Annotated in this window: 43 protein-coding genes and 1 pseudogene; 22 read left to right on the top strand and 22 right to left on the bottom strand. The window is 41.3% G+C overall.

The genetic code is table 11. The annotated features are described in order from the left end of the window. Together GX654_13215 and GX654_13210 are read right to left on the bottom strand one after the other, a co-directional pair. The coding region (locus GX654_13215) for a transposase (GenBank protein ID NLD37820.1) at positions 1-275 on the bottom strand (275 nt) is incomplete at its 3' end. A 118-nt stretch (positions 276-393) separates the two neighbouring features. Continuing rightward, positions 394-1,362, bottom strand: a complete 969-nt coding sequence (locus GX654_13210) for a transposase (protein ID NLD37819.1) — start codon at positions 1,360-1,362, stop codon at positions 394-396. Between the two features lie 469 nt (positions 1,363-1,831). Here GX654_13210 and orn point away from each other — a divergent pair, with 469 nt between their 5' ends. Continuing rightward, positions 1,832-2,368 (top strand): oligoribonuclease, encoded by a 537-nt coding sequence (orn, locus tag GX654_13205; GenBank protein ID NLD37818.1) that lies wholly within the window; start codon positions 1,832-1,834, stop codon positions 2,366-2,368. A gap of 10 nt (positions 2,369-2,378) precedes the next feature. Here the strand turns inward: orn and GX654_13200 are convergent, their stop codons facing one another. Next, complete coding sequence (locus tag GX654_13200; protein NLD37817.1) at positions 2,379-7,094, bottom strand: hypothetical protein; 4,716 nt, start codon at positions 7,092-7,094, stop codon at positions 2,379-2,381. A 142-nt stretch (positions 7,095-7,236) separates the two neighbouring features. Here GX654_13200 and GX654_13195 point away from each other — a divergent pair, with 142 nt between their 5' ends. Continuing rightward, positions 7,237-7,662, top strand: coding sequence for a DUF3783 domain-containing protein (locus tag GX654_13195; GenBank protein NLD37816.1), 426 nt, complete (start codon positions 7,237-7,239; stop codon positions 7,660-7,662). 60 nt (positions 7,663-7,722) lie between these two features. Here the strand turns inward: GX654_13195 and GX654_13190 are convergent, their stop codons facing one another. From GX654_13190 to GX654_13120, 15 genes are all read right to left on the bottom strand, one after another. Then, on the bottom strand, positions 7,723-7,944 hold the full coding sequence (locus GX654_13190; protein NLD37815.1) for a hypothetical protein: 222 nt from the start codon (positions 7,942-7,944) through the stop codon (positions 7,723-7,725). 186 nt (positions 7,945-8,130) lie between these two features. Then, positions 8,131-8,496: a hypothetical protein gene (locus GX654_13185; GenBank protein NLD37814.1), complete on the bottom strand. Its 366-nt coding sequence runs from the start codon at positions 8,494-8,496 to the stop codon at positions 8,131-8,133. A gap of 251 nt (positions 8,497-8,747) precedes the next feature. Further along, the gene (locus GX654_13180; GenBank protein NLD37813.1) at positions 8,748-9,023 is read right to left on the bottom strand and encodes an Lrp/AsnC family transcriptional regulator; all 276 of its coding nucleotides are present in this window, start codon (positions 9,021-9,023) and stop codon (positions 8,748-8,750) included. A 185-nt stretch (positions 9,024-9,208) separates the two neighbouring features. After that, a complete protein-coding gene (locus GX654_13175; GenBank protein ID NLD37812.1) occupies positions 9,209-11,191 on the bottom strand; it encodes a prolyl oligopeptidase family serine peptidase in 1,983 nt (660 codons plus the stop codon). Positions 11,192-11,660: 469 nt separating this feature from the next. Then, positions 11,661-12,026: a hypothetical protein gene (locus GX654_13170; protein ID NLD37811.1), complete on the bottom strand. Its 366-nt coding sequence runs from the start codon at positions 12,024-12,026 to the stop codon at positions 11,661-11,663. Between the two features lie 63 nt (positions 12,027-12,089). Further along, positions 12,090-12,458 carry a DUF86 domain-containing protein gene (locus GX654_13165; GenBank protein ID NLD37810.1) on the bottom strand — a complete coding sequence of 123 codons (369 nt, stop codon included), beginning with the start codon at positions 12,456-12,458 and terminating at the stop codon, positions 12,090-12,092. After that, positions 12,451-12,744: a nucleotidyltransferase gene (locus GX654_13160; protein NLD37809.1), complete on the bottom strand. Its 294-nt coding sequence runs from the start codon at positions 12,742-12,744 to the stop codon at positions 12,451-12,453. Before GX654_13160 ends, GX654_13165 begins: the two co-directional genes overlap by 8 nt. A 215-nt stretch (positions 12,745-12,959) precedes the next feature. After that, positions 12,960-13,301 (bottom strand): hypothetical protein, encoded by a 342-nt coding sequence (locus GX654_13155; GenBank protein ID NLD37808.1) that lies wholly within the window; start codon positions 13,299-13,301, stop codon positions 12,960-12,962. 188 nt (positions 13,302-13,489) lie between these two features. Further along, positions 13,490-14,152 carry a hypothetical protein gene (locus GX654_13150; GenBank protein ID NLD37807.1) on the bottom strand — a complete coding sequence of 221 codons (663 nt, stop codon included), beginning with the start codon at positions 14,150-14,152 and terminating at the stop codon, positions 13,490-13,492. 790 nt (positions 14,153-14,942) lie between these two features. Further along, positions 14,943-15,380: a hypothetical protein gene (locus GX654_13145; GenBank protein NLD37806.1), complete on the bottom strand. Its 438-nt coding sequence runs from the start codon at positions 15,378-15,380 to the stop codon at positions 14,943-14,945. Continuing rightward, entirely contained in the window at positions 15,377-16,849 is a 1,473-nt protein-coding gene (locus GX654_13140; GenBank protein NLD37805.1) for a PQQ-binding-like beta-propeller repeat protein, read from the bottom strand. The genes GX654_13145 and GX654_13140 overlap by 4 nt, the downstream gene beginning before the upstream one ends. 335 nt (positions 16,850-17,184) lie before the next feature. Continuing rightward, positions 17,185-18,453, bottom strand: a complete 1,269-nt coding sequence (locus GX654_13135) for a hypothetical protein (GenBank protein ID NLD37804.1) — start codon at positions 18,451-18,453, stop codon at positions 17,185-17,187. A 63-nt stretch (positions 18,454-18,516) separates the two neighbouring features. Continuing rightward, the gene (locus GX654_13130; protein NLD37803.1) at positions 18,517-18,918 is read right to left on the bottom strand and encodes a hypothetical protein; all 402 of its coding nucleotides are present in this window, start codon (positions 18,916-18,918) and stop codon (positions 18,517-18,519) included. Between the two features lie 320 nt (positions 18,919-19,238). Next, positions 19,239-20,537, bottom strand: a complete 1,299-nt coding sequence (locus tag GX654_13125; GenBank protein NLD37802.1) for a hypothetical protein — start codon at positions 20,535-20,537, stop codon at positions 19,239-19,241. A gap of 48 nt (positions 20,538-20,585) precedes the next feature. Then, complete coding sequence (locus GX654_13120; protein NLD37801.1) at positions 20,586-20,981, bottom strand: hypothetical protein; 396 nt, start codon at positions 20,979-20,981, stop codon at positions 20,586-20,588. A gap of 852 nt (positions 20,982-21,833) precedes the next feature. Here GX654_13120 and GX654_13115 point away from each other — a divergent pair. The 6 genes from GX654_13115 to GX654_13090 all read left to right on the top strand — a co-directional run bounded on the left by GX654_13115 (position 21,834) and on the right by GX654_13090 (position 28,733). Continuing rightward, positions 21,834-22,220: a BlaI/MecI/CopY family transcriptional regulator gene (locus tag GX654_13115; protein ID NLD37800.1), complete on the top strand. Its 387-nt coding sequence runs from the start codon at positions 21,834-21,836 to the stop codon at positions 22,218-22,220. A gap of 3 nt (positions 22,221-22,223) precedes the next feature. Beyond that, the gene (locus GX654_13110) at positions 22,224-23,804 is read left to right on the top strand and encodes a M56 family metallopeptidase (protein NLD37799.1); all 1,581 of its coding nucleotides are present in this window, start codon (positions 22,224-22,226) and stop codon (positions 23,802-23,804) included. A gap of 126 nt (positions 23,805-23,930) precedes the next feature. Beyond that, the gene (locus tag GX654_13105; protein ID NLD37798.1) at positions 23,931-25,706 is read left to right on the top strand and encodes a tetratricopeptide repeat protein; all 1,776 of its coding nucleotides are present in this window, start codon (positions 23,931-23,933) and stop codon (positions 25,704-25,706) included. A 59-nt stretch (positions 25,707-25,765) separates the two neighbouring features. Next, entirely contained in the window at positions 25,766-26,743 is a 978-nt protein-coding gene (locus GX654_13100; protein ID NLD37797.1) for a TonB family protein, read from the top strand. Between the two features lie 323 nt (positions 26,744-27,066). After that, positions 27,067-27,876, top strand: a complete 810-nt coding sequence (locus tag GX654_13095) for a hypothetical protein (GenBank protein ID NLD37796.1) — start codon at positions 27,067-27,069, stop codon at positions 27,874-27,876. Positions 27,877-27,938: 62 nt separating this feature from the next. After that, the gene (locus tag GX654_13090) at positions 27,939-28,733 is read left to right on the top strand and encodes a hypothetical protein (GenBank protein ID NLD37795.1); all 795 of its coding nucleotides are present in this window, start codon (positions 27,939-27,941) and stop codon (positions 28,731-28,733) included. A 574-nt stretch (positions 28,734-29,307) separates the two neighbouring features. Here the strand turns inward: GX654_13090 and GX654_13085 are convergent. Beyond that, entirely contained in the window at positions 29,308-30,447 is a 1,140-nt protein-coding gene (locus GX654_13085; GenBank protein ID NLD37794.1) for an IS110 family transposase, read from the bottom strand. Positions 30,448-30,549: 102 nt separating this feature from the next. On the opposite strand from GX654_13085, the gene GX654_13080 reads away from it, so the two are divergent. The 8 genes and pseudogenes from GX654_13080 to GX654_13045 all read left to right on the top strand — a co-directional run bounded on the left by GX654_13080 (position 30,550) and on the right by GX654_13045 (position 36,897). Beyond that, complete coding sequence (locus GX654_13080) at positions 30,550-31,968, top strand: hypothetical protein (GenBank protein NLD37793.1); 1,419 nt, start codon at positions 30,550-30,552, stop codon at positions 31,966-31,968. A 126-nt stretch (positions 31,969-32,094) separates the two neighbouring features. Beyond that, positions 32,095-32,898: a hypothetical protein gene (locus GX654_13075; GenBank protein ID NLD37792.1), complete on the top strand. Its 804-nt coding sequence runs from the start codon at positions 32,095-32,097 to the stop codon at positions 32,896-32,898. A 63-nt stretch (positions 32,899-32,961) separates the two neighbouring features. Beyond that, positions 32,962-33,828, top strand: coding sequence for a hypothetical protein (locus tag GX654_13070; protein ID NLD37791.1), 867 nt, complete (start codon positions 32,962-32,964; stop codon positions 33,826-33,828). Positions 33,829-34,229: 401 nt separating this feature from the next. Next, complete coding sequence (locus GX654_13065; GenBank protein ID NLD37790.1) at positions 34,230-34,448, top strand: hypothetical protein; 219 nt, start codon at positions 34,230-34,232, stop codon at positions 34,446-34,448. 94 nt (positions 34,449-34,542) lie between these two features. Continuing rightward, positions 34,543-34,905 (top strand): OmpA family protein, encoded by a 363-nt coding sequence (locus tag GX654_13060; GenBank protein ID NLD37789.1) that lies wholly within the window; start codon positions 34,543-34,545, stop codon positions 34,903-34,905. A gap of 81 nt (positions 34,906-34,986) precedes the next feature. After that, positions 34,987-35,166: pseudogene (locus tag GX654_13055) on the top strand (type II toxin-antitoxin system Phd/YefM family antitoxin). A gap of 91 nt (positions 35,167-35,257) precedes the next feature. Beyond that, complete coding sequence (locus tag GX654_13050; protein ID NLD37788.1) at positions 35,258-35,605, top strand: helix-turn-helix transcriptional regulator; 348 nt, start codon at positions 35,258-35,260, stop codon at positions 35,603-35,605. Further along, entirely contained in the window at positions 35,605-36,897 is a 1,293-nt protein-coding gene (locus GX654_13045; protein NLD37787.1) for a type II toxin-antitoxin system HipA family toxin, read from the top strand. Before GX654_13050 ends, GX654_13045 begins: the two co-directional genes overlap by 1 nt. 115 nt (positions 36,898-37,012) lie before the next feature. Here GX654_13045 and GX654_13040 read toward each other — a convergent pair whose 3' ends face one another. Beyond that, on the bottom strand, positions 37,013-37,477 hold the full coding sequence (locus tag GX654_13040; GenBank protein NLD37786.1) for a hypothetical protein: 465 nt from the start codon (positions 37,475-37,477) through the stop codon (positions 37,013-37,015). A 197-nt stretch (positions 37,478-37,674) separates the two neighbouring features. On the opposite strand from GX654_13040, the gene GX654_13035 reads away from it, so the two are divergent. Further along, positions 37,675-39,249: a glycosyl hydrolase 43 family protein gene (locus tag GX654_13035; GenBank protein NLD37785.1), complete on the top strand. Its 1,575-nt coding sequence runs from the start codon at positions 37,675-37,677 to the stop codon at positions 39,247-39,249. 13 nt (positions 39,250-39,262) lie between these two features. Here the strand turns inward: GX654_13035 and GX654_13030 are convergent, their stop codons facing one another. Next, on the bottom strand, positions 39,263-39,934 hold the full coding sequence (locus GX654_13030) for an HAD-IA family hydrolase (protein NLD37784.1): 672 nt from the start codon (positions 39,932-39,934) through the stop codon (positions 39,263-39,265). A 3-nt stretch (positions 39,935-39,937) separates the two neighbouring features. After that, positions 39,938-40,381: an NUDIX domain-containing protein gene (locus GX654_13025; protein NLD37783.1), complete on the bottom strand. Its 444-nt coding sequence runs from the start codon at positions 40,379-40,381 to the stop codon at positions 39,938-39,940. 587 nt (positions 40,382-40,968) lie between these two features. Here GX654_13025 and GX654_13020 point away from each other — a divergent pair. The 5 genes from GX654_13020 (at position 40,969) to GX654_13000 (ending at position 46,091) form a co-directional block, all read left to right on the top strand. Beyond that, positions 40,969-42,123 (top strand): NAD(P)/FAD-dependent oxidoreductase, encoded by a 1,155-nt coding sequence (locus GX654_13020; GenBank protein NLD37782.1) that lies wholly within the window; start codon positions 40,969-40,971, stop codon positions 42,121-42,123. A 426-nt stretch (positions 42,124-42,549) separates the two neighbouring features. Then, positions 42,550-43,890 carry a S8/S53 family peptidase gene (locus GX654_13015; protein NLD37781.1) on the top strand — a complete coding sequence of 447 codons (1,341 nt, stop codon included), beginning with the start codon at positions 42,550-42,552 and terminating at the stop codon, positions 43,888-43,890. 323 nt (positions 43,891-44,213) lie between these two features. After that, entirely contained in the window at positions 44,214-44,426 is a 213-nt protein-coding gene (locus tag GX654_13010) for a hypothetical protein (GenBank protein ID NLD37780.1), read from the top strand. After that, complete coding sequence (locus tag GX654_13005) at positions 44,407-44,718, top strand: type II toxin-antitoxin system RelE/ParE family toxin (GenBank protein NLD37779.1); 312 nt, start codon at positions 44,407-44,409, stop codon at positions 44,716-44,718. Before GX654_13010 ends, GX654_13005 begins: the two co-directional genes overlap by 20 nt. A 983-nt stretch (positions 44,719-45,701) precedes the next feature. Continuing rightward, positions 45,702-46,091: a hypothetical protein gene (locus tag GX654_13000; GenBank protein ID NLD37778.1), complete on the top strand. Its 390-nt coding sequence runs from the start codon at positions 45,702-45,704 to the stop codon at positions 46,089-46,091. The last annotated feature ends 100 nt before the right edge of the window (positions 46,092-46,191 follow it).

Here is a 46,191-nt window from a genome sequence, read left to right as displayed (position 1 = left end):
TTGTGCCTCCTGTTATAATAAATTGCATAACCAGTTAAGAGACGTTTCATTAAAGTGGCAATACCTGAGGGACCGCTTCTGAATAGAAAATGTGCGTGATTAGGCATGAAGGCCCAGGCATAGCATTGTGTTTTTGTTTTGGGCAGGAGATCAGAAAGTCTTTCCATGAGGTTTTCACGGTCTTCATCGTCTTTGAAGATCCTGCGGCGTTCTATCCCCCTGATCATCACATGGTGTAATAAACCCGGTGTATCTAGTCTAGCTATTCTTGGCATGCCCACACTTTTACTCAAAATCTAACCAATGTCAAGCAATTTTAATTTTAAAGGTCGTCCCCTTATCCACAGGTAAGGGATTTGCAGCAGCGAGGGAGAGGAAAAGGGGTCAAATCTCCTAATAGCTCATGTTAAGTTTTTTTAATATACTGTTTATCTTACACCTGAACTGCTTATCTGTTTGTATCTGCTTTTTTACCCTATCAACTATACTCCCCGCAGAGCTATCTTTTTTAAGATTAAACTCTCCACTTAGCGTGTTTAAGGTGTCACTTCTTATTTGTCTAATTAAATATATCGCTATATCTCTTGCTTCATTCTTCTGCCCTCTTCTTGATACCTTTAAATCTTCAAGTGAAACCTTGTATTCTCTGCATAGCACGGACATTATCTCACTTTTATCAGGTACTAATATCTTTGATTCCGGAATTTCTATATTTCTTTTATTTTTAAAATATCGATCCTTAATATTCGATAAAAACTTCTCATTTCCAAGTATTACAGGTAATTTCCTCTTTTTATATATGGCTGTAAAATCATCATTGTCAGGGGTATTTACAAAATCTTTATATACAGCCTTTTGTAAAGATTTATTTCTGTTTAACATACTTAATATTTTATCTTTACTTACCCATCCCCATTCTTTTGCATTTGAAAGATATGCTTTATGACTGCTCCATGGATATTTGAATTTGTCTGTCAATCCGGCTGTAACCGGATTCCTGTGAATATATCTCATTACCTGCAGAAGATAACTATCCTCATCAACCAGAATGGATTTGTATCTTCCTCGAAAAAGAGCCCCATCATACCCATGAAGTTTATTAAACCTTTGAGTATATACACCGTTAATGTGTCTCATGCTTCTTGATATATTTGATTCAGGAGTTTGAATAAGGAGGTGATAATGGTTTTGCATCAGACAAAATGCAGCAATTTTAATATGAAAGGTTTCTATAGTATCCTTCAATATATCCAGGAACAGAGAATAATCATTTTTATCTTCAAAAATGGAGATATATCTACCACCTCTATTCATTACATGATACCAGGCACCTGTATATTCTATTCTTAATGGTCTAGACATGGGCTGGATTCTATATTCCTTATTCTTACATGTCAAGAGCTATTCGGAGATTTGACCCCTTTTCCCTTTTCCCTTTTCAAATGGATTCCCTCCTTCGCGCATTGGCGTCAAGTTAACAAAAATATCGTACCAAAACATATTACTGGTAAGGGATATAAGATAAAGATCCCTGTGAAAAACTGCTATTCATAATTCAAGACGAAAAACCATTTCTCACACAAAGTCACAAAGCTCACAAAGTTAAGAAACAAAAAAATATTAAATAAAAAGCATTTGATTTTCATAGTGTTCTTTGCACCTCTGTGTGAGATATTGCTTTAGGCTTTTGCTTTTCGCCTTAGCTTGGCGATAATGCGCCAAGGTATGAATAGAGAAAAGACCATGGTAAAAATCTCCTAATGGTTTGACACCTGATTCCAATTAACCTATAAGTTCTACATAGATAATTTTTCACTAAGGAGACCATCATATGAGCACTAACCTTGCCTGGATAGACCTTGAGATGACAGGGCTTGACCCTGACACAATGGTTATTCTTGAGATCGCCACCGTGATCACAGATGCGAACCTGAACATAATCGCTGAAGGCCCCCATATTGCCATTAATTACCCTGAGGATGTCCTTGATCGCATGGAGGAGTGGAGCCGCACACACCATCAGGCATCAGGCCTTCTTGCTCGTGTTAGGGCATCAGTGTGCGACTGCGCACAGGCAGAGCAGGCCACCCTGAAGTTTGTCTCTTCTCATTGCGGTAAAGGGGAATCCCCCCTGTGCGGAAACAGCGTCTGGCAGGATAGAAGATTTCTCGCAAAACACATGCCCCTTCTTGAAGGATATTTTCATTACAGGATCATAGATGTAAGCAGCATCAAGGAGCTGGCAAAAAGGTGGTACCCTGCGCTTCCGCCATATCAGAAGAAAAAGGATCACCTGGCACTGAATGATATAATGGAATCCATTGAAGAGCTGAAATATTTCAGGAAGAATATTTTTATTCAACCTTAGCGGCTGGTTATCAGCCTTTTAAAGCATTGGTCCGCGCAACGGCAAGGTCAAAATTCCTTGCCACCAGGCTTTCAAACTCCTTCCCGGTAAACTGCCGGTTGTTAAAAAGATACCATTTAATGCTGTTCCAGTACTCACGCAGTTCGCGCGGGTCATTTATCTTTTCAATGAGAATGGTTATCTCATCAAGCTTGCTCCTTTTAAGGCTGTCATTCCTTAAATCATAAAGGTCATCCAGCCTGTTCAGGTGCTCTTCTTTAAAACCTATCTCAAGGGACCTCTCCATAAGGTCATTATAGATCGCATAAACCTCCCTGAAATCCTCAACATGCTTCATGCGCTCCTTTGTCTGTTCAAGCATCATGTCTATGATCTCATTAAAACGCCTTTCATACGCCTTTTCAAGAAGGGCCTCATAGTCATCGGTATCGTAGCTGCTTTTTTTAAGAAACTTGAGGGTATAGTGGAAATAACTCTTGAGCTGATCCACATCCCTGATATTAACCATGCGGGAGATCCTTCCGGGCATGTTGATCTCATCCTTGAAATAAATTGAGAGCACCTTTTTGTTGTTGTCCTTTTCAAGGATGATACCGGAGCCGGCCTTGAAAAATTTGTCCAGCTTTTTCCTGTCATACCATATCTCTTCAAGCGATATCCGGCTCAATGCAACATTTACCGCCTCGTACCTCCTTTTTATCTCTCTGATAATGGTGAGATAACTGAGGCATGTCGGCCTACGATCATCACTTCTGAACCGCTTTGCACCAAGGAGAGAGAGGAGTAATAATTTTATTAGATTGTCATAACTCAGATAGACCCCTACATTTTCAAGGCCATAGAGCCTGATATTGTCTTCGCACAGATTTTTTAGAACAAAGTGTCTGATGGCCTCTGGCAGTTTTCTTATATGGTTGTATGTACGTAACCCCTCATAAAGGTCCTTTTCAAAGGTGGCGTAACCGACGCTGGCATATTTTCTTTCCTGATATATGTACTGGAGCGGGATATGAACGATCATCATGGCAATATCGCTGAAGTCCACATACCTTAAACCCCTCAGCTTGAACAGGCGCTCAAGGGCGAAGATGAGTTTACCTGCCTCACAGAAACGTCCGGAACCTGAAAACTGCCTGCCCCAGGAAGAGAGGTACTCGGCAGGGGTCTCGCCTTCAGGGATCCCCTTTCTGTAAAACTCCTCAATGGCAAAAAAGAGCCGCCCCTTTTCACTGTAAAGCCCCTCCATGTAGCTCTCAAGGGTGGTTTTACCTTTAATTATACTGAGGCATGTATCCTTGAGACTGAATAGCCTGATTGCAAGATCCTCCAGTATCTGGTCTTCTCCAAGTGCCGAGATCATTATTATTGAGCAGAGGAAAAATGCCCTGAAAAGATCAGGGTCGCCTGTTTCAAGGATCTCCTTCATGGCATGCAGGGTATATTCCCCCCTTACTATATGATGAAGCCTGTCATGGTGCGCGATAAGAAATGTCAGGTATCTCATGGCATCTTTTCCCATGCCGTATTTTTCGGGTATATCCTCCTTTAAAAGAAAGAGTGATCCTGCCTGGGCCTGATCAGCTGCGTTTATCTCTTTTTTATATTTTTCCCTTAAAGGGGGGCTCATGCCTATGTCCTGGAGGATAAACGCCTTGATGAGAGCATCAAAGAGATCATGATTTTTTCTTAATTCCCTTGCCATGCCTGCCAGCTCTTCAAGCTGATATTCATTTAATCCCACAATACCTGCCGCATTGGGCCCGAATTCCCTCTTTGCAAGCCTGTGAAGGGCATCAACATCCTGGAAATCCTTGAGGTTGCCGTTTATCAGGGTCTGAAATTTTTTGGCGCAGATCAGCAGGTGGTCAATAACAACAGATTTCCGGTAAAGGTTCCCCTCCCTTCCAAGTTCACGAAGATCATTAAGCTCAGGCAGGACAAGGTTAAGTATTGTGGGTGAATACTTGAAGAGCCTTTCCAGATTGCTGAACAGGCTGTCTGGTTTAAATAATACCTTTTTAAAATTTTCCCTGATAAACAGCCTGACAATCTCTATTGTTTTTATCCATTCTGTCTGCCGCTTCGGGAACCTGATATCGCCTGTATCCCTGGCTATGAGCCTCTGGTGTCCCTGATAAAAATCCTCGATTTCAGAAAGCAGCCTTTCCATCTCCGCAAGTTTTTCAATGGGGATATCAGACAGGCTTACATTATCATACTTCTTGCCCAGTTCACCGAGGCGTTCAATGGTTTTATCCATATCAATGAAGGTGATATCGAGGCTCTGATCATTCTGGCTTAATGAGAGCTTGAAGCCTGTGTTAACAATGAAAAGCAGTTTGGTCTCATACAGTTGATCCGAGAACTGCCTCAGCATGATGGGTGAAAGATATTCTGTATTTATCCTGCTGGCCTCTTCCTCGATCTTTTTTACCCTGTCGGCAAGGTCTGCATATATTGAATCCCCCAGCAGGGGGTTAAAATTGATAATGGTTCCTCTTGTAACATTTACTGTAAACCATAAGAGAATAAAGCCTGACTGGCTGCCCAGTCTTTCAAAAAGGTGTTCTGTGCCGTGAAAATCCATATTAAGAAATTTTCTGAAGACAGTGGGACGCTGCAGGGGGTCATCACTAAGAAACTTTGCTTCAAAATATTCAACATTCTTTATTAATGTGATAATGCTTTCTATTCGCGCAAGTTTTTCATCTTCATAGTCAGCAAGGGACTCCTTTTCCATCTCTCCCTTTTCGCTTAATTCCCTCCAGGACTCTATATACTGGAAATACCTCATCATCATAAGAAGCTTGTTTATAAGCCTGTTGTGTATGCCCCCCATAAGTGAAATCTTTTCATCAAGGAGGGTATCCCAGGTAAGCTCCCTGTTCATGGTTATGCGAAGGGCCGATTCAAAAAGATCAAAAAGCTCGATCAGATGCACTATATCCATATCCACCCTTCTCGATGCCACGATCTCTGCCATTGTCATGAGACGGCAGTATCTCAGAAGGTTGATAGCTTCCCTGTGGTTCATTGAGCGGGCAAGGTCAGTGACCGGCTTTAGTTTCTTTTCACTCATCTTCCCGGCAAGGATCCTTCCAGCAGGGGTGTGACCTGTAACAATAAGGGCTATCTCCCTGAGTTCCTCCTCGCTGAAACCGAAAAAGCTCAGTATCTCGATGTGTTTAAGCACCTTTGTCCTGTGGCCCTCTATCTTGCCGGGGTTAAGCTGTATCTTTATCCTTTCCAGCCTGTTTATCTTCCCTATCAGCTTAATGATCTGGGTTATGCCCCCGTAACGCATCTTTTTGCTCTCAAAGGGCTCGCGTATCCGTTCAAGGTAGCTTTCGGGCATACCGGTATAGTTCTTGTTCTGTAACCGCTTTAATACCCTGAGTGTCCTTATGAGGTAGTCAAATGAGTCCCTGTATTCAGCCAGATAGGCCAGGGGGCAGCCTGCGAGTTCAGACCTGAACACTGATTGCTCTATTTCAAGGACACCCTTTCTGATCTTTCTTTTCTGGGCAAGGCAGATGAGAAGGTAATCAGGCGTATAGCCCTTTATCTCAAACCTGCGATCCCATTCTGCCTTTACTGAATCAGGCAGCACAGACCTGAAAAATATCTCGTCAAAATAGATCGACATGAGTTTGAGCCACGCCTTTTCCTGGTCAGGGATATTATATCTGCTGATAAAAGGTATATCCAGATATGGAAGGGCATTGATCTCATCAATGGACAGGTCTGCCAGGTTTTTTCCCTTTAAAAGCCTTTCTTTTGATTCCTGATCCTGGTAGGCCTGCTCTATATATTTCTCAAAATCAAAGATATTTACTTCAACAGATAGGGTGTCTCTAACCTCATATCTCTTTTCTGTCCTGAATATATGGGTAAAAACAAGAAAATTCTTCTGCTCCTCAATGGATTTGAATGTGATGGTTGAGTCCCTGCTGCTCTTCTGTTTATTGCGGTGGGCCACAATAAACAATTCGCCGTCCGGTTTAAGTATCTTGTATATCTTGTCCAGGGTGTAGAGCAGGTAATTTTCAAGCTGGCTCCTGTTTGGGGCAACCGTTGAACGGTTTAAGGAGAGTTCCATGTTAACTGTTTTATACAGATCCCTGGTAATGATTACTATATCAAGGGTGGTTTTGAAGTCACGCAGTTTTTCCTGAGAATCTATTACAATAAACTCATGCTCCTTAAACCTGAGGGCGAGCTCATCAACAATCGGGTCAGTCGCATGTGTAAGTATGCCTATGGAGTGGCTCTCCTGCATATATTTTTTGACATGACCCTTAATGATTTTGCTGATTTCATCTGCCTTGGTCCTGATATTTGTAAGAGATGTGGCGAGCAGATGGCTCGGGATAAGGTAATATGGTCTCCCAAGGCTTGAAAAGCGGATCAGGAGGCTGATCTTTTTATAGATACTATTGATCTTGTGGTAGTTGGATTTTATATCATCCGCCCTGTTAAGGTCTATGGATTGAATTATGTTCTGATCTGCCTTGCTGAGCCTGCCGCATATCTCAAAAAAACCAAAACCATATGCGTTTCCGCCATAACGACTCGATAATAGCGGGGGGTGTCTTCTGGCAGCCACTGTGCCCGGGGGAATATCCGATGGGTCAATGCCCAGTTGTCCATACTCCTCGGGTTTTATTATGCCGAAGGGGTCGCCTGAAAGATCTGCTGAATCAATAATGTCATTTACCTGTGTCAATCTTACACCTTTTCATGATAGCTCGTCCGGCCAGTTATTACTTTATAGCGATATGTGACAATAATTTCAATGATTAAACTTCTTTTCTAAAAGGGCGATTTCAGATATAGTTTTTTCACTTAAAAACATGGAGCGCTAATTTATGGAGAAGGCGAGCGGATTTAACAGGATTGAGAGGTCAGACAAGAAGATGTACGGCGTGAGGGGGCTTCTTGTGTGCGGATACCCTGAAGAGGAGAGGAATACCTTTCTGGATTTCATATCCAAGCTGAACATGGAAGATGTGCCTGTCATATTTACAGTAAACAGTGATCTTGAAAGGGGAGTTGGAGAACTCCTGACCCTGAAACATAAAGAGGGCATAACCAGCCCTTCTGACCTGCCAAGATCGATCATAATGTCAGGACTAAGCCAGGATGAACTGCATGGCCTCATGGATGCATACAGGGGTGCAGGGTTTGTGAGTCAGATATGGGCGACCCTTACACCGGCAAATGAGTCATGGAGCCTCAAAACCCTTCTTGTAGAGCTGCTGACAGAGGCCCGCGCAATGCAGAAGAAACAATAGCGTCCCCTGCATGTCTCACAGCAGCTTCGGTGCACACGAATGTTCTCTTTGCTCCTGATGCTATTCTCGTAAATCTTTCAAAAGCCAGGCCACTACCAGTTCTATTTTATCAAACACCTTTACCAGGTATCCGGCATTAAGGGCAACTGTCTCCTGAAAAGAATGATGCTTATCACCCGGGGCAGTTAAAATAGCAGCACGGATATCACCGGGTGGACTGAGGGCCTTTGTATCAGTATATGCAAACTCATACCCGTCAACAATACCCATTGCATCAGGCATACCGCGCACATCATTAAGTATCTGTCACAGGCAAAGGGATAAATACATCAAAGGGTGGCCATTCTCCGGCTTTCATGAGAAGGTGAATTCAGCACTATTTAATTGTGGCTCCCAGTCTATATCGGGATTGTTGAACCACCTCATTAATTTACAAAGCCTCCTTGCAGGATAGGATATTAATCCATCCTATGCCTGCTCAATACGCTTCTTTATAAGCTTTTCCGCAATATGTAATGCATTGAGCCTGTTTCTCTGCAATGTATACTGGGAAGTTCCCGGTAAAAACTTTTCCTGATATTTCTCTGCCTTTACCATCATCGAAGCAATTGATCGAAGGGCTTCAAGTAAATCATCCCGTGTAAATTTTTTCTTATTGTCTGTTTTCCCGCTAAGTAAACTAGACGCATAACGTAATGCCCTGATATTGTCTGCCAGCATTTTATGCTGCCATGTCCCATGCGTCAGTTTCTGCTGTGATTTTTCAGATTTACTGATGAGCGAAGCTATCTGTTTTAGTGCTTCATGTACTTCTTTTTCTGTGAAGTTACTCATAGTTTATATTCTATCAACTTTGTCCGGGAACTCGACTATATCTTTGTCCAGTGCATTCATCTTGTTTAACCCTATGCACAAGTTTACTCACAAAACATACTGTGATTTCCGCAACATGTAGAAATAGGACACCGTTATGTTATACGGTTGGTTCTGTTTAATCTAATAACCTTGCAACATCCCCTTTTACATAGTCTCTTCGCCCTCTTGTTTTAGTTTGGACAACAATGATTCATATCTTAGATGAAATATTACATTCCTATGCTAAATATCGCCTCAAGATCATGTTTTGAGTATGCCTTAAATGCGAGCATTGTCTCTGTCCTGGTTATTGGTTCAATCTGCAATATTGTCTTGGTGACTAAATTTGCCAGATCCTCATTTGTCTTAACCCTGGCAATAGCAATCAGGTCATATTTTCCGCTTACAGAATAGACCTCTGTAATGCCGTTAACATCTGCCAGTTGCTCTGCGACCTGGTTTATATTTTTACGCTCAACATTCATTAAGATGATAGAAGTAACCATTGCTTCTCCTTTCTATAACTATTTTTCAAATATATTACCGGATATGGATGTTACTTTCAATGCCCTATTTTTTATATAGGCACTTATGCAAACATGTTCGCCCGGCTCCAAAGGCTGATAAAAAAGCTGCCATGCCCTGATATCAGCGTATGGCAGCTTTACTATTGCTCAATTAACAAGAAATTTTAATTTTGCAATGCAGACTGTTGATTGAGCCATTGAATAAGAGTACTTTTCACTCTGTCAGTATATGGGTCCGACATGGTGAGCCCGTTTGCATAAAGGGTCCCTGTGTATGGATTAATCATATTGTTGTAGACTGCCTGTACCTCAAGATGTCCGCCAAGATAATAAACAGGGTGTAGCAGTGTAAGACGGCTGTCTGTGCCTGCCTCTGCTGCAAGAGGTATAAGCCTGTTCATAACCGGCCTTGACCCCCATGGTATGGGAGGTGTAACCTGGGTATCGTTATCAACCCTTACTGTAGTATCCTCAACACTGTGTACTATCCAGAGAGGAAGAGATGCAAAATTATATATCTCATCACTATCAGGATCAGGCATAAAACGGCCGGGGGGAGCAACAGGAAATACAGCTGCGAAAAAATCAGGACGCTCTCTGATGGCAAGCCATACCATGCCGCCTCCAATAGAAAAACCGCCCAGATATATTCTGTCAGTATCTATATCCGGATTTTCAGAGATAAATTCATCTATCGCATTGAAAAGAGGTTCAACCTGTTTTTGATTCCAGCGCATTGCATGCCCTTCGGTAAAATCTTCATTTGACCTTGGTACCATAACATATGCACCGCCCGCATCAAATAACGGCTGATAAATATCCGCGAATCTTGTAAGACCCGTGTCATTTATAAGGCTGCTCCAGACATTTGCACCTCCTCCTGAGCCATGCAGCCATATTAGCAGCGGGAATTTCCCATTCGCGCTTGAAGAGGTACCCTGAGGAACAAAAGAGGCATATTCAATGGATAGGCCTGTTACAGAGTCAACCGGTCCTTCTGCAGGAGTGAACTTTTTAACAATTCCCAGCTGTTTCAGGTTTGCAGCAGTTGGATTTGTTGAGTCAGCAACTACTGCACCCGGATATGCCGGTGGGGTAGTAGAGTCTGTGTATGAAACAAACATGTGACTTATTTTTCCCCAGGAATTGAGTAGAAGCCAGTATCTGCCATTCCAGCTAAAAGGGATATCGCTTATAGCAATCTCGAAACCTGCCTCTGCAAACTGCGAATCTATCCTGTATATCCTGGCATCATCAGCAAAGGTGTATTCAATATCTTCAATTCCCAGGGTTATTCGATTATCGATTGCACTGTTGAGAGAGTATCCCTGAATAATACCCGGATATTCCATAACCGGGGTAGATATTGGTGTTCCTTCATCATATTCTAATGTCCGGTTATATATGCCCAATGAGGCAGTCAGAAACATCCCGTCAAAGGTGTAGGCTGAGGGAAGAACAGGAATAATCATGGGAGCGCCATCAACAATTACTGTCCAGTTATATCGTTCAACAGCCCATTGAGGGGTATATACAGGGGTACGCTTTCCGGTAAATACTACACCTGTAAAAGGTCTTTCAATTACTGAAACTGTAACGGTGTTTGTTCGACCGATCCTCTTGCCTTTATCCCATATCTGCAGGTATATTTCATACACATCTGATCTGGGAAAGAGTATATCAAGATCATCTGAACTGAAAATCCCTGTATCATCATCCTCTTTGCATGGACATTTGATCTTGTGAAAACATGATAAAGGAGGGTTGCTCTTAGCAGCAGGTGGAAGCTTCACCTTTGTTTGCCTGCACAGGTTTTTGATCTTATGATCACAGCATTTACGGTTGTGCAAACAGATATCTGTAAGATACTTTGCGCCCTTTGTTCTTTCCACCAATTCACCTGTGGCCGGGTTTTTTTCTTTGATAACAGGGACAACGTATATCTTTGGAAATGAACTGCGTATAGCCGTAATGTCAAGATCAAATAAAACAGGGTCTCCAGGGTAAATCTCTATTGTTTCCGGGGTTTGGCCATCCAGGAAAGAGAGGGTGGCCTCTTTTACCATTTTGGCACTGCCTGCGTAGGCAAATACCGATATCATAGCTGTGATAGCTATGACACTGAAAAAAGATAAGAGTTTCTTCATGTGCATTCCTTTCAAATACAGTCTGAAGGGTCTGCCCTGGATAGAAACCTTGCAGCCTGCAAATCAGTATTAACGGTTAGTTTCTTCTCTTTTTTATATAGTTTTTTATTTGTACTTTTGTCTTTAGCGGTTACAGCATTCTTCTCTTTGTGAAAGATGCCTTTGAACTACAAAAAGCCAACTGAAATGGAGTTATTCCTGCTTTTCTTTAACCGTGAAAACCGGATATCACATCCCCTGGTGACAGAATGCCAGGTCATACTGCTATTTCCAAAAAGATAGACCACCCATTTCATGGGCAGATATATATTTGCTCAAATCATGCAAGTCAACCAAATATAATTATATTTTTTGTCGTTTTATATGCCAAACTAGCCGAATTTTTATAATTCCTTCGACTTTATGGCTTTTTGCTGCACTGGAGACTATATCGTTTTGTATCTCATTTAGGATAATTTAATTTTTCATTCTACCTCCATCCGATACGTATCATTATTAGCCTTTCCGCAATATATAACGCATTGATCCTGTTTTTCTGCAATGTATGCTGGGAGGTTCCCGATAAAAACTTTTCCTGATATTTTTCTGCCTTATTTATCATCGAAGCAATTGATCGGAGGGCCTCATGTAATTCATCCTGCGTGAGACTTCCCTTTATATCTGTATCCCCGCTAATCAAACTGGCTGCATATTGTAATGCCCTGATATTGTCTCCCAGCATTTTATGCTGCCAGGTGCCCGGTGCCAGTTTCTGCTGTGATTTTTCAGACTTACTGATGAGTGACGTTATCGGATTAAGTGCCTCATGTAATTCTTGTTCTTTGAAGTTATCCATATATTGTATTTGTTTCTATACGAAAATTATTGGGGATATAGATATCGATAACTACTTTTACAATTAAAGCTCATCAATCATTTTTTGAATTGTTGAAGAAAGGGGTTTTATGTGATTTATGCAGACGTCATATATAACTTCAGCATCAACATCAAAATAATGATGGCTGATAATATCTCTCAACCCCATTATCTTTTTCCATTCCGTGTTCGGATATCTTGAAAGGAGTTCATTATTTGTTTTCTTATCTAGGTTCTTGATACTTTCTCCTATTGCTATCAAGAGCATACATATAGAATCCAGTTTTTCCATCCCAGTTTCAGACCCTGTAAAATCATTTACAGAATGAACTAATGCAAATCTTCTTTGAATTTTTTGAGTAGCATCAAAAATCTGTTTAAGGATCTCCTTCACCATACCTATATCAAACATAAACAGCCTCTTTATCTATCCTCTTTTTAAGAAAAGGATTCATATTTTCCCTGTGTCTCACAAGGTCGATTTTACATTTGAACTCATCTTCAAGGTCTTGTTTTATTCCAATAAGGTTGAACATATCGGGTTTTCCCAGAACAACGACTACATCTATATCACTATCTTCATGTGCTGTCCCCCTGGCTGCCGACCCAAAGATGCCTAGACGAATTATGTCATAGGTTGCACCTTTATTTTTTTTAAACTTTCGCAATAATTCTAGGATATCCTGTTTCTGCAACATGATCCTGTTCCTTATTTATCTATGATTAGGAAATTTGATTATGAGTATATTAAAGTATTTGAGGCTGGTCAAATCGTTTTAACAAAAGGCCGCTGGTTAAAATACGCTATGGACTATAGCGCAAACCAACCTGAAAACCTGTCTGGCTAAACCATTTCATACATTCCCATCATTCTCCAGGAATTCGAACATCGGGTTTTGTATTGATGCAGACTTCATTTACTCTTCCGTGCATCAACTTTATTCAGAAATGTTACGATATCTTTTTCAAAGGCTGTAACACCTTCGATGATCTCTGCTGTGAGGATGCTTTCATCTTCAAAAGAAGGGTCTCCTTTAAGTATTGCGGTTACAATGGCATCTATCCCGACTGCTGGCTCAATGAGCGGATGTTTCTTGTAACCGCTCTTAAGAAGCAGTTCATAATAGCGTTTCTGCACCTTCCGGTTCCTGGCAGCAAGCCACACTTCGAACTTAAAGTTTTCGTAGTTAAAGACAATGGCAAGCTTAAGATCACGGGCCTTGAGCTCTTCAGGGAACAGGGCAAAGTAGGTCATATTAAAATATCCCTGGTATAACCCCGATACAGCCCGTTCACCAAACTAATCTGCAAATACTGCCCGCAATCTGGACATGTATGACACAATCCACCTGAATGCCCGTTGTATGGTGCCATCCTTCAGTCGTATTTGAAGCTCTTTGATGTCTTTATCGATTGAATTCCTGAGTTTCATCCTATTTCCAATCATGCTGAAAATTCTTTTAATATATATTTATAAGATAAAGACAATGATGCAACACCAACGACTGTTGTAACATTTGTTAAAATACTAACAATTAAAAATGTATATGGAATATTCCTTATTAATATTGCAGGGATTGAGACTATTAATGGTATCAAAATTATAGAAAAGAACATTAATTTATGATAATTCTTTGTCACAAACCATGAGTTTTTAAAACTGCATCTATCTCCGACAGCAATAGCTGGAAACACAAGCGATAACCTGGGAAGTAAAAGTACTAGATATAAAAAAACCAATACAAAAAATATAAGAGTTCCAATTATGGGGATATGCATGATTAAAGTACATAAAAATATTATTAAAGCTAATGCCACTACATGAAATATAAACACAGTCTCTCTAATAGACCATTTCATAATCCCCCATGTTGGAACATGGCTTGGACCAAGTAAAATCATCCTATGCGTTGTGACTGCAAATATTGTTTGAATCATTAAAGAAAGGCCCATATTAATTATACTGATTAAAAAACTTGACCAGAAGAATGGTATAATATCCAGTAAAATCGACAAAATAAAAGGGACCAATAACGCCTTTGATAATTGAAGCCTAAAGGCATAAACATATTTAAACGTAAGAGAAAATAGTTCTTTAAATGTCATAACGTTTCTCAACAGTTCCGGATATCTTTATTTTTAGGATGCTGTACAGAAAGATTCACCGGGATTTTTATGAAGAAATATATAATATGGATTCTGTATCAGGACAGCAGAATATTATCTACAAGGTTGATAATAATCAAGCAATATCATGTGTAATATTGGCTAATGTCTATCCCTTCCACATACGGAACAAGCCCCTCGATGGACACAGATAATCCCGCCACATTCTGAACAACGCCATCTTATCTTTTCATTTTTTACAAATGCCCTGATGCGGGATTGTTCTATATTTCCCAGGTTTTCAATCATACTCATACCATACTTGGTCCGGTATCTTTTATCCAAATTCTTAAGCCGGGTACATGGATACTTTTCGCACTTTACTGAGCAATATTTCAAGTTGTTACTTTTAAGTAAATCGCAGTTTACTATTACACATTTAACACAGTATACAGGTTTGCTTGTATCTTCTCCCCGGCAGCCAGGGCATTTATTCTTTTTTCTTAAAAGGTGCCCCATGCAAATCGCACAGTTCATGCCACATGGCGCAATCAATTCGGATTTTATTTGAGCTGTCATTTTCTGATTCATATCAGGTTCATGTTCGTTTAATGATCTAAATATTATTATACAGCCATTACTGCCTAAATAAATGCCTTGAGCCTTGCACCATCATCCAAGCATCCCTTCACCTTGCTGCCCGGGCAAATCATTTTTGAATAAGCATTCATCTGTAGGGGCGAATAATTATTCGCCCCTACATCATTGATGTCATCACGATAATTTGGAACTATTTCCCCTCTTCATCCTTAATATAGAGTTTACCCGGCACGGTCGTAAAATGGAATATGGGTCTGTCCACCCTTTTAAGTATGAGGGGGCAGTGTTTCATGTGGGCAGGTATAAAGAGCAGTGCGCTCTTTGTGATGATATGTTTTTCATCCTCAATCCACATCTCTATCTCACCGCCAAGGTCATAGGGGTCATCAGGGTTGTTCCCGAAAAAGCCGATGATCTCATCCGAATCATGCGCATGGGGACAATCCTCAAGGGTCTGGGCAGCCTTTAAATACCATGCGGTATTCATGTGAAATGCGCCCTCAACCACATTTTTATCAAGCCACAGTATCCTCTTTGCATATTTTGAATATGCCGCCTCTATCTTCTTCTTTTCTTCAGGCACCTTTAGTTCTGTAACAATATACTTACCATACTTTGTCTCTGTCATTTTTTATCCTCTCCTTTGGATTGTCTTCCCTGTGTCCCCCCCTGAATCCATACAGATGTTTTTTCTATGCCAAAATCGGGGAGGGAGCCATCATCTGCCGGTACTTTATACATATAATTTGGTCCCGCATCAACTGCTGATTCCTTTGGTTTTTTAAGCTGCGGCACCCAGTCATATGGTAACCTGTATGATCGATAAACAAGGGTCCTTGTCATGGGGATGTCAGAATCCCACAGATAGGGATTCATGTATTCCCACACGATCTCGTAGTCTTTCGTAATTTCAATTATACGGCCCTGCGCCCCCTCTGTGATAAGCGTATTTCCATTAGGCAGTCTCTGGGCGGACGACACATTAACGCTGTATAACTTATGACCATAAATCGGTTCTGGTTTTCCGCTCCTTGAGCTGTTCGGGGTATATTCCCATACAATCTCCTTTGTAACAGGATTGAACTCCACCACCCTGGAATAATCCCTGCGCATAACAGATATTCCGTCCGGGGCAAAATCAGTGGGAGGGCCATAGCCGGAATTGCCGCCATTATCAAAAACCATAATATTCCCCTCCCCGGGTAAGCCCTTTGGAATCATATGGGTATGATGTACACCTATCATCCATCCAAGTTTTTTGTCATCACCCTCTCGATAATATGGCCTGGCCTTCCAGGCAATCTTCCCGCTTTTGTGATCTATGATTGCAAGGAGACCTGCCTCGCGGCTGTCTATAATGATGTTATCGGGATTGAATCTTTCATCTCCCCCGTCATACCATTTGTTTGGGCCTAAGTATGACGCGCAGTTCTGATGGAACCAGTCAAAGCCGTCACCTTCACTCATTGGTTTTCTGTTATAGGTCTGCATGGCTTTTAATGCTGCATCATCAAAACCCATCTCATCTATATGCTCCGAGGCCTTCCAGGTCCAGACTATCTTTCCTGTTGCAATGTCCACCTCATAGAGCACATCATCGATAAGCTGCACATTCCTGTTAATCTTTTCATTCTTTACATTGTAATGCGCCAGGGCAAGTAGGGTCCCCTTTGTAGTGTCCACAGGCGGGGCGTCAGGTATGTAATAACCGGTCGGGTTTCCCTTAATCTGCATATCATGGTGCTGCCTTGAAACCCACATTTTGCCATCCCCCTCATTTGCCTTTCCTTCCACCCATTTGTCAAAGCTCCAGAGGACATTATCATCAAAATCCCTTATCTGTATCTGGATAGCGTCCTGCCTGCCCTGTTTCCACGGGGAAGTGGCCGACAACAGGAATCCACCCGGGTACACCTTGTTAGGATGATGGAGTTTACCTTTCCATAAATGAACAAGGTTCCCGTTCATATCAATAAGTATGCCCTTATCAGCGGAAAGGATAGTATAACCGTTCCAGCATTTATCGGGCTTATAGATGGTTGTCCCAAGGGGGTAAACGCTTGGATGGGCGTATATGACTGCCGGAAAGATAAACATCAGGGCGACTAAAAAATAACCTGTAAGACGTTTCATTTTTTGACCTCCATGGATGAAGGATTTAGATAGAAGTATTTATTTGAATTATTGTAGAAAAATAAATGTCTTTTAATGACATCTAAAACGGTGAGTTGTCAACAGGAAAAGGTTCTCAAACAGATGAGAATCAAATGTATTTCTTATAAATTTTATTATTCATGGTGAATTATTGTAGGGGCACAGCGCACTGTGCCCTTATCTTGATGATTTCATAAACAGCAATTTGAAGGGCACGCTGCTGCGTGCCCCTACGGTTTAAATTACAAACAGGATATATACCCGGCTGAAATGATACCCTAGTACCTGGCGTAATTGGGCACAATGTTACTGTACTTTTTCACAAGTGCGTCCCAGTTTTTAGGCAGCGTAATCTTTTTTGTAACAAAGTCATTCTCTATACCCCCAACGCTCTTTAACAGACCTGTCCATGCACCCGGGCCGCCAGCAACAATGATCATAAGACTATTCGGGTCAACAGCAGGTGGCGGTGCCGAAAGAATATCCTTTGCCTCTGTCTTTACCCCCTGGCTCTGCTGGTAAGCGGTCATGGGTGATTCAGCATCCTTCATGAGAAATGCCTTCAGGTCCTCCTTTGTCCACCCTTCGCTTGCAAGGATCTCTGCATGGGATGGTATAACTATAAAGCACGACATGCTCCAGGGGTTCATCGCCTTCATGGATTCAGCTATCCCCTGTGCATCTGTACCTTTGGGCACGGCCTGCGTATAGATGTTCGGGAAAAATACAGTGACTGTGTTCTCATCACGCTTAAATCCGCGATCCACATGAAGGGGTTCCCACGGACTCTTATCCTCATCCTCACCGATCACAAGGCTGTATTTTAACGGGTTTCCTATTACACCCATATCTTCCACACCCTTGCGCGCACCGCCGATATTTTTCACAATCAGCCCTATGGCGCGGCCTATGGCTGCATTGGCAATATTACCAGGGCTTAATGCCCCTGAACCGTAATTAATATTCACCTGGTCTCTTATCGGCCCATTGATAATAAAAAAGGGCGCCCATGAACCGGTGCTTACCTCAAAGGTGTCAAACCTGGTCTTCTGGTCTGCAAGCATCTCAACCGCCGCTATGATCACAGGCATATGTGTTGGAAGCGCCCCGGCCATTACTGCATTTATGGCGATCTTTTCTATAGTGGCCTTCCCGTGCCGCGGGATAACCTCTGCGACAACATGGTCAGGCGGCAGGTCTGTGCCCTGCATCATCTCCTTAACAGCTTCTTCTGTGGGCGGGGCTATGGGGAGCCCGTCTGTCCACCCCTTTCTGTAGAAGAAGCGGTTTACATCCTGATAGGTACCTTTAAAGGCGACTCTGGGCGGCGGTTCTGTTGCCCATTTTGGCGCCCTTTCATGCCCTGTAAGGGGCTTTGTAAGCGCCTCGACTATTTTAGGCATGGCCTCTCTTGTGCCTGCATCTATCTCTGCCTTTACAGTAGATTCACATGCTATATTGACCGGCAGGAACCTTAAGACCGGCATACCCTTATTTGATGATGCTGATTCTGCATCCCCGATAAAACCCGGATTAGCCAGTAACACGACCGGCTTTTTAAGCTCCTCGATGGACATTGCGTTAAATACGAGGAACTTGGTGCAGGAGCCTCAGTCACCTACAAGAAGGATAAATGCATCGTTGCTCTCCACCCATTTTTTGAATGCATCCTTCTTTTCTGTCTCTATCTCTATAACATTCCATTTATCAGAGTGATATATGCTGACCTCTGCATCAGGATAGCTCTCCTTGATGCGATCCTGAAGGGATGAGGCAATAGGCATTGCAGCCCGCTTATAATTGGCAAATATACCGATCTTTTTACCTGCAAGATTATTAAGCCTCTCTGAAATGCCCTTAAGCGGTTTTGGGTCAGCATCTCCCCAGGGGCTCAGTGCCTCATAAACGATTGGTGATGAATTCTGTGCTGCGAGTCTCCCAGGTATGGTAAGAGACAAAGCAGACAGAATAAAAAGGATGATTGTTTTTATTGAGAATCGAATGCCCGGCATAGATTTACCTCCAAAAAATTTTTAAGCCGATTATATACCCATATTCCACCGGCTGCAAAAACAAAACCGCGGGTAAGTGTTTTTATCCACCCTCATCCGCGGTTATTTACCGATAAATCAAAGGGATATTAATTAGTGTCCATCCAGAAAGAGGCAAACCCTGGATGGGGCTTTCAGCGGTCAGCCATCAGCTGTCAGCCAAATCTTTGTCTTTAATGACTTTTGCTGAAAGCTGAATGCTGAGAGCTTGCCCGTCCTCCGCAGTAGCACTGCTACGGAGGATGGAAATCCAAAAACAACAGTTTTTGGATGAATACTAATTAACGCCACTCATCTATCTTTATACTGCGGCTGTAACGCATACCGCCCGCGCTCCAGTAGTTGTTATTGCTTGCGCCTGTAACAATAACCGGGATAGTCGGACCCATAGGCATTGCCATTTTGGGTGCTGGCTTTGGCGTTGAAGCATTGCTTTCTGCGCCGGGTTTTGCCTTGGGCATTTCGCCAAAGCCAAAGGCAGGGGCCGGTGCAATAGCCTTTTCAAGCTCTTCAATAGTATTGTATTTTTGTTTCACAAAGTTTGCGATCGGGGGGCTCAGTACAAAAATTGTCCCGAACAAAAATCCCTGTTGTGCTGTAATGTCCTTCATGATCTGGGGATAATCCATGTCTCCGCCCCATCTGTTTGCAGCCCAGTTTGCGGCTGAAAGAATTCCCCATCCTTCAAAAAGGCTGACAACATTTTCACCCTTTCCAAAACCAAGACGGACTGAAAATGGTCTGAAGGGTGATTTTTCTTCATTCTCCGCTATTACCATGTTGATAGCATTTCCGTGGTTTCCAATCACACCCATGTAGGTTGTTCCAACTTTTCCGCCATTACCGAGGTTAATGGATGCCAGGCTCCATGCCCTTCCAATGGTGGTATTTGCATGAGCAAAGGGGCCAACGGCTCCGACATCATAATTAAGACCTATCTCATCTCGAATATTGCCATTTATGACCACTGCCCCCATGAAACCATTGTCTGAGATGGAGATTGCCTCCTTTGAAATACCTGTCCTCGGATCAGGAGATAGCATAGCGAGAAGTACCGGCATGTATTCCGGTTTGCACCCTGCCATTACAGCGTTTACTGCAACATCCCTGACAGTAAATGTCCAGAATTCAAAATAATCACCGGTATTGGTGGGAGACATCTTGCCCACAACCTCGTCAGGGTCATGGCTTGTGCCCATGAGCATTTCATCAACACGCTCTTTTGTCGGGAGGACAATGGGCATAAAATCGGTAAATCTCTTTTCTAAAAAGAGCTTGTGCAGCTCTTCCTCTGTGCCTGTATAGGTCTCAGGCCCCCTGTCTCTTTTGATCTCGCCTGTCTTTTTTTCTTCATCAGTGAGGGGCTTTGTAAGGTTTTCAACAATTTCCTTCATTACAGGTCGCCCGGAAAGGGGGTTAACACCTTCTATTACACCTTTTCTTAATTGTTCAGCGGTCTTGGCCCATACTGGTCCCTGAATCCACTGGGTCCTTACAGAGGGCATTCCTTCCTGAAGGGCCTTCTGTTTTTCCTGTTCAAAAAACTCTGCGAGCACTATTGCGGTAGCAGGGATTCCCATCTCTTCGAAATTTATTGAATGGCCGACAACTGCCGGCGCGCACTGGCTTCAATGACCCAGCCCGATAATCACCGCATCGGCCTTTTCCTTTATCTCGGCCCAAAGTTCCGGGTCTTCACCCTCAAAACCACCAGGGGCATTTTTTCTTTTATAGATGGCCTTGGTTTTTGGCATCTCTCTCTCGAACCATGCAGCCATTTCAGTAAGGAGGCGATCGCTACCCGGATAGATGTTGTCAACAACATATATGGTCTTGCCATCAAGTGTATCAAGGCGCGGTGCCATCTTTTTCAATGTGATGTTTGGCGGTGTGCCAAGTGGTGTGAGGACGGTTATCTTTTCTCCTGATGCGGCTGCCTGCGCCTCGCCTATCAGCATTGGCGAAGAGAAAAAGAGTCCCAGGATAAATGCTGCCATTACAGCAGCGGATAAATACCTCTTCATAAAAAATCCTCCTTTAATAGTTAGGGTTATCTTATACCCGGTTACCCTGATTGACACAGGAGCCCGGAATGCGCTGCTATATGGGTTATTTAATTTAAAGCTCATATTATTTTAGCTGCCCATGTTTGTCAATGTTCATCTTGGAAGATATAGGAGATAGCCGACTGTGGTAAACAGGGTTACTCTGAAGAGGATTTCTTTTCGCACAGGCATTTTGGCTTAATCGTCATTCCCGCCCTGTATCAAGCACGGGATAAACTTTGGCGGGGATCCACTTTTTGTATTTGAAAATAAAAACAAATAGATTCCCGCCTTCGCGCATTATCTTCAAGCTAAGGCGAAAAGCAAAAACCTAAAGCAATATCTCACACAGAGGCGCAAAGAACACTAAGAAAGTCAAACGTTTTTTACATAATCTTTTTTTGTTTCTTAACTTTGTGAGCTTTGTGACTTTGTGTGAGAAATGGTCTATCGTTTTGAAATATGAATAGCTGTTTTTCTCAGGGATCTTTATCTTATATCCCTTACCAGTAATATGTTTTGGTACTATATTTTTGTTAACTTGACAGCAATGCGCTTTCGCGGGAATGACGTATTATTAATCTTCATTCAACAACATTAGGCTTTGATCCGCCCCGGGGGGATCAACTAATTTTTTGTTTTGAATTCCTTTTGCTGAATGCTGGGCGCTGACAGCTCACATCAAAAAACGAAAATATTTAGATAAACACTAAATAACATGCTTGACAGACGACACGTGTCGTTGTAATGTGACTACACTTGTCGTTTTAATGTCCATATAAAGAAAAGACTTTACAAAGCCTGAAAATCATCGCGAAAGGATACCAACCCATGTCTTATAATTTACCAAAACTCACAGACCCTGAATTTGAGATTATGAAGATAGTGTGGGACAGAGGGCAGGTGACCATTAATGAGGTGCTTGATGCAGTCAACTCCCTGCATAACCGCGATCTAAAAAGAACCACCATTCAGGTGCAGATGAAGCGTCTTGAAGAAAAGGGGTGGCTTAAACATCATGAAGATGGAAGAAACTTTTTGTATGAGGCTACCCGTGAAAAGGAAGATGTGGCGCGCGAAATCACAGGTGATATTAAAAAGAGGATATTTGACGGCTCTTACGCTAACCTTGTAAAGGCGCTGTTTCATGGTTCTGATGTTACAAAGGATGAGATAAAACGAATAAGAAAGATTTTAGATGACTATGAAGGGAAATAGATTATGGATCTACATTCTCTTGTTACAAATATCAGATCAGCAGAGCTGATCTTTAATCTTGTAATCCAGATAATAACAGTCTCCCTGGCTGGCTGGATAATCATGAAGATATGGAGACCAAGATCTGCGCCTGCCCGGAGTGCTGGATATCTTGCCGTATTGATCTCCATTGCGATCATTCCTGTTATGACTCTCATGTTTAACATTAACCGGATCGCCTGGTTTCAACCAACCATAGAACTTAACCAACCATATAAACAACAATATGAGGAGCCTTATTCGCATACTGCACAAAAACCTGAGGCAATACCTGTAAAAGACAGCAGCCAATCTAAAACGTATAAAAATACTTATAATGAAAACTACCTATCTTTTATTAAAGGTTACTGGATTATCCAGGTAGTCAACATATTCGGGGCATTCTGGATCGCCGGATTTATAGCCTTTATTCTGCGCCTGGGGTTTAAGCTCTCCTTTTTAAAAGGCTATATGCATAATCTTAAGACTGATGACAGGGAGAGGCTGAAAAAGGTCTACAGCACCATAATGCATGTATTTAAAAACAGGCCCATGCCTGAAATATTTTTTTCTTCTTCACTTTCATCGCCTGTAACAGTTGGGATTATCAAGCCGGTAATGATCCTTCCAATGGAAGTCGAATACATTGCAGATGATGAATTAAAAAGCATCCTTTTACATGAACTTGCCCATATTTTTCATGGTGATAATTTTACAGGGTTTTTCCAGCACCTTCTCTCCTCGGTTTTCTGGTGGAATCCGATTATTTACCGGCTCAATTCGGAATACTCCGACTCCAGGGAAGATGTTTGTGATAATTACGCTATCAATGTATTACAAAGCCCCAAAAAATATGCAGCCACCCTGCTTAATCTTGTGGAAAAGACATGCCTTTTTTCCACTATGCCTGCTGCCGCAGGTATGTCTCTTTCTAAAAAAACTCTTGAGCACAGGGTGCGGGAACTATTAAAGATAGATCGGGATTTAAGCACGCTGATCAAACCATCCTTTATGCTTTTCTCTTTGACAATATTAATCCTTATATCTTACTTCGGACTTGGAATGAGGATATGTTTTAAGGAAAGGGATGATTCCGGAAGAATTGAATACTCTAAAGAGAGTCAAAAAGCGAATATCAATTACACTATTGATCCCTCTCCAGGAGAAGGATGGCAGGAAAGACCTGAAGTGCCATTTAACGATTTCCTTTTTGTTCTTCCGGATAAAAATACAATGATATATGTGGCTGGCATTCCTGCCACTGAAGGAAGCCAATGGATGAGCGCAGAAGACTTTTTCAGGACCTGGAGTGAGGGGATGCGGGATAAATACCACTATAAAGATTTTAAAATTGAATCGAGTGGAAAAACAACCTTAGACGGCCATGAGGCATATTATGCCACATATGAATTCGTGTTTAATTTCAACAACAAAAAAGAGACGGTATATATTATTCATGATGAGAAATCTTTTTACCGGTTTCGTTATGCCAGTCAAAAGGATACCTTCAATGAAAATCTTCAAACATTTGAAAAGTATGTCAGGAGCTTTAAGGTTGGAATGTAGACAGCAGGGGTTGAAATTCAAAATTGAGGTGCATAAACGCAAGCAAGAGGCAAAACATTGATTAGGGGTAGTAACACAGTATTTAGATTTGAGATTGGATAAAATAACATTATTCGGAGGGTCTGAATGAAATCACATAAATATCTGAAAGCATTATTCTGCATTTGTCTTGTTCTTGGCATATCAACACCTTTAAAAGCATCCGATATCTCCGGCACATCTGTAAATATATCAAAACAGGAAAAGGCTCAGAATGCCCCCGGTTCCTATGACCATTTGTCAGGAACATGGAAAGGTAAAGTACCGCTTGGTGATATTTATCTTGAACTCCAAGTTAAAGGATCATCAGTAAGTGGAACAGTGAGGGCCGTGGGCGGAATCAAAGATGGAAAGATTGAAGGTAACAAAATAACCTTTTATACAATACGTCAAGAGAATTCCAGTATAATTGAAATACCCTTTGAAGGGGTAATCAAAAAAGATAAAATCCATTTTAGCTTTATATCAGTGAATAATGGCAGACCTGTTAAATTCACAGCCAAAAAAATGAAATCAGACCTGGAAGAAGAACAAGCAGTGCAGGAGTCTGAAGGCCCCAACAAACATATAGCCGGGAAATGGACTGCAAATTACCTGAATGGTGTGATGTCAATGGATTTCAAGGTTAAAGGGAACAAACTTACAGGAACTGTCAGCCCCATGGAATCTACTCAAAATAAAATACGGGGTGGTAAAATTAAAGATAATAAAATCTATTTTTATTGCCCTCCTAATACGCTAATCAGACAAAGGACTGAATGGGAGGGGACCATTGTCGGCGATAAAATACAATTTACAGCCAGGGTTCCAGCTAACACTTTTAAATTTACAGCGAAAAAAGTTGTGCCTGCTAAAAAGGACCAGGTAAACGATGAAATTCATTTGCCTCCAACAGTAAAACCTTCAGGAACATGGATTATGGAGGCAAATGGCCAGCAGATCACCTTGTCTTTAAAAGCTATTGGAATGTCTCTTACCGGGCTGGTTAGAATGCCTCCTCTAAACTCAAACATAATGATTCCCCCTGACGCAAGGATCAGCGGCGACACAGTCTCATTTTCCCTAACAAAAAAAATTGGCCCCAATCTTTTTAGAATTCCATGGGTAGGCAAGGTAGTAGGTAACGAGATCCATTTTGAGGGTGGGCCATTTAACCAGTTTGAAGATGTAATAGCAAAAAAGATAAAGGATACTGGCGGAGATGATATAGACATGTTATCAATAAAACTGGCCATGAGTGAAGAGATCAAAAACAGCAATATAAATGACAGATATAAAAAACAAAAGGAAGACCATCTTGCCCTTGCTGACTATGGGAAGGCAATGGAACTAAATCCCCACATTCATTCCAGCTATTTTCATAGAGCAGAGTTATACAAACAACAAAAGGAATATGATCTTGCCCTTGCTGATATAAATAAGGCGATAGAGTTAAATCCTTCTTCAATGTATTACCATAGAAGAGGGTCTGTTTATTATATGAAAAAACAGTATGATTTCGCTATTAAAGAGCATCTAAAAGCCATAAGGCTGGATAACAACTATGCAGCAGCATATAACAGTCTGGCCTGGCTGCTTGCTACATGCATCGATAAGAAATATCGCGACGGTAAAAAGTCTGTAGAGTATGCAAAAAAAGCAATAGAGCTCGCAAAAAAGCCAGATGATCTTGATCCTGAATCGCAAATGTTTGATACGCTGGCTGCAGCCTATGCTGAGGCCGGAGATTTTGATATGGCGTTAAAAAGTCAGGAAAAGGCTATTCAGTTATTAAAAGAAGAAGGTAAGTCGTATAATCTGGAGGAGTATGAAAAACGGTTTGAATCATACAAAAGAGATATTCCGTGGACGGATATTTATTAACATGCTGCATTTGTATTTCAATTCAACAGTAACTTACTATTTAACCTGGAGAAGATATTATGAAAAAAAACTCATCGATTGTGCTGATTCTTTTTGCATCTCTTATGTATACTTTATCCTATGCATCTGATGATTCGAATTCTGAAGAAAAGGCTTTTAAGCTTAGTGAGGTAGATACACCTCCCAGGGTTACTAAAGCAATCCCGCCAATTTATCCTAAAAAAAAGACGATTGACGGGCTGATATTAACAGAAGGACGTGTTATTTTAAAATTTATTGTTACAAAAGATGGACGGGTAAGCAACCCGGAGATAATTGAGGCTGTGCCCGAAGGTATTTTTGAGGCTTCAGCTATAGGGGCTGTTAAAAATTATAGATTTACGCCTGCTACCAAAAATGGGGAACCTGTCGACTGTATTGCTAAATTGCCTATTATGTTTGTCTTGCCAGGTGTTAACACACCATACGATGTTTATCAAGCAGCCCAAAAGGGTTTGAAATTTCTTAAGGTCGGAGAATATGACAATGCTGTTAAGGCATTCGATGAAGCAATAAAAATCAGTAAAAAATACGGCCCCGGATATTCCGGAAGGGGTATGGCATATATGTATTTGAAGGAATATGAAAAGGCAATTGTGGACTTTGATATGGCTATAAAAAAATCTGGAAAAACTGCACTTAACTACAAACTGAGAGGTGAGGTCTTCAATGCTCTGAAGGATTATAATACAGCTATAAAAGATTTCGATCGTGCAATTAAAATAGAGCCTGAAATGCTGGAGGCATATTTTGAAAGGGGCAATGCCTTCAGGAACTTGGAAAAATACATTGAAGCAATCGCAGACTATACAAAGGTCATTGAGCTGGATAAGAACTATTTGCAGGCCTATAACAACAGGGCAGTTGCTTATAATAAACTGAATGACTCAGAAAACATGTGCCTTGATCTTAAAAAGGCCTGTAATCTGGGCGACTGCCGGGGATTGGAACTAGCCCAAAAAGCCGGTAAATGCAGTGCTGATGTGGCTGGAAATTAATATATTAAATTCAGATGAAAGTTTCTCCGCAGCATCCCTCCCTCTTGAGGAGAAGGGAGAGGTGTGATTGTATACCCTCCTCTCCCAATTATGTTTTCTCTGGTGCCCATGGTCCGTGCGCACCTCTTTTTCGCAACGCTCTGCGTTGGTTAATACTGGAAAGATGGTAGGTTGGGTTAAAACCCAACTTCCTTTCAATTGAAGGCTGATAATGGAAAGGATTTCTTTTAATTGTATATGGGGACTTGGTTGAAAAAGGAATTTGTTGGGTTGCTTCGCTTAACCCAACCTACAGACTGTGGTCAAGTGGAAAGGTGAAATCCATGATTAAAATAAAAATTGTAATATGCTTCATTACGATGTTCATTCTGTGTGCAAATGCTTATGCTGAGAATCCTTCTGTAAAGGAAATACTGAATAAGGTTGCAGCCACTTACGAATCCATGAAGACATACAAGTGCAAAGGAACGAGATCCTCATTCGAAAAGTCTACAATGGGAACAGGAAGCGGTGGGGAGTCTACATTCACGATTCTCTTGAAGAAGCCCAATATGTACCTCATGACCTGGACCGTATTGAACCTTCCATCAGGCCATAATATAAAAGTGTTGTGGAGTGATGGGAGTCAACCCTATTTATATGGTGGATATAGTTTATATAAAATAACGACTGATGACATTGCCTTAAGAAAAGGTTTACAAGTAGGAGCGCCTGTACACCTTATCCCATTACATTTTTTATCAAATTTAAAACATTTTAATATTCCCTCTTTGGAGTTAATAAATCCAAGAGTCGAAAAGGTAGAAAAGATCGGAGAAGATGATTGCTATATGATAAGCGGATCATCGGCGGAATCGAAAATCGTAAACATTTGGATCTCAAAGACTAGCTACCATATAATAAAATATATGCGTTCTACAGAACCCCCTGAAGGAGGCAGACGCTGGCCTGGAATTACTGATGAACAAATAGAAAAAGAAAAATATTATTTGGAAGAGTACAAGCGTAGAAAGACGTCAGGCTTTTACACTGAAGTATATACAGAAATCTCATCTCCCGAATTGAGCAAGGAGGATTTTAAGTATACTGTACCCAAAGGCACAGAGATAAGAGAAATCTGGCCTGATGATTAGAGAATAATCCCGAAAAGGTCGGTTTAAAACAGGGTGTTGCTAGATTTAAAAGGAAAACAGACATGAATAAAATAAAAACTGTAGCAATCATCATTACAATGTTATTTCTGTGTACAAATGCTTATGCTGACGCCCCTTCCGCTGATGAAATACTTAAAAAGGTTGCCGCCACATACAAATCCATGAAGACATACAAGGTTAAGGGAGATCGTCATGAATTTTACAATGAAAAAAATAAAATCCCATTTACTATTCTCTTTAAGGAGCCAAATATGTACCTGATCTCATGGTCAAGAAAGAGAATGCCGCCTGAAAAAAATAAGGATTATGTAAGCTGGAGCGATGGAACCCAACCATATCTATACTTTTCGTTCGTTAAGGTTTTAAATAAAATGCCGAGTGACGAAATAACTCTGAAACAATGTTCTAAAACCGAAGGGCCTACTAAAATGGTACCGCTCTTACTGTCAATTTTTAAAGGGAATGAGGACCCTTTTGCATGGTTGAAAGATTTAAAGGTGGAAAAGAGTGAAAAGACAGGGGGAGAGGATTGTTATGTCATAAGCGGAACATCGGAGCTTACCAAAAGAGAAGTCATGTGGGTCTCAAAAACGAGTTATCTGATCAGAAAATATTATTGGGAGTTTGATAGGTTAAAAGTGATTATGCATAGCACCACATTTTCAAACGAAGTAAAGAAACGTATGATTGAAGAATATGAGAAAGGAATATTACACGACCTTTTTCCAGAAGTTGAAGAATATACAGAAATCACATCACCTGAATTAAGCAAGGATGATTTCAACTATGCTGTCCCAGAAAATGCAACACGCTCAGATTGGCCTGTAAATTATTAATAGCTGACGATGGTTTTGTTTAAACAAACGCTATGGGGACCAGACAAGCAAAGGTTGGGTTAAAACCCAACTTCCTTTTAATTGATGGCTCAAAATAGAAAGGATTTTTTTAAATTGTATATGGAACTTGCTTTAAAAAGCCCCCGGGAATTTGTTGGGTTGCTGCGCTTAACCCAACCTTCTATGGGACCACTTGTCAAGCCAAATTAGTATAAATTATTATTTTAATCACACCTCTAGCGGTAGGTCATTTAATCAGTAGCAATTACTAGTAATTGCTACTGATTAAATGACCTACAAAAACACTTAAATTGTAAAAACACTGACTTTTATTGGTTCATTGGCCCGGTTCTTTTAAGGTATAAATCTCTTATGAGATTATAACAACCTTCTATCCGTGTCGATTAATCGAGCACCTAATACTACATACGCCCTCTGGCTTTGTTTAACCGGTGATGAAGGAGCCCCATCTACGAAAACGGTATCTTTTCAACCAAGGTTGGGTTCGGGCACCTTCACCAACTACCAGCTTTAATCAGTTCTTACTTTCCTTTGGCTATTATTGATCCTCCCCTTAAGCTACAACAGCTCCCTCAGGGATTACTCCATGCTCTATATATCTCCATATATCAATTAGAAGCTTCCTCGCTACTGCCACTATCCCAATTCGCCTCATCCGCTTGCCTCCACTTGCAAATCTTTCATTAAACCATTTTGTCAGTTTGCTTTCCTTTTGGAATCTTATCCATATCCATGATATCTCAACAATTATGGCTCTGACTCGCCGGTTTCCAGCCTTATTGATCCCCTGTTCCTTATTACTATTTCCACTGGAATAAGGTGTCGGGCTCAAGCCTGATAAGCTGCCAACTTCTTTCCTGTTTTTGAATTTACGCCAGCCAAAAAATTCCTTCTCCAAAATCCAGGAGCTCTCAATCCCTATACCCTTCAATTTCAGCATTTGCCTTACACGTGACATGGATTCCGATTCCTTATCACGTATAAGAATCTTACGGATGCCTTCCAGTTCTTTGATCTGATCCTCTACCTGACTGTAACGATCATGTTCCCTTTTTAAACGATCTTTCAAGTTCTTACTTATTTCACTTCCATCCCATAGCCTAACGCTATCCAGGTATTTTATAAAATCTCTTCTCCCAGGATTCTCTATCCTTACTCCATGGGATATCAATAATGATCTAATCCTGTTACTATGTCTTGTTCGTTCCTTCTTTAAACTCTCCAGTTCCCGGTGTAATTGCCTATCATCTTCATCCTCTACAGAGGGGACCCTTACCATACTGCAAGCCTGTTTATCTCCCCACATATGCCTCATTAATGCCATTAAGAGCTTCTTCGCATCCAGGCGGTCTGTCTTTTTTCGCCTCCTCCTGCGATCCACTTCCACACTCGCTGGATCAATAACATTATTATCTATTCCGTTACTTAAAAGACACCGGTGTATCCAAAATCCATCCCTTCCAGCTTCATAGCAACTGATTACTTTTACCTCTTCATCTAATTTAAATTTCTCCTTCGTATCTGCTATCTCTTTCCATAACACTATCATTTCCCCAGCATCTATAGTCCGTAATCGCTCTTTACTCCCGTCGCTGAAGGCCAGCTTCCATTTTTTATCCGACAGCTCCATTGCCATGTACAAATTAACTTCTCTTGTGTTATTATCCTTCTGGATCACTTGGTTCTTGTTCATTTGGTATCCTCCTTTTTAATGGGTTAAAAAGAAAACTATATCAAATGGCTTCCAAGTGATCCACATAGTATCTACAAACTAATTTTAAAAAGGAAGGACAAAATGAAAATTTATAAATACCTACATACCTTTTTAAGTATTTTTATGGTTCTTGGTATTACAACATCCGCTGCAGCCGATGATATTTCCGGCAGTTGGGTAGGTAAAATTGATAATTCTGATATTAGAATGATATTAAAAGTGGATGGTTCGACTCTGACTGGAAAACTAATGTTACACACAATCGGGATGCCACTTACTGATGGCAAAATCGACGGTAATAAGATCAGCCTTATAATGGATGTGGGCTGGAAGTTAATCCCCTGGGATGGAATAATTGATGGGGATAAAATGCATGTTACAACTACATACTTTCAGGGAAAATCGTACACCTTTGTCTTAAATAAAACTTCTTCAGTACGCAATCTCACCGCAAAGGTTATTGATGGCCTTGGACGACCTCTAAAGGATGTGGTGATAAAAATTCAGTGGTACGATAATTCCAATAAGGATGATGTCCACACAGTCGACCTTTTAACGCTCCAATCTGATGAGAAAGGAATTGTTAATGGGATCTGGGATGAATCCGAACGTCTTACCGGGTTTATCATGTTTAATGTAGAAAAACCAGGGTACCAGGGATACGCTTCAAGTGACTGGAAATCTGAGTTTTTTTTAAAAAGGGGGTTTGACAATACCGAGGTGGCACGAATCGCTGAATTGACTGGAGATGCTCAGGTAGATGCAATGCGCGAGCTTCTCTCGGGTACCTTTGAAAGTCCCGTACACAACCTTGATGCTCAGATATTTGAATTGGAAGATAAACTACGCGCGCCCCTGCGTGAATTGGTCACAGACAGGAATATAGGAACCAGGGCGGGGCAGATCCTCGCTTTTATAGGGGTGCCGGAAGACTTGCGTCTCTTTATAAAACATGCACCTCCACCGGACAAAGAACCCTATACCAACAAAAACAGCTGGGCATTTCAGCTTGCTACTACGATGTTTGATCCCATAACAGAAGAAGAATGGGACTTTCTCCAAAGTTGTGCCCTCAATGAATTAAATGATGGATGGGCACAGGCCGGTGCGATAAATACGTTAAAATTAATTGCCTCTCCTCGCAGCCGTGAAATCCTGATGGAAATAAAGAAAAAAAGTAAGAATAATAATTTTTCTAACTATGTAGACAGTGCAATTGCATACATCGACTCAAACCCGCAGCCGATTGAAGATCCTGATCTGGTGACTGCCGGAAAGAAGGTGGCGGAAACCATAAAAGTCGGGGATTGGGAAGGAAACAAGGAGCCCAAGTTTAACCAGAACCATGATAAGGCAATTATCTACTGTAATTTTGGCTCAGGACGAGACGGTTATCTTTACACCGCTATCTTTCACAAAGAGGATGGGATCTGGAAACTTCGGGGGGTTCGCGAGACGATGCATTCTACTCGTGCCAAAAAAGATGAACAGAATAAATAATGATCTAATCGGAAGGGGATAGTCCAATAAAAACGAGAAACACATTTTGGCCTGATGATTAGAGCGTGAACACGAAAAGGTAGGGTTAAAAAAGGGTGTAACTAGATTTAGAAAAGGGAAACAGACATGATTAATTCAAAAATTGCAGTTTGCATCATTACGATTTTATTTCTATGCACAAATGCATATGCCGACAATCCATCCGCAAATGAAATACTAAAGAACGTTACAGCTACATATAAATCCATGAAAACTTACAAGGCTAAGGGAACTATCACTTCCATCCACAAATATACAAATAATATTGGGAAGGCTGAGCTCTCTTTTACAATCCTCTTAAAGAAACCTAATATGTACATCCTTACATGGGACCAAACAAACCTGAGACCAGGGGAACTATATTCATGTGTTTTGTGGTGTGATGGGACCCAGAGATATTTACTCAATAGGAAGGTTAATTTTTTATTCAAATTTGCTAATGACGAAATGGCTTTGAGTGCAGCAAAATTTTATCATGGACCTGTTCACATTATGCCGACGCTTCTCCTTCCAGTCTTCAAGGGGAATGAGGCCCCGTTTTCCTGGTTGAAAGATCCAAAGGTCGAAAAGATAGAAAAAATAGGAGATGAAGATTGCTATGTCATAAGTGGCACCTCTGTGACTTCCCAAAAAGAAACCATATGGATATCAAATAAGAGTTACCTGATTATGAAATATTATTATGAGCCAGATTATTTGAAAATACTTAAGCAAGCAACGAAAATATCAGATGAAGAAAAAAAATTAAGGGAGGAATGGATCAAGAAAAAGAAGGAAAACGACTTTCACATTGAGATTTATACAGATATCTCATCACCCGAATTGAACAAAGAGGACTTTAACTATATTGTGCCTCAAGGCATAGAACTCAGAGATTGGCCTGGTGATTAGGGCGTAAACCAGAAAAGGAAGGTTTATAACAGAGTGTCACTAGATTTAAAAAAGGAAACAGACATGAATAAATTAAAAATTGTAGTATTCGTCATTACGATTTTATTTCTATGTACAAATGCTTATGCTGACAACCCTTCTGCTACCGAAATACTGGAAAAGGTTGCAGCTACATATAAATCCATGAAGACATACAAAGTTGAAGGAACTATTAGCATAGTCTATGGACCTAAACAGTTTGAAGGAGTGGCCGAGATCTCATTTTCGATCCTCATGAAAAAGCCCGATCAATACCTCATTACCTGGACCCAAACGAATGTGCCTTCAAGCATGGGTCGTTCTTGGGCAATGTGGAGTGACAGTACCCAACCTTATTTTTACACCCGGGATAATAATACTTTTGTTAATAAAGCGAGTGACAAAATAGCATTGAATAGAGCGAAAATATACAACGGGCCTTTCACTATTATGCCGCAACTATTCCTGCCTGTATTTAAGGAGTATGAATTCCCGTTTGCCTGGTTGAAAAATCCAAAGGTTGAAAAAATTGAAAAGATCGGCGAAGAATACTGCTATGTAATAAGAGGAGTATCTGATATTTCTCGTAGCGAAACCATATGGGTATCAAAGAAGAGTTACCTTGTTAGAAAATATTATCGCTTTCGAGATTACAAAGATACTATTAAATTATATTCAAAATATTATGAAGAAAATAAGCTGGGATGGTCAGAGAAACGATTTGAAGAAAAAATTGAAAATATAAAGCGCTTTAATAATTATGACCATTACACCGAAGTATATAAAGAAATATCATCTCCCGAATTGAGCAAGGAGGATTTCCACTTTCCTTTGCCGAAAGGTGCAGTTCTCAGGGATGATCCTGAGACGAGGGACGTTCTGAAAGCGCCGGTCAAAACTGGTGTGAGATAGGAGGTGAGGTTGAAGAGAATAAATGAAGCTAAATCCTTTAGGGAGTAAGGAGTATCGATCCACTCCGGCCCCGAGCTATGCCTTGACTTCCAGCGATGGTGGGGAAGCGATAGTAGGGAATGCATAGTCACGGTATTGAGCGCCGTGATCACCCTTCGGGAGTGCCGACCTTGTTGGACGATGGGGAAGGCAATATAAGCAGGTGCGATAATGCGAGTGCTTGTTTGACTCTCCGAAGTCATAGACCTGTTTATTCTGGTTCCAACGGTCTCCATAGGAACCGTTCGTTAATCAACACTCTGTGTTATAATGAATTAACAATGGGGACGCGGAGCATCAAAACATGGCGTTCCCACGGAGACCATGGGAACGAGGACAAATAAATTGAAAGGAGAATTCCTATGGAAAGAAAATACATATTTCATCATACAGCAAAGGGGTTCGCTATATTTGTTGCTGGTATCCTGTTACTGATTGGTATCTCCATATTTATGGCAATATATTCCCCTGATTACAAACCTGTTAATTACAGCATTTTTGTTTTGCTGGCATTCTTAATAGTTTTCATATCATTTAAGGTTGATAAAAGGACTTTGAAAAGTAAAGAGTTACAACCTTAATGACAGGAAAAGAGACGCGGAGCGTCAAAACAGGCCGTTCCCACGGGGACCATAGGAACGAGGGCAAAAATCAAAGTATAAAGGAGCTATAAAAATGAAAAAAATAAAACTATTTCTATTCTTTTTTGTGTTCTGCCTTTCATTAAATATTTTTGCAGAAGAAAAAAGTAAGCTTGACCCGGTAATTGTTAATTTTGAACCGGGGACATTTGAAGTAGCGGATAAAGAAATGGAAGCCATGCTCAACAAATTAGACAAATCTAAAAGATATAAAATTGAAGGCTGTGCCTGTAAGGATGATAAAGAAGTCTCTGATGAAGGTCGGATAGGAGTTGCGGCAAGAAGGGCAGAAGCAATAGCTAAAATATTAGTAGATCATGGCTTTGATAGTGAAAACATAACCACAGTTGTATACGATGAGGGTATGGAATGTAAAGCCGAAATTATCGAGAACTAATTGGTGTCCATCCAAAAACTATCGTTTTTGGATTCAAGCGGTCAGCTACTAGCATTCAGCTTTTAGCAAAATGCTTTCAAAACAAAGAGGGGGGGTGCTGCCGTCATGATTGGCGTTGAAGCCTATGAAAAATCGGAGCAGGAAAAAGAACTACTCCGGCTTTTACTCAAAGGGGAAAGGGAAATTGATGCGGGAGAAGGGTATGACTTGAATACTCTTTTCGCTGATGCTGATGCCATGTTGAGCATGGAAACAAGATGAAAGTAAAACAGATTATTTACCCTTGACTCATAATATATAAAAGCCTATATTTGTCTATAAATAACAACATTAACCTAATAAAAAGCATTTAATGATGGCAAAAATAGACACAGACTGGGTTGCAATGAGTGACCGGGCAATAATCTCTGCTATTGGCAACTATATAAAAGAGAGGCGGTTATCCATAAATAAAACCCAGGCGCAGATTGCTGAAAAGGCAGGCATAAACAGGTCCACACTTGTTAAGATAGAAAGTGGTGAGTCCATTACACTTATATCCCTGATTCAAATTTTAAGGGCACTGGATTCATTGCATATCTTACAGACATTTAAGATAGAAAAAATAATAAGCCCGATAGAGCTCGCAAAAATAGAAGGCAGAAAACGGCAGAGGGCAAGGGAGAAAAAGAAAGATAAAGGCTTTGAAGAGAGCTGGTAATGCAATTAACCGCAAACATATACATATGGGGTGAACATGCAGGCGCAGTAGCCTGGAATGAAGAGACCCGGATTTCAACCTTTGAGTATTCCAAAGATATTATCTCCCGGCAATGGGATCTGGCACCCGTTAAAATGCCTTTGAATCTGTCCAATAGAATTTTTTCATTTCCGGAGTTGTGGAATCTCGATGCGTTCAGGGGATTACCCGGACTGCTTTCTGATACCTTGCCCGACAGGTATGGTAATCGATTAATTAATGGATGGCTTGCCCGGCAGGGAAGGCCTGAAAACAGCTATAATCCTGTTGAGCTTCTATGTTTTATCGGGACACGCAGCATAGGGGCGCTTGAGTTTGAACCTGTTTTATTTCAATCAAATAAAAGGGCATTTAATATTGAGATGGACAGCCTCATAGAGGTTACTCAAAAAATGCTGAATATAAGAGAGGGGTTTAAGGCTGAGCTGTCACAAAGTGATGATGAAGCCATGAGAGAAATACTGCGGATCGGCACCTCTGCTGGCGGGGCAAGACCCAAGGCAATTATTGCATACAATGAAAAAACAGGAGAGGTAAAATCAGGGCAAACCACAGCCCCTGCTGGCTTTTCACACTGGTTGATTAAACTGGATGGGGTGAGTGATGATCAATTCGGTAAAACTACAGGTTTTGGCCGGGTAGAAATGGCATATTACAATATGGCTATAGCCAGTGGAATCGATATGATGGAAAGCAGGTTGCATGAGGAGAGTGGGCGGGCACATTTCATGACAAGAAGGTTCGATCGCGAAGGAAATGATGTAAAGCATCATGTTCAAACCCTGTGTGCCATGCAGCACTATGATTATAATGATACCTTAAGTTATAGCTACGAACAGCTTTTTCAAACCATGCGTATATTAAGGCTGCCATATCCACAGGCAGAGCAGCTTTATAGAAGAATGGTATTCAATGTAATAGCCAGAAACTGTGATGATCACACAAAGAATTTTTCATTTCTCCTCAAAAGAGATCAGGAATGGGAGCTTTCTCCTGCTTACGATGTTTGTCATGCTTATCGACCGGGGAGCGAATGGGTGAGTCAGCATGCCCTGAGTATAAATGGAAAAAGAACAGGCATAAAAAGGGATGACCTTTTAAGCGTTGCCCAGTCAATGAATATCAAAAAGGCTGACAGCATCATTAAGGAAATTGACATGACAGTGTCAAAGTGGCCTGAATATGCTGAAGAGGTGCATGTGAATCCTGAGTTAAGAGATAAACTAAATGATACTTTGATTTCTTATATGTAGTTGAGAAAAGCATGATTCCTGCAGGCTATGCCTGTAAAGATGATAAAGCCTCTGATGCTGGTAAACATCCTCAAGGTAGAGACAAGGCATGCCTTGTCTCTACGTGTATGAATATCTACTTCTGACGTTTTGCAACCAGCGGAGGTCTCTGCATACCGCCACCTGCTCCACCGCCAGGTCCGCCACCCATGCCGCCCATACCGCCTTCTCTTTCCATAGTGAGCGTCAACTCATCACCTGCTATTGTCCCTTTGTAGGTAATCTTCATCTCATTTCCCTGCATGCCCTGTGACTTTACAACAAAGGATACCTTGTCACCATCTATCTTGCCTTCAACGATCTGGTTTTCTCTACCCATGGGGCCTATAACACTTCCGGTGAGGTTTGCGCCATCTGCCTTAAGATTAAATGTCCATTTCATTGGCCCCTGAGGCCCTCCACCCATACCGCCGCCTCCGCCACCAGGCCCGCCAGCCGGGATTGCCATCTCTGCTACCCATGTCCCTGTAACATCGGCTGCCATTACAGCGCCGGATAGAATAAACAATAGTGCGGACGCAACAATTAATTTTGTTCTCATGCTCTTTCCTCCTTAAATGATAGGTTTGAATAGGGGTTAAAGATATTTTGGTCTTGCCGGTTTGGTTTAACCATTTTTGTGATGATATGTTTGTCTTTTTTGTTTGTCAATACATGTAAATAATAGATTGATCTTTACCAGGTAAAAACTAATAATACATTAAAACTCCACGTTAAAGCCATGGCAGGAAATCTTGTATGAAACTTTGCAGCTTGTTATTTATCATTATTTGTATGGCCAATTTCAGCGTATCAGCACAATGGGTACCTGATATGGAAAATGGCAATTATAAAAATCCTATTATTTTTGCAGACTATTCAGACCCTGATGTTATCAGGGTAGATGATGACTTTTACATGGTTTCATCCAGCTTCAACTGCATGCCGGGGATACCTGTGCTTCATTCCCAAGACCTTGTGAACTGGCGGATCATAAACCATGTTTATGATGCGCTCCCTCTTGAAAAGTATAATAAACCGGTCCACGGCCAGGGTTCATGGGCTCCATCTATCCGCTATCATAAAGGCCTGTTCTATGTCTATTTCTGCACACCCCATGACGGGCTCTTTATGGCAACAGCAAAAGACCCTGCCGGTAAATGGGATTTACAGTTTGTTGAAGAGGTGGAGCTGTGGGAAGACCCATGCCCATTCTGGGATGATGATGGCAATGCATACCTTGTGAGGAGCAAGCTCAGGGCAGATATCCTGTATCTGCACCGCATGAGCCCTGATGGTAAAAGGATCATGGATAATGGGAGGGTCATCTACCATGATGTTGCAAAACAGCCTGTTATTGAGGGGCCAAAGCTCTATAAAAAGGATGGCTTTTATTACATATTCGCCCCTGCGGGTGGTGTGCAGACCGGATGGCAGACTGTCTTGAGGGCAAAAAATATCTACGGCCCATATGAAGAGAGGATAGTTCTGCACCAGGGGAGTACGGAGATAAACGGCCCGCACCAGGGCGGACTTGTTGAGCTTAAATCCGGAGAGTGGCGGTTTATACACTTTCAGGACAGGGGCGCATATGGCCGTGTTGTTCATATGCAGCCTGTAGAATGGATAGATGGCTGGCCTGTTATTGGTAAAGATATTAATGAAGATGGCATTGGCGAGCCTGTGAATGAGGATAAAAAACCGGATGTCGGTAAGGTATACCCGGTCGTCACACCTCAGACAACCGATGAGTTTGATGATAAAAGGGTGGGGCTCCAGTGGCAGTGGCACGCAAACCCGAAAGATGCATGGTATTCCCTTTTAGAATCACCGGGAAGCATACGCCTGTACTCTGTAAAAAATTATACTCAGAATGGGAACCTGTGGTTTGTGCCCAATCTATTACTTCAGAAATTTTCTGCCCCGTCTTTTACAGCAACTACCAGAATCACCTTTACCCCTGACATGGTAAATGAGAAGAGCGGGCTTGTAATAATGGGCAAAGAGTGGGCATTTATTGCCTTCACAAAGACCGCTGAGGGTCTGGAGATAGGGATGTATAAGGGCGCCTATTTTCAGGGGGAGGATAAGACTGAAAGGATTGAATCGCACCCTGTTGAGCAGGGCACATGCTTTTTCAGGGTGCGCGTGGATAAAAAGGGTGTATGTACCTTCTTATACAGCCTTGATGGAGATAAATTTAAAAAATTAGGAACCCCATTTGCTGCAACTCCTGGCGTGTGGATCGGTGCAAAGGTGGGGCTGTTCAGCATCAACCCGAATATAGAAGAAAGTAAAGGGTACGCGGATTTTGACTGGTTCAGGGTTGAATAGAGCAGGGGCCTTTTTATCTCTCCCGGGTGGATTGCATTATTTTTACCATTTGTGCATTTTGCATAATAGCTTCAGGCAGGTCTGAAGGTCTTTCTACAACAGCGGTTGCAAGCCTGAACTCATCATCATTTCCATAACCCCACCGCACAGCTATGGAAGGCATACCTGCCTCCTTTGCTGCAATAAAATCGGTATCACGATCACCAATCATGATCATGGGCCTGTTGTTAAGGAGAGGGTCATTAAGCATATCCATGAGCAGGTCAGCCTTTTTTCTGTAAATATCGCTGCCATGCACCTGTGTAAAGTATTCAAAAATTTCAAAATGCCGGAGGACATTTTCGGCAATGTCCTTTCTTTTTGAGGTTGCGATGCAGAGGATATTACCCTGGTTAACAAGCAGTTTCAGCACATCCCTTATCCCATCATAAAGCACATTTTCTTTAAAGCCTGTTGTAAAATATCTTTCCCTGAAGATATTCACCGCCTTTAACAGGAACTCTTTATCCTTTATACCTGTGAGTCGCTCAAAGGTGATATTGAGTGGCGGGCCAATATATTGAAGCAGGTCTTCTCTTTTTTGTTCATCATAACCAAGTTTTGGCAGGGCATAATTTATCGACCTTATGATCCCTTCTGCAGAATCACTTAAAGTCCCATCCAGATCAAATATAACAGTGTACATATCTTATTTCTCTTTCCATCCGAATTCGGAATAGATATTTCCTTTTAAACTCTGCTCAATCGCATCACGCACATAGGGAACCATGTTATCTGGCATGGAATCTATGGGGAACCAGCGAAGGTCTGCACATTTTTTCGGCTCCATGTTTGTTATTGCCCCTTCCCACGTAGCTGTTGTGAAAAAGAATGATACCCTCTCATCCAGATGCTTCCTGTGGGTGATGTGGGCGAGTACAAGGTCTTTAGGATAGATTTTTATCCCTGCCTCTTCAAATGCCTCCCTTACCATTGCCTCACGTGCTGTTTCATTCCCCTCAAAATGGCCTGCAACAACACTGTATTTTCCATCCTCATACCCAGTATTCTTTCTCAGTAGAAGCAGTGTTTTGTTTTCCATGAATAAAAGCAGGTGCGCTTCGGGTATTAGTTTGAATCTTTCATTAGACATTAAGTATCCTGTAATATGTGAAGGCTGAGATTAACATATCTCCATACCATCTATCAATAAAAGCATTGGTTGTACACAATGAAAAAATAAATTGATTTTAATGCCAGACTATAAAATCATTTCTCACACAAAGTCACAAAGCTCACAAAGTTAAGAAACTGAAAAAGATTATGTTAAAAAGCATTTGATTTTCTTAGTGTTCTTTGCGCCTCTGTGTGAGATATTGCTTTTGCTTTTCGCCTTAGCTTGACGACAATGCGCCTTCACGGGAAAGACGAAGAAGCCATTTTAATTTAACGAATTTACACTATTATGTTTTCGATCCGGATTTAAAATATTATATTGATGATCACTCTTGTCAAAAATTGGTTTTCGGACAGCAGTGTAAGAGGCTGAATGGTAGCAAAGGAAAAAGATGTATCTAGTAATGTTGGATATAACTGTAGGGGCAGGCCCCCGTGCCTGCCCGCAGAAGGTGATACGGTTAAAGGGTACCCCCGCTTGTCTAACTGGTTTGACCAATTTTTGAGGAAAGCAGTTTGAACAATTATGACGTAATAATAATTGGTGCTGGGGCATCAGGCCTCATGTGTGCCGCCACAGCAGGGAAACGTAACCGCAAAGTGCTTGTGCTGGACAAGGGCAAAAGACCTGGCAGAAAGATCATTGTTTCAGGTGGCGGCAAATGCAATTTTACCAATCTTTATGTGGAGGCTGGGTGCTATGTCTCAGCGAATCCCCATTTCTGCAAATCTGCCTTAAAAAGATATACGCAGCATGATTTTATCGGCCTTATAAAACAATATAATATCCCCTTTGAAGAGCGCGAAGAGGGGCAGTTATTCTGTATGAACTCCTCTGAGGATATATTAAAGATGCTCCTTGCAGAATGTGAAGGCGCAGGAGTAAAGATCATAACAAGTTGTGAGGTAAAATCTGTTAAGGCAGAGAATAATGAAGCGGGCCCGACAAGATTTACCATCATAACAGACAAGGGAGAGTTTAAGGCGGCCTCTCTTGTGGTTGCGACCGGTGGCCTCTCTATACCTAATCTAGGTGCAACAGGGCTTGGTTATGAAATAGCGCGGCAGTTCGGTATCTCTGTTTTACCAACAAGGGCTGGTCTTGTGCCCTTCAGGGTTACTGGTAAATACAGTGGCATGTTTGAGCGGCTTTCAGGTATCACCATTGATGCAACCTTAAGCACAAGTAAAAAAACCTTCAGGGGAAATGTGCTTTTTACCCACAGGGGTATAAGCGGGCCCGCGACATTGCAGCTATCTAACTACTGGAATTCGGGAGAAACCATTACCATAAACCTGCTACCTGATATGGATATCTATGCCTGGTTCAGGGAAGAGAAGCTTAACCACCCAAAGGCCCTTCTGCGTAATCTCTTGTCACAACATTTACCAAAGAATCTTGTTCATGAGCTGCAGGGGCTATTCTGGCATGGGCTTGCTGAAAAACATATTACTGATATACCAGATAAAGAACTGAAGCGTGTTGCGGATACACTTACCTGCTGGGAGATAAAACCTTCAGACACAGAGGGTTTTCGCACAGCTGAGGTGACCATTGGCGGAGTGGATACAAATGAACTATCCTCAAAAACCATGGAGACCAAAAAGCAGCCAGGGCTCTATTTTATCGGAGAGGTGGTGGATGTAACAGGGCACCTTGGGGGCTTTAACCTCCAGTGGGCATGGTCATCAGGTCATGCAGCAGGAGAGGCGGTGTAGAAATATATTTCACCACGGAGAACATCCGCCGTCGCTGAAGCTATGGCGGGACAGGTGGAGGACACGGAGAAAAGCTTTTTATTATGCTATCAAAATATATTTTGTTTTCTTAGCGCCCTTCCTGGCGCGCCGTAGCCTTGGCGAAGTGGGCTGCGTCTTTGCGGTGGCCGAATCAGAGAATCCACAACCCCCTCGTCATTCCCGACTGCGATCGGGAATCCAGTCTTACAGAATGTATCCTCGACATAGACACCAAACTTTTACACGAGTTTTATTTTCGTGTGGTTCGTGTGGTTCGCGGTTAAAGAGAATATTTTTTTGTAATAATATGCGATTATAATTTAAATATGTTAAACTCTTTTAATCATGAACATAAGAACCCTCTTAATATTTCTTATCATACTCATCTTTCCTTTTTCAGAAGGATTGCCTGTTGAGGTATCTATCAGGGGAAACAGGCTTTCAGTAAATGCAGAAAATGAACCTCTCATGGATATATTGCAGGCGCTTGCTGATCAGGGAATAACTGTACATGCTGACCCGGAAATAAATCCTTATGTAACATTTTCCTTCAGCAACAGGGAGATTGGGCAGGGTTTGAATACTTTATTAAGAGACCTGAACTATGTCCTTATATGGAAATCAATTGAGACACCCGCAGGTCAATTTGCAATACTTGAAGAGGTTCACCTGTTTTTTCCGGGGAAAAAAGAACATGAAAAAACACTTCAACCGGGTAAGAGACAACTCGTTAAAAATCCTAATGATGGTTCTGTATTTGTTAAAAACGAAATACTGCTCCGGCTTTCAAGGGAAATCGATTTAAAGAATTTTGACAAATTTTTATTTGAAAACGGGCTGGCCGTTGCGGGTTACAACATAACTGCCAGGATTATAAAAGTTATTCTGCCTGAAAAATCTGACTATTTTGCGATACTGGAACTGATCAACAGGTATCCAGGTATTGAAAAGGCCGAGGCCAATTATGCATATCCTGTTAATCATCCCTTTTTTGTTACCGGATTATCTACAGAAACATCTTACCCTGAAGCAAAGGGCTTATCCGAAAACGCTGTCCCGATAGCAGTGATAGACAGCGGCTTGTCACAGGAGTATCTTTCCGCCCCTTACGTTTACAGATCATTTAACAGCATAAACCCTGATTCGCCTCTTTCCGATTCATTGGGTCACGGGACTCAGATGGCGATGATAGCAGGGGGCGCAGTCAAACCACTTGGTGCAGGTGATGAATCAGACGCTTTAAACCCTGTAATTGCCATAAAGGGTTTTGATGAAGAGGGTTATATATCAAATTATGATTTGATGAACGGCATTGATTTCGCCCTTAATAATGGCGCAAGGGTAATGAGCCTGAGCTGGGGTTCTGAGACAAAGAGCGAGTTTCTTGATCAGACTTTTGATTATGCGGCATCAAAGGGGTTAATAATAGTGGCTGCGGCGGGTAACGAACCGACCGGTAATATCATGTATCCCGCGGCCTATGACTCAGTCATCGGTGTAGGGGCGCTTGATCCAGGGGGCAAACAATGGGATAAATCCAATTATGGAGACTTTGTCACAATATATGCACCGGGCTTTGCCTCATTTCCTGTCGGATATAAGGGTGAACCAGGCGCATATGCCGGTACATCTATATCAACAGCCTATTTGGCAAATAGAATTGCCGGATACCTTTCTAAAAAACCTGACGCAACAATAAAGGAAATCCTGACTGCCCTTTCAGATAAAACTGAAAATGAGAAATAGCATAAGAGCTTTTTAACAATGGAACAAAGAGGAGGATTCAATAATTTGAAATCGCAAATTGCGACATCAAGTTCGGGTTGGTATGGCCGATGTAAACTGCCTATTTATTTTATCCTTTAAGAATAATAAGGAGAAGAAAAGAAGAACTAACCTCTTTTGGTAAATCGATGTCCTGTATTCTGCACTTTCAAGCTTGAAGTCCTCTTACCTGTTAGCCCTGTGTTGTTGAAATACTTGCTCAGTCTTTTACCAATAGTGAATCATTGACAATATATTTATATTAAAACATAATAAACATAAACATCCTGAAACAGAGGAATAAGATGGAAATACAATTTATTACAAATAATGAAGGGGTAAAGACCGCTGCTATTGTGCCATATGAGGAATGGGAACGGACAGAAAAAGCAAAAGATATTCTTGAGCATGTCTATCTTTCATTTATCATTGAAGAGCGTAAAGACAGTAATGCAACAAGTAGCCTTGATGACTTGTTGAACGCAGAAGGATTAACCCGTGCAGACTTGGAAGATTGAGATTATTCCAGAAGCCCGAGAAGATTTTGATAGGCTTGATGGAAGTGTGAAAAAAATTGTATTGAAACAACTCATAAAGCTGGAACAAAATCCTGAGTATGGCAACCCACTCGGTAATAAAGCAGGAATTAATCTTGAGGGTTACTTTAAACTGTATGCCGATAAAAAACGAATAAGAATTATTTATGAGGTTATGGATCATATCATAAAGATTATCGCTATTGATAAAAGAGAGGATATGGAGGTCTATCGCCAGGCATTAAAAAGAATTCTGTCAATGAAAGCTCAATAATCAAGAATCATGAAATAGTGGCTTATGGGACTTGGGTGAAAAGGTAAAAGAAATTGAAACATAGAGCGGTTGTCAGTGCTAATCGGTATGAGAACAGAGGTATTTAATTGAAAGAGAGGCAAGAAGTAGACGGGTGCCAGGAACTTTATGCTTCTGGGGTAAAGAAGAACTGTGTACGACGAAACGTGAGCTTGACCGGGTTCTGAATAATATACCATCTACTGTCAGATATATGGTTAAGAGGGGCCTTATATTTAGCATTTAGCCATTTTGGGAACGTTGGAAAAAATTGCTAAATAGAAAAATAAAATCAAAAAATAATCGCAAAAATAACAGGTTAGCAAAAAATCATAGTCGCTAAATAGCAACAAAAAAGACTGTTAATATCAATTTGGCTGGAAGATTGTTGTGTTGCTTCGCTTAACACAACCTACATATGATGCATGGCAGGATATGGAAAAATACTTTCTCCTGGTTCTGCTTTTCTAATGCAGGGTGAGGTTTTATACACCACCTTGTAGAGACAAGGCATGCCTTGTCTCATCATAAAATGCCAGTCGGAGTTAATCCCTACAAAAACTGGAAAATCTGAACCTGGGAATTCACGACCACAGTCATTCCCGGCTTGATCGGGAATCCATTTTAATCCTTTCAGAAATTCCTTGCACCACAGTGGGAGGGGTCAGGGGAGGCAGCAACTTTCACCTCAACTGAAAACCTATTGACATCATCCCAGTGATTCCAGATAATGCCCAAGTCTCATCAGATATGTTTTCATCAAGTTTTAAGTAGTGATACTGAGAAGGAAGGGTAAATGGTTACCTTTTAGCATTCAGGAAAAGTCATTTAAAAAAAGAATTTAGCTGACTGCTGAAAGCTACATCTAAGTTGTAGAAGCGTTAACAGAAACCATCTAAGTATTAGTATTTGGGTGTTGAACATTAACTATTCAATAACTTGTTCGATATCAAAGGCAAACAACTATGAAAGAACAAATAAAAACACTTACGAGCTTGGCAATCTTAAAAGTTGATTTAGATGAAGGTTTTAGAGATTATCTCGATTACCTCGTATCATTTTCTCTATTTTCGCTAAATAGTCATAAGCCAGATCCAGTGACCGATGCTAAATTGGCCGAGCTACTTAAGGATGATTTTGGTTTGAATATTCCAAGAAGGGGTTGTCAATTAGTCTTAAGGCGTCTTTCCAAAAGAGGATACCTTAAAAAAACTGATGAAACGTTTATAGCTATAAAGGATCTTCCATTTATAGACTTTGAGAGCAAAAAAAACCTGGCCACGACAGATATCGAGAAAGTATACAGTGCATTAAAAATATATGTCCATACACTCTTGTCCAAAAACGGTTTTTAGTTAATGAATTTTGATATTGAAAAAGTCCTCCTTATGGGAGATCGTTAAGTTACCAGACAAAACGAATTCCCAAAAGCAAAAGGAGGACAAACCTATGGTA

The organism is Desulfatiglans sp., assembly GCA_012513605.1.
In the GTDB taxonomy this organism is placed as follows: Bacteria; Desulfobacterota; DSM-4660; order Desulfatiglandales; family HGW-15; genus JAAZBV01.
The sequence above is the reverse complement of the archived record's forward strand: the minus strand, read 5'-3'. Positions and strand labels throughout refer to the sequence as shown.

Excerpts from the sequence above, each read along its gene's own strand:
- GX654_13210 (NLD37819.1), bottom strand. The coding sequence starts at position 1,362 with ATGTCTAGACCATTAAGAATAGAATATACAGGTGCCTGGTATCATGTA.
- orn (NLD37818.1), top strand. The coding sequence starts at position 1,832 with ATGAGCACTAACCTTGCCTGGATAGACCTTGAGATGACAGGGCTTGAC.
- GX654_13195 (NLD37816.1), top strand. The coding sequence starts at position 7,237 with ATGGAGAAGGCGAGCGGATTTAACAGGATTGAGAGGTCAGACAAGAAG.
- GX654_13190 (NLD37815.1), bottom strand. The coding sequence starts at position 7,944 with ATGCCTGATGCAATGGGTATTGTTGACGGGTATGAGTTTGCATATACT.
- GX654_13185 (NLD37814.1), bottom strand. The coding sequence starts at position 8,496 with ATGAGTAACTTCACAGAAAAAGAAGTACATGAAGCACTAAAACAGATA.
- GX654_13180 (NLD37813.1), bottom strand. The coding sequence starts at position 9,023 with ATGGTTACTTCTATCATCTTAATGAATGTTGAGCGTAAAAATATAAAC.
- GX654_13175 (NLD37812.1), bottom strand. The coding sequence starts at position 11,191 with ATGAAGAAACTCTTATCTTTTTTCAGTGTCATAGCTATCACAGCTATG.
- GX654_13170 (NLD37811.1), bottom strand. The coding sequence starts at position 12,026 with ATGGATAACTTCAAAGAACAAGAATTACATGAGGCACTTAATCCGATA.
- GX654_13165 (NLD37810.1), bottom strand. The coding sequence starts at position 12,458 with ATGTTTGATATAGGTATGGTGAAGGAGATCCTTAAACAGATTTTTGAT.
- GX654_13160 (NLD37809.1), bottom strand. The coding sequence starts at position 12,744 with ATGTTGCAGAAACAGGATATCCTAGAATTATTGCGAAAGTTTAAAAAA.
- GX654_13155 (NLD37808.1), bottom strand. The coding sequence starts at position 13,301 with ATGACCTACTTTGCCCTGTTCCCTGAAGAGCTCAAGGCCCGTGATCTT.
- GX654_13150 (NLD37807.1), bottom strand. The coding sequence starts at position 14,152 with ATGACATTTAAAGAACTATTTTCTCTTACGTTTAAATATGTTTATGCC.
- GX654_13145 (NLD37806.1), bottom strand. The coding sequence starts at position 15,380 with ATGACAGAGACAAAGTATGGTAAGTATATTGTTACAGAACTAAAGGTG.
- GX654_13140 (NLD37805.1), bottom strand. The coding sequence starts at position 16,849 with ATGTTTATCTTTCCGGCAGTCATATACGCCCATCCAAGCGTTTACCCC.
- GX654_13130 (NLD37803.1), bottom strand. The coding sequence starts at position 18,918 with ATGCCGGGCATTCGATTCTCAATAAAAACAATCATCCTTTTTATTCTG.
- GX654_13125 (NLD37802.1), bottom strand. The coding sequence starts at position 20,537 with ATGGGAATCCCTGCTACCGCAATAGTGCTCGCAGAGTTTTTTGAACAG.
- GX654_13120 (NLD37801.1), bottom strand. The coding sequence starts at position 20,981 with ATGAAGAGGTATTTATCCGCTGCTGTAATGGCAGCATTTATCCTGGGA.
- GX654_13115 (NLD37800.1), top strand. The coding sequence starts at position 21,834 with ATGTCTTATAATTTACCAAAACTCACAGACCCTGAATTTGAGATTATG.
- GX654_13110 (NLD37799.1), top strand. The coding sequence starts at position 22,224 with ATGGATCTACATTCTCTTGTTACAAATATCAGATCAGCAGAGCTGATC.
- GX654_13105 (NLD37798.1), top strand. The coding sequence starts at position 23,931 with ATGAAATCACATAAATATCTGAAAGCATTATTCTGCATTTGTCTTGTT.
- GX654_13100 (NLD37797.1), top strand. The coding sequence starts at position 25,766 with ATGAAAAAAAACTCATCGATTGTGCTGATTCTTTTTGCATCTCTTATG.
- GX654_13095 (NLD37796.1), top strand. The coding sequence starts at position 27,067 with ATGATTAAAATAAAAATTGTAATATGCTTCATTACGATGTTCATTCTG.
- GX654_13090 (NLD37795.1), top strand. The coding sequence starts at position 27,939 with ATGAATAAAATAAAAACTGTAGCAATCATCATTACAATGTTATTTCTG.
- GX654_13085 (NLD37794.1), bottom strand. The coding sequence starts at position 30,447 with ATGAACAAGAACCAAGTGATCCAGAAGGATAATAACACAAGAGAAGTT.
- GX654_13080 (NLD37793.1), top strand. The coding sequence starts at position 30,550 with ATGAAAATTTATAAATACCTACATACCTTTTTAAGTATTTTTATGGTT.
- GX654_13075 (NLD37792.1), top strand. The coding sequence starts at position 32,095 with ATGATTAATTCAAAAATTGCAGTTTGCATCATTACGATTTTATTTCTA.
- GX654_13070 (NLD37791.1), top strand. The coding sequence starts at position 32,962 with ATGAATAAATTAAAAATTGTAGTATTCGTCATTACGATTTTATTTCTA.
- GX654_13065 (NLD37790.1), top strand. The coding sequence starts at position 34,230 with ATGGAAAGAAAATACATATTTCATCATACAGCAAAGGGGTTCGCTATA.
- GX654_13060 (NLD37789.1), top strand. The coding sequence starts at position 34,543 with ATGAAAAAAATAAAACTATTTCTATTCTTTTTTGTGTTCTGCCTTTCA.
- GX654_13050 (NLD37788.1), top strand. The coding sequence starts at position 35,258 with ATGATGGCAAAAATAGACACAGACTGGGTTGCAATGAGTGACCGGGCA.
- GX654_13045 (NLD37787.1), top strand. The coding sequence starts at position 35,605 with ATGCAATTAACCGCAAACATATACATATGGGGTGAACATGCAGGCGCA.
- GX654_13040 (NLD37786.1), bottom strand. The coding sequence starts at position 37,477 with ATGAGAACAAAATTAATTGTTGCGTCCGCACTATTGTTTATTCTATCC.
- GX654_13035 (NLD37785.1), top strand. The coding sequence starts at position 37,675 with ATGAAACTTTGCAGCTTGTTATTTATCATTATTTGTATGGCCAATTTC.
- GX654_13030 (NLD37784.1), bottom strand. The coding sequence starts at position 39,934 with ATGTACACTGTTATATTTGATCTGGATGGGACTTTAAGTGATTCTGCA.
- GX654_13025 (NLD37783.1), bottom strand. The coding sequence starts at position 40,381 with ATGTCTAATGAAAGATTCAAACTAATACCCGAAGCGCACCTGCTTTTA.
- GX654_13020 (NLD37782.1), top strand. The coding sequence starts at position 40,969 with ATGTGTGCCGCCACAGCAGGGAAACGTAACCGCAAAGTGCTTGTGCTG.
- GX654_13010 (NLD37780.1), top strand. The coding sequence starts at position 44,214 with ATGGAAATACAATTTATTACAAATAATGAAGGGGTAAAGACCGCTGCT.
- GX654_13000 (NLD37778.1), top strand. The coding sequence starts at position 45,702 with ATGAAAGAACAAATAAAAACACTTACGAGCTTGGCAATCTTAAAAGTT.